The following is a 57,671-nucleotide window of genomic DNA, read 5'->3' as shown; positions in this document are numbered from 1 at the left end:
GTGCGAGCCGGCCGGAGGAACCCTCGCCGCGCCCACCGAGCGTGGACGCGCACCCCCGGACGGTCTGACGAGTCAGCTGTTACGACGCTGGAACGCTTTGCGCCGTCCCCGGTCCTAGCTACGCGACCGCCGCGCCGCGACGAAGGAACGCACGCCCAGGCCCACATAGATTGCCAGCAGTGCGAACATGATGGTGCTGACGATCACCGCCGCGGGACGCTGTGCGGTCCCGGCGATCACATCGCCGATCTTGGCCACCTGCATCAAGGATCCGAGTGCCCCGAGCAGTGCCACCGCCAACGCGGCGTGAATGGCGTGGCGATGTGCCGCCGGATTGCGTGCCACGACACCGGCAATCAGGATCGGCAGACCCACGAACGCCGGGATCAAGGCGGTCACGCTGACCGCCGATGAGGCGACGTACGCGATCACGCCCAGGGCCACCAGGGCCGCTCCGGTCGCCATGGTCACTTTGGTCACGGGTATCTCCTTGATCTTCTCGGCGCGGAATGCGCCCCTGCTGTGCCCCCGGTGCAGGTGCGGGCCGGGGGCTTACTCCAGCACCGTAGCCCGCCTCACGGAATGAGTGCGCCGGGGTTGAGGACGTAGCGGGACCGGATGAACATCTCACCCTCTTTGGCGCTTTCGGTGACAAAGACGTCCTCGCGGACCGAACGGCTGTGCTTGTGGAGCCTAGGAGATTCGAACTCCTGACATCTGCCTTGCAAAGGCAGCGCTCTACCAACTGAGCTAAGGCCCCGGATGGGACTCGTGGGCCTAGGAGGACTCGAACCTCCGACCTCTTCGTTATCAGCGAAGCGCTCTAACCGCCTGAGCTATAGGCCCGTAGTCGACTACGACCGAGCGCCGAGATTACCGCACCCGACGCCCCCCGGCCAAAATGCCGGTCAGTCCCGATCGGCCAACGTGACCTCGACGCCGCCGACGACGTCGGTGCTCAGGTTGTAGATCACCACACCCAGGGTGGCCATCGCGGTCAGCACGACCACGTTGACCAGTCCGATCAAGGCGGCACCGCCGAAGATCGAACTACCCGAAACCAGTTCTGCGGCACTGTTGTTCGTCAACAGATCGCCTACGTTGCTGTTCAGCTTGTTCCAGACGCCCATCGCCCCCAGCATGACGTAGAGCACCGCGACGGCGATCATCCAGACGAAGAACAGCGCCGTGGACAACAGCAGCGACACCTTGAGCGCGCTCCACGGGTCGATCCGCCGGATCTGCATGCTGGCCCGAACCGGACCGCGCGGTCCGGCCGACACCTGCGTGCGCCGAGCCGGGGGTCGACGCTGAGCCGGTTCGGACAGATCCGGCAGCTCGCTGCCGTAGGCGTCGTCGGTGGCGGCGTGCGCGGCCGGGGCCGGCTTGGCCGGCGGCTGGACCGGCTTGGCGGTCTGCTTGGCCGGTTTGGCCGGTTTGGCCGGCTGCGGCGCACCCGGGGCGGCGGTGCCGGAGACGAAACGGCGCAGCCGCTCGTCCACACCGGGGGAGTGGCCCGCCGCGTTCGGCTCGGCCGATCGGGCCGGCTCGGCCGGCCGGGCCGGTTCAGCGGGCCTGGCAGCCGCCGGCGGCCGACTCTGCCCCCCGCGCTGCCACGGTGGCGGCTCGCCGGTATCGGCGACCCGGCCGGGCCGGGCCACCGGCCGCTGGCCCGCGACGTCGGCCGACCCGCTGCCCGCGGATTCCGCTTTGCCCGGACCACTGCCCGGGTGCCCCGGCTCATTCGGTGCGCTCACTGACGCTCCTTACCTCCCCGAGCCGCCCGGGCGGTCCGGATTCTTGTCGTTCAGCTATCCGAGTCGTCGTCGGCCGCTTCTTCGTCGGCGTTTCGTGCGATCGCTATCAGTGTGTCGCCCTCACCCAGGTTCATCAACCGAACGCCCTTGGTCTGGCGCCCTGCCTTGCGAACCTGCCGCGCCGCGGTACGGATCACCCCGCCCCCGGAGGTGATCGCGTAGAGCTCACTGTCATCGTCGACGATCAACGCCCCGACCAGCCGGCCCCGCTTGGGATCGTACTGAATGGTCAGGATGCCCTTGCCGCCGCGACCCTGGGCGGTGTACTCCTCGATCGCGGTTCGCTTGGCATAGCCGCCGGCGGTGGCCACCAACAGGTAGGTGTCCTCGCGGACCACGTTCAGCGACAGCAGGTAGTCGTCGGCGTTGAACCGCATGCCCTGCACACCCGACGTCGCGCGGCCCATCGGGCGCAGCGCTTCGTCGGTCGCCGAGAACCGGATGGACTGGCCGTTGGCCGAGACCAACAGCAGATCATCCTCGGCGGAGCACAACATCGCACCGACGAGTTCGTCGCCCTCGCGCAGGTTGATCGCGACGATGCCGCCGGAGCGGTTCGAGTCGAAGTCGGTCAGCTTGGACTTCTTGACCAGGCCGTTGCGGGTGGCCAGCACCAGATACGGCGCGTCCTCGTAGCCCTTGATCTGGATGACCTGGGCGATGCGCTCCTCGGGCTGGAAGGCCAACAGGTTGGCGACGTGCTGACCGCGAGCGGTGCGCAGCGCCTCCGGCAGGTCGTAGGCCTTGGCCCGGTACACCCGGCCTTGGGTGGTGAAGAACAGGATCCAGTCGTGGGTCGAGCAGACGAAGAAGTGCGCCACGATGTCGTCCTGCTTGAGCCCGGCGCCCTGCACGCCCTTGCCGCCGCGCTTCTGGCTGCGGTACAGATCGGTCTTGGTGCGTTTGGCGTAACCGGTCTCGGTGATCGTGACGACGACGTCCTCGCGGGCGATCAGATCCTCATCGGCGACGTCGCCGTCGGCGGCGATGATCCGGGTACGACGGTCGTCGCCGTACTTCTCGACGATCTCGGCGAGTTCCTGCTGCACGATCCCGCGCTGCCGTTCCGGTTTGGCGAGGATGTCTTCCAGATCGGCGATCTCGGCCTCGATCTTGGCCAGGTCGTCGATGATCTTCTGGCGCTCCAGCGCGGCCAGCCGCCGCAGCTGCATGTCCAGGATCGCTTGCGCCTGGATCTCATCGATATCGAGGAGGCTGATCAGGCCCTGGCGTGCCACATCGACGGTCTGCGACGCCCGGATCAGTGCGATGACCTCATCGAGGGCGTCGAGCGCCTTGACCAGGCCGCGCAGGATGTGCGCGCGTTCGTTGGCCTTGCGCAGCCGGTAGGTGGTGCGTCGCACGATCACGTCGAGTTGGTGCGCGACGTAGTGGCGGATCATCTGATCCAGCCGCAGGGTGCGCGGCACCCCGTCGACGATCGAGAGCATGTTGGCACCGAAGCTCGTCTGCAGCTGGGTGTGCTTGTAAAGGTTGTTCAGCACCACCTTGGCCACGGCGTCGCGCTTGACCTCGACAACGATGCGCAGCCCCACCCGGTCGCTGCTCTGGTCCTCGATGTTGGCGATACCGACCAGCTTCCCGTCGCGCACCTGGTCGGCGATCGACGTGATGAAGTTGTCGTGGTTCACCTGGTAGGGCAGCTCGGTGATGACCAGCAGGGCCCGCCCGCGGGCATCCTCCTCGATCTCGACCACCCCGCGCATCCGGATGGACCCGCGCCCGGTCCGGTAGGCGTCGCCGATGCCCTGCGAACCGACGATCAGCCCCGAGGTGGGGAAGTCCGGGCCCTTGACCCGCTCCATCACCGCGTCCAGGGTGGTCTCTTCGTCGGCGTCGTGGTTGTCCAGGCACCAGAACACCGCTTCGGCGAGTTCGCGCAGATTGTGCGGCGGGATGTTGGTCGCCATACCGACCGCGATACCGCCGGAACCGTTGGCCAGCAGGTTCGGGAACCGGCTGGGCAGCACCGTCGGCTCCTGCACCCGACCGTCATAGTTCGGGACGAAATCGACTGTCTCCTCGTCGATTTCACGCAGCATCTCCATGGCCAACGGAGTCAGCCGCGCTTCGGTGTTGTGGCTGACGAACCCGTTGGTGATGAAGGCGTGGTCGTCGGTGTCCACCCGCAGGCTGTACACCGCCTGCGTGCCGGCCTCGGTGACCGAGGCGACTTCCGCATAGTAGAAACGCCCGTCGGTGAGCTCGGTGGCAATTGCCCGCACGTCCGGGTCGGCGATACGGGAGAGGATCTCGGCCCCATCGCGCCGCCACCGAGACAGCCGATCGATGTTGTGCCGGTTCAGCCAGTCCTTGTCGACCCAGCGGCTACCGCAATGCCGGCGAATGAACGTCGCTAGTCCGGGAACGTGGTCATCGTCCATGCCGGCACAAGGGGGCAGCGAAGCCAAGATGCCGACGAGCTTCTCCTGCTTGGCTCCGCCGAAGCCGATCTGGCTTGCGAAAAGCTCCGCTTGACCGCGGTTGGTGATGACGACTTTATGTTCGCCCGTCGCGTGCTGGTACCGCTTGGACACCACCCCGAATTCCAGCAACAGCTGCTGGACGTCCTTGCCCAACTGTTCGCTTCGTGTCGAGTAGGACACTTGAATCGTGTTGCGTGGCAAGGCAGAACACGATCCATCGCCTTCGAACAGTGCCTGCAGGAATACCCGCTTGATGGCCGTCGGGGCTTGCCAGACCCATTCTGGAACGGATTTCTGCGCGGACCGCTGGCCGGTGAGTTCCGCCAGCCGTGACCGCCTCAACTCGGCCAGGTTCTGGACGTCGAGCTCGTAGAGCAGCGAACCCGACTTGATGGTGCGTTGCGAAACGTACCGGGCGCCGCCGATAACAGCGTCGTAGGCGGCGACGACCATGCCGAAGTAGCTGGCGTCGATGTTGTTGAAGCCGGCGCGGGTCTCGGAGACGAAGCCTTCGCTGATGAAGGCGCCCGCCAACAATGCCTCCAGCGTCGGTTCCCACTCGGCCGGTCCGATCTCGGTCGGCGGAGTCCGTTGCAGCACGACCCGGTCGCCGGGACGGACCTCCTCGACCAACTTCCACAGCAGCGTCGGCACACCGGCGACGTCCACCAGGCAGAGCAACGGATGGTTCGCGGTTCCGGTGACTTCGTAGCCTTCGGCCGTGCGGACCGTGTAGGTCTGATGTTCGCCGGAGTGGAACAGTCGGTCTGCGGCCACTGGGTTGCCGTGTCGATCCAGGACTTTCAAGTCAACGGTGTTGTCGGAGTTGGGCGCAGCGCCCCCCACGACATCACCGATCCGCACCGACTGCCCAAACGGCAACCGCACCAATGCCTCTGAAGAGAGACAATACCTCATCGCGGCCGGCGGGTCGTTGCCCGGCGAACCGAAGTTGCCCTGGCCGTCGACCAGCGGGTAGCGCAACGACCACGGTTGGGCCATCCGAACCAGGGTGTCGTAGATCGACGAGTCGCCGTGCGGGTGGTAGTTACCCATCGTCTCGGCGACCGAGCGCGCCGATTTGGCGTGGCTGCGATCCGGCCGGAACCCGGAGTCGAACATCGCGTAGAGCACCCGGCGGTGCACCGGCTTGAGGCCGTCGCGGACCTCGGGCAGCGCACGGCCCACGATCACGCTCATCGCGTAGTCGATGTAGCTGCGCTGCATCTCCTGCTGGATGTCGACCGGTTCGATCCGCTCCACCGAGTCGTCTCCGGGTGGCAGCGTGGTGTCTGTCATCTGTTCCTCGTTCAGTCAGCGGTCAGGCAGGTCGGATGGCGCCGGCGTCGCGACACATCCCTAAACGTCCAGGAAGCGAACGTCTTTGGCGTTGCGGGTGATGAAGCTGCGCCGAGCCTCGACGTCCTCGCCCATCAGGATCGAGAAGAGTTCGTCGGCCGCGGCGGCATCGTCGAGGGTGACCTGGCGCAGCACCCGCACCGTCGGGTCCATCGTGGTCTCCCACAACTCCTTGGCGTCCATCTCGCCCAGACCCTTGTACCGCTGGATGCCGTCGTCGGTGTTGATCTTCTTGCCGGCGGCCTTGCCCGCCTCGAGCAGGCCGTCGCGTTCCCGGTCGGAATAGGCGAATTCGGGCTCGGCGCCGCGCTGCCACTTGAGTTTGTACAGCGGCGGCTGCGCCAAGAAGACGTGGCCGTTCTCGATGAGCGGCCGCATGAAACGGAACAGCAGCGTCAGCAGCAGCGTCGAGATGTGCTGGCCGTCGACGTCGGCGTCGGCCATCAGCACGATCTTGTGGTAGCGCAGTTTGGAGATGTCGAACTCGTCGTGGATACCGGTACCCAGCGCGGTGATGATCGCCTGGACTTCGTTGTTCTTCAGAACCCGGTCGATCCGGGCCTTTTCGACGTTGATGATCTTGCCGCGCAACGGCAGAATCGCCTGGAACATCGAGTCGCGGCCGCTCTTGGCCGAGCCGCCCGCCGAATCCCCTTCCACCACATACAGTTCGGACTTGGTGGGGTCATTCGAGCGGCAGTCGGCCAGCTTGCCGGGCAACCCGCCCAGATCCGTGGCGCTCTTGCGGCGCACCAACGCCCGGGCTTTGCGCGCGGCCTCGCGCGCCTGCGCTGAGGACACTGCTTTGTTGATGACCACCTTGGCTTCGGCCGGGTTGGACTCGAACCAGTGGCTGAGCTGCTCATTGCAGACCTTCTGGACGAAGGACTTCACCTCGGTGTTGCCCAGTTTCGTCTTGGTCTGGCCCTCGAACTGCGGCTGGGACACCTTGACTGAGATGACTGCCGCCAGGCCTTCGCGGATGTCCTCCCCGGTGAGGTTGGGGTCCTTGTCCTTGAGCAGCTTCTTGTCTTTGGCGTACTTGTTGACCACGCTGGTCAGCGCCGAGCGGAACCCCTCTTCGTGGGTGCCACCCTCGGCGGTGTTGATGGTGTTGGCGAAGGTGTGCACCGATTCGGAGTAGCCGCCGTTCCACTGCATGGCGATCTCGACTTCGTGTCCGGTTCCCTTGCCGTCGAAGTCGATGACGGTCGGGTGGATCGCGGTCTTGGTGCGGTTGATGTGCGCGACGAAGTCACGCAAGCCGCCGGGGTAGTGGAAGACGCGGTGCTTGACCTTGTGCGGCGCCTCGGCTTCGGCGGCCTTGTCCTCGGCGGACTTCGGCGCTTCGGCGGTGTCGCTGACGACCTCGTCGACGACTTCTTCGGTCCGCACCCGCTCATCGGTGAGTTCGATGGTCAGGCCCTTGTTGAGGAACGCCATCTCCTGCAGCCGCCGCGCTACGGTCTCGAAGTCGTAGTTGGTGGTTTCGAAGACGTCCGGGTCCGCCCAGAACCGGATGGTGGTGCCGGACTTTGTGGTCTTGTCGCCCTTCTTCAGCGTTCCGGGCAGCGACTTGTCATAGGTCTGGAACCACTCGTGACCGTCGACGCAGATATCGGCTTCCAGCCGGGTCGACAGCGCGTTGACCACCGAGACGCCGACGCCGTGCAGGCCGCCGGAGACGCTGTAGGCGCCCTCTTCGAACTTCCCGCCGGCGTGCAGGACGGTCATCACGACGTCGACCGTCGGAATTCCGGTGGCGTGCATGGCCACCGGGATGCCGCGGCCGTCATCGGTGACCTCGACGCCGCCGTCTTCGAGGATGCGCACCGCGACCTTGCTCGCGTAGCCGGCCATCGCCTCATCGACGGCGTTGTCGACGACCTCCCAGATCAGGTGATGCAGGCCACGTTCGCCCGTGGAGCCGATATACATACCGGGTCGTTTGCGGACGGCTTCGAGGCCTTCGAGAACCTTGATCGAATCGGCACCATATTTGTTTTGGGCAGCCACGGTCGGGGAGCTCTCCTCAAGGTCTAGAGCAAGCATTCGGCGCACCACATCACCGGATGCGCGGGGGATACCCGAACAGTCTACCGTGACCCGGCCACGGCGGGTATTTTCTCAGGGCGTTTCCACCCATCTGGTTGCGCCGTGACGCCGATATCGCGGTCGACCATGTGTCCGGCCGGTGGCCAGAGCGATTTTTGTGCTCGTAGGGGCTCTGAGGCGCGGCTCGTCCGGGTGTCGGCGGGCCCGTGCCGGACTATCCGTAAGTGTCGCGCGGCCCGCGGCCCGACACGTGCAGCGGTCCCTTACGCCACGACGGCGCGGTGGGCCCGGTGATCTTCAGCGTTGTCACCACCCCTTCACCGACGGCCGCGGCGATCTTGGCCAACAGCTGACTCTGCACCAGCCGCAGCTGCGTCGCCCAGGCCGTCGATTCGGCCGACACGCTCAGCACCCCCTGCGACAGCCTGGTCGGCGTCGCGTGAGAAGCGATGTCTTCACCGACCACCGAGCGCCATCGACCCAGGACCGTGCCCTCGGCGACCTGCGCCGACCAGCCGCGGGACTGCGCCAGGTCGCGAGTGGCAGCGCCCAAGGTCTGCGGGTCGCGGGCATCCGGTCCCGGCCCCGACCACCGGCGGCGGCCACCCGCGCCCCCCGGTGCCCGCCGGCGTAACGGTGCGCGGCGCCCCTGTCCGACATCCTTGCCCTGGCTGCGCGCCGCTTCGCGCGCTTCGGCCAACGTCCGCCGGACCAGATCCATGCCGGTGAGCCCGGCCAGATGCGCCGGTGGTTGCACCTCGGGCAGCTCCGAATCACTCATGACTCAGCCACGATCAGTTTCGACACCCTGCCGGTGTCGTCCTCGGCCACCGCGATCCCGATCTGGCGGGCCTGCCAGTCCGCCGGCACGTCATCAGCGACGGCGGCGGTGATCAGCACCTGCTCCGCGGCGGCGGCCACCTCGGCGAGTGCGCGGCGGCGAGCCGCGTCCAGCTCGGCGAACACGTCGTCGAGCAGTAAGACCGGCTCGGCCCCTTCGCTGCGCAGCAGTTGATAGGCCGCCAACCGCAGCGACAGTGCCATCGACCACGATTCCCCGTGGCTGGCAAAGCCTTTCACCGGCCGGTCGCCCAGTCGCAGTTCCAGCTCGTCGCGGTGGGGACCGACCAGGCACACACCGCGTTCCAATTCCGCGCGGCGCCGCTGCGCCAGTTCCGCCAGCAGAAGCTCTTGCAGCTCGGCCGGGCCTGCACTCGCCGCCTCGGCGGGAACCTCCAATTTGGGGCGATAGGCAACCGCCGCGGTCCTCGTCCCCGGGGCAAGCAGTTGATAGGCCTTTTCGACTTCCGGAGCCAACTGGTCGACCAGCTCGATCCGGGCGGCCATCAGCTCTGCGCCGTGCGCTGCCAACTGAGCATCCCAGACGTCGAGCGTGTCCAGCACCGACCGGTCACCGCGATACAACGCACCCGAGGCGCTCTTGAGCAGGGCGGTGCGCTGCCGCAGCACCTTGTCATAGTCGGCACGCACCGCCGCGACCCGCGGCCGGCGTACACTGGCCAATTCGTCGAGGTAGCGCCGCCGCTCACCGGGATCCCCGCGCACCAGCGCCAGGTCTTCCGGGGCGAACAACACCGCTCGCAGCACGCCGACGACCTCACGGGCGTGGCGCACCGGGGCCCGGTTGAGCCGGACCTTGTTGGCACGCCCCGCGGCGATCTCCAGATCCACAGCCAGCTCGCGGCCTTCGTTGACGACGATGGTCGACACCACCGCACGCTCGGCGCCGGATCTGATCAGTGGGGCGTCGGTGGCCACCCGATGTGACCCGAGGGTCGCCGAATACCACAGCGCTTCAACAAGATTGGTTTTCCCATAGCCGTTCGCACCGACCAGTACCGTCGCGCCCGGCTCCAGTTCGAGGTCGACGTGCGCCCAGGACCGAAAATCTCGCAGGCCCAGGTGGCGGACATACACCGCGAAACCACCCCTCCAGTCGTGGCGGCCGCGCCGGTCAGCCCGGCAGGCGAACCGGCATCAACAGGTAGACGTAGTCCGACGGTACCGCCGGGAACGGACCCGCGCCGCTCAGCGCAGGCTCGTCGTCACCGGCCGGTCGCAGCACGGCCGGCTTCTTGGGATCGGTGAATCCCATCGAGACCTTCGCACTGTGCAGCGAGCTCAGCCCGTCGGTCAGATAGGTCGGGTTGAAGGCGATGGTCAGCGGCTCGCCGGCGAAGTCGACCGGCAGGTCCTCCTCGGCGCGCCCGACATCCTCCGCGCCGGCGGACAACCGCAGCGTTCCCTCGGACAACTCCATGCGGACCTGCGCGCCGCGGTCGGCGACCAGGGCGACACGTTTGATCGCCTCGGTCAGCTCCGCCACCCCGATGGTGGCGACCGCAAGGTGTTCACTGGGCAGCAGCTGGCGAAATTTCGGGAATTCGGCGTCCAGCAATCGGGTGGTGCTGCGCTTGCCTGCACTGCTGATGCCCAGCAGACCTTCGCTACCCACCGACGGGCCCGCACCCAGGGCCAGATGCACCTCGGTGCCGTCACCGCTGGCCTTGGCGGCTTCCGCGAGCGTCTTGGCCGGGACCAGCACCGCCGCTTCGGTACCCGGCGCCGCCGACCAGGTCAGTTCGCGGACCGCCAGACGGAACCGGTCTGTGGCGGCCAAAACCACTGTGTTGCCCGATATCTCGACTCGGATACCGGTCAACATCGGCAGCGTGTCATCCCGCCCGGCCGCCACCGCGACCTGGCCGATCGCTTCGGCGAACAGGTCCGCGGGCAACATCCCGGTCTCCTCGGGCAACGTCGGCAGCGTGGGGTAATCCTCGACGGTCATGGTCGGCAGGGAGAACCGGGCATTGCCGCACGTCAACGCCACCCGGGTCGCTTCGACCTGCACCTCGACCGGCTTGGCCGGCAGCGCCCTGGTGATATCCGACAGCAGCCGTCCGGATACCAAAACATTTCCCGGCGAAGCGATCTCGGCCGCCAGTTGGACCTCTGCGGAGACCTCGTAATCGAACCCGGAAACCGTCAAGCCGTTGTCGGCCCCGGTCAGCAGCACTCCGGCCAACAACGGCACGGTGGGCCGCGCCGGCAGGGATTTCGCCACCCACGCCACCGCATCCGCAAAGTCATCCCGGTCCAGGCGGAATCTCAAGTCGGTCAGACCCGCGTTTGTGGTCGCCGCGTCCATAGCGTCCTCTCGTCACCCCGTTATCGAGCTCTACCCCGCGGCGACCGGTGAACATCCCACCTGCGGCCGTGCAACGCCCTCGACGAAAGCGCAAGGGCGGTAGGTCACCAACCGTAGAGCCTAGAAGCCCTCCGGGAAAGTTAATCGGGGACACCCATGGTTGCCCCGACGTTCCGGTCGGGGTGGGCGATGCGTGGTTGTGAACAGTCCGGCTGGGTGCGAATCCCCAACGGCTGTTTTTGAAGGGAAACCGATGAAGAGAACTCAGTATTAGTAGTAAGGCCTGTGCATGTTGGGTACAACACGGCATCGTCGCTGCTGAACGGGGCGATCGGGTTGGGGACCAGTGGTGAATAACACGCCGGGCGGCAGCGGGGCGGTTGTGTATGGAACAGCGGCTGTGTATCCCCGGCCGGTTCGTCACCGGATGGTGGACAGGTTGTCCGCAGCGGTATCCACAGGCAGCGGCCGTAACGGGTGGTGCGAGTGGGTCGGAAGTTTTTTGCAAGAAGTGCCGGGAAGTGGGGGGCCGGCCCGGGGATTTCAGCGCTTAGCGCGCTGCCGGATGCGGGTGGTCAGCTCTTTGACCTGATCGAAGACCTCGCGGCGCTCGGCCATCTCGCCGCGGATCTTACGTTCGGCGTACATCACGGTGGTGTGGTCGCGGCCGAAGGCCTGACCGATCTTGGGCAGCGACAGGTCGGTGAGCTCCCGGCACAGGTACATGGCGATCTGCCGAGACTGGGCCAGGGGGCGGGTCTTGCCGGGGCCGCGCAGCTCCTCGATGCTGGTGTCGAAGTACTCGGCGATCACCGCCATGATGATCGCGGCACTGATCTGCATCGTGCTGGCATCGGCGATCAGGTCACGCAGCACGATCTCGGCCAGCGCCCGGTCGATCGGCGTCTTGTTCAGCGAGGCGAATGCGGTGACGCGGATCAGCGCCCCCTCCAGTTCACGGATGTTGCGTTCGATGCTGGTGGCGATCAACTCCAGCACGTCCCCGGGAACGTCCAGCCGCTCCATCTGCGCCTTCTTGCGCAGAATCGCGATCCGGGTCTCCAGGTCGGGTGGCTGGACATCGGTGATCAGCCCCCACTCGAACCGGGTGCGCAGCCGATCTTCCAGGGTGGCTAGCTGTTTGGGTGCCCGGTCGGAGGTGATCACGATCTGCTTGTTGGCGTTGTGCAACGTGTTGAAGGTATGGAAGAACTCCTCCTGGATACCTTCTTTGCCCTCAATGAACTGGATGTCGTCCACGAGTAGGACATCGATGTCGCGGTAGCTGCGCTTGAACGCGACCTTGCGATCGTCGCGCAGCGAGTTGATGAAGTCGTTGGTGAACTCTTCGGTCGAGACGTACTTGACGCGCATCCCGGGAAACAGCCGCTGGGTGTAGTTGCCGGCGGCGTGCAGCAGGTGGGTTTTGCCCAGACCGGACTCACCCCAGATGAACAACGGGTTGTAGGCACGCGCGGGCGCCTCGGCGATGGCCAGGGCAGCGGCGTGCGCGAATCGGTTGGAGGTACCGATGACGAACGTGTCGAAGGTGTAGCGCCGGTTGAGGCTGGCGCCGTCGGCGGTGGCCGAATCATCACTGGGGCGCTCGGTGAAGTAGTTCGGCCAGTCGTATTCGACGTCGGGGGTGTCGTCGTCTTCGTCATCGTCGCTGACGCGAGATGGGGCAGCACCGTCTGGGCCCGACGAGGCGGTGGTGTCGTCGGCCGGGGCAGGGGCGATGCGGACGCCGAGTTCGATGTCGTGTCCGAGACGACGGCTCAAGGCGGCGGTGATCTGGGTGCGCAGGTGCCGTTCGATCTCGTTCTGGACGAAACTGCTGGGCACCGCGAGCAACGCGAAGCCCTCGACGATCGCCAACGGGTGGACGAGATTGAGCCAGGCCTTCTGCTGGGGGGTCAGGAGCGGCGCTGCGCCGTCGGGTGCGCCGGCTTCACCGTTGAGTTCCGCAACGACCTCGTCCCACAGGGTGAGGAACGCCGTCCCGGGGTCATCGGTCAATGCCCCATCCCCCTGGCTCGAAGTCGTGGTGCACGGATCCCGTGCGGTGACATGCTATCCACACAGTTATCCACAGGTGTGGATGAGGTGCGGATACCCCGTTGAGGCCCTCCAGGCCAGTTGCTCGGCAACGGCCACTCCAGATTGTCAGGCGACACCTGAAGCGCCGGCCGGTTGGTGCTCTTCGATTACGGCCGAAACCGCTTCAGTTGCGAAACGGCGCTGGCAAGCAAGCTAACAGGTTTCCGGGCAGGCGACCACTCGTTTCTGCCAGATGAATGGGCCGAAAACGAACGCACCCACGACGCCCGTGGCGGGTGTGACCACTGTGAATAATGGGCTTGATTTCATCCGGTCGCCAGGGGCTGCTCGGCCCGCTGCGGAAGGAGGCGGTGGCGGGTTTGACCCGGCGAACCTGCGTCAGTACCCTCGAACAGTCGCCCGAACGTCGGCGATACGGCAGCGACCGGCTCTTGGCCGGAGACCGCGCCGGTTACCAGCAAGACGCAGAAGTTCACCGAGCTTACCGAGTGCGTCGCGTGCGGCAGGCACAACGGGCTTCCGGTGTGTCGGGCAGACGCGGCGCAAGACGCAACAAGGAGAGTGTGCCGTGGCCAAGGGCAAGCGGACCTTCCAGCCGAACAACCGACGTCGGGCCCGGGTGCACGGGTTTCGCCTGCGGATGCGTACGCGCGCGGGCCGCGCGATCGTCACGGGTCGGCGTCGCAAGGGCCGGCGCTCGCTGACTGCTTGAGACGGGTAGCGCGGCGGTGCTTCCGTCTCACTACCGGATGAGACGGTCGGCTGATTTCGGTGCGACCGTCAAGCACGGCCGCAGGGCGGTGCAGCCAGATGTCGTCGTCTACAGCCGAGTTGTCGACGACCGGCAGATCGATACCCTCGACGTGGCCGAGGCGTCCCCGCAGGTCGGGTTGATCATCGCCAAGTCGGTGGGCTCAGCCGTCGATCGACACCGGGTGGCCCGCCGGTTGCGTCATGTGGCCCGCGACGTGCTGGGCGATCTGCACCCGGGCGAACGGTTGGTGATCCGGGCGTTGCCCTCCAGTAGCGGGGCGAAATCGGCGGCACTCCGTGCGCAATTGTGTGCCGGGTTGCAGGCGGTGCACCGGGCGGGGGGTGTGGCGCGGTGAACCACGGTGTCGCAGCGGCTCCGGTCCGCGGACTGATCTTCGTCATCCAGCTCTACCGGCACTTGATCTCCCCGTTGCGGCTACCGAGTTGTCGGTTCATGCCGACGTGCAGCCAGTACGCGGTGGACGCCTTGAGCGAGTATGGGCTGATCCGGGGCAGCTGGCTGGCAGCGGTGCGCCTGGCAAAGTGTGGTCCGTGGCATCAAGGTGGCTGGGATCCGATACCGGAGCGGTCCCAGGATGGCGCCGGCTGCGGCTGCCCGTCCGGGAACGCCTCGGACAACCGAGCGGAGGGTGAACGCAGTGTCCTTTGATCCCCAGAGTCTGGACTACGTGTACTACCCGGTGTCGGGGATTATGTGGTTGTGGTACAAGGCTTTTGGCCTGGTGCTCGGTCCGGCGAACTTCTTCACCTGGGCGCTGTCGGTGATGTTCCTGGTCTTCACGTTGCGGGCGCTGCTCTACAAGCCGTTCGTCAAGCAGATCCGCACCACGCGGCAGATGCAGGAGCTGCAGCCGCAGATCAAGGCGTTGCAGAAGAAGTACGGCAAAGATCGCCAGAAGATGGCGATGGAGATGCAGAAGCTGCAGCGGGAGCACGGCTTCAACCCGATCTTGGGCTGTCTGCCGATGCTGGCGCAGCTGCCGGTGTTCCTGGGCCTGTTCCATGTGTTGCGCTCGTTCAACCGCACCAGCACCGGGATCGGCCAGCTGGGCCTGTCACCGGACCTGAACCGGCAGCTGGGCAACTACTTCTTCAGCACCGCCGACGTGGGCAACTTCCTGGACGCGAACCTGTTCGGAGCGCCACTGGGTGCGACGATGATCCAACGCACCGGGTTGGACGCCTTCGCCGAGTTCAACCGGGTCTCGGTGATCGCGGTGGGTGTGCCGATCATGATCGCGGCCGGCATCGCGACCTACTTCAACAGCCGGGCATCGGTGGCGCGACAGAGCCCGGAAGCGGCCGCGAACCCGCAGACCGCGATGATGAACAAACTCGCGCTGTACGTGTTCCCGCTCGGCGTGGTGGTCGGCGGGCCGTTCTTGCCGCTGGCGATCATCTTGTACTGGTTCTCCAACAACATCTGGACGTTCGCCCAGCAGCACTACGTGTTCGGCTTGATCGCCAAGGAGGACGAGGAGAAGAAGGAGGAAGCGCTGCGGCGACGCGCTGCGAACGCGCCGGCGCCCGGGGCCAAGCCCAAGCGAGCCGGTCGCACGGCGGCCGCGGATGCCGACAGTGCTACAGAATCCGAGCAGCCGACCGCCACCGATGCGGTGACCGAAGCCGCCGGCGGGGAGCCCGCCAAAGCCGACGCGGTCAAACGAAACCCGGGCCGGCCCGCTGCGCGCGGTAGCCGCCCTGGCGCCGGCGCGAAGCCGAAGAAACGCAAGCGGTGATCCCACCGCCACCAAGCCATCCGGCGCGTGAGCAGCCGGGCACGGAGGGAGACGACATGACCGACATGACCGACACGAACGACGCGGAGACCACGGAGTACGGCGCGGTGGAGACTGCGGGCGAGCCGGAGACCGAGGACGGTGGAGCGGCCCCGGCGACGCCCGCTGTTGATCTCGAAGACCGGTTGGTGGCCGAGGGAGAGATCGCCGGCGACTATCTGGAGGAATTGCTCGACCTGTTGGACTTCGATGGTGACATCGATCTCGACGTCGAGGGCCGCCGCGCGGTCGTGAGCATCGACGGCGGAACCGACCTCACCAAGCTGGTGGGCCGCAAGGGCGAGGTACTCGACGCGCTGCAGGAGCTGACCCGGCTGGCGGTGCACCAGAAGACCGGAGAGCGCAGCCGGTTGATGCTCGACATCGCCGGCTGGCGTCGGCGGCGCCGCGACGACTTGACCGCATTGGGTGACGAGGTCGCCCGGCGGGTGCTGGAAAGCGGCGACGACGAGGAACTGGCCCCGATGAGCCCGTTCGAACGTAAGATCGTCCACGATGCGGTGGCTGCCGTCGCAGGCGTACACAGCGAGAGCCAGGGTGTGGAGCCGTCACGCCGGGTCGTCGTTCGGCGGGACTAGCGGGTAGGTACCGCCGGAATTACATCCGGGTAATTCTCCAAGCGCGCCCGGGAAGCCGGAGGAATGTTTCACGTGAAACATGTCGGGAGAGCGCCGGCGCCCGCGGCTCCGCAAGAGGCGGCCGACGTCTTCGGTGAGGGGCTCCCGACCGCCACGCGCTACGCCGAGTTGTTGGCGGGGCCGGGGGTGGAACGGGGCCTGCTGGGTCCGCGGGAAGTCGATCGAATCTGGGAGCGCCACCTGCTCAACTGCGCGGCGATAGCCGAGTTGCTCGAGCCGGGGGAGCGGGTCGCAGACATCGGCAGCGGCGCCGGCCTACCGGGGATCGTCCTGGCTATCGTCCGGCCCGATCTGCAACTGGTACTCGTGGAGCCGTTGCTCCGCCGCAGCGACTTTCTCCGCGAGGTGGTCGGCGAACTGCGGCTGAAGAATGTGGATGTGGTGCGGGGGCGTGCCGAAGATCGGTCGGTGCGCGACTCGGTCGGGGAGCGGGACGCGGTCGTCTCGCGGGCGGTCGCCAGCCTCGACAAAATCGGCCGCTGGAGTCTGCCGCTGCTTCGGAGGGGCGGGCGAATGCTGGCCATGAAAGGCGAGCGCGCGCAGGCCGAGGTCGATGAGCACCGCCGTGTGATGATCGGACTAGGCGCGAACGACATAAGGGTGGTGAGATGTGGCGTGAACTATTTAACTCCGCCCGCGACCGTGGTGACGGCGCGGCGGGGGGAGCCCGGCCGAACCCGGGGCGGACCGACGCGACGGACCACCAGGAGAGCAACATGAGCACACCGGTCGGCCGCCCGGCCGCGGCCCGGCACGCCGACCCCTCGCGCGGCGCGGTTTCACGTGAAACATCGAGCCCCGCGGTTTCACGTGAAACATCACCCGGTCCGGTTTCACGTGAAACATCGCCCGATTACGACACCCCGATCGGGGCTGCCGCCGAGCGCGCCATGCAAGTACTGCACACCCACAACCGCCTGCCCCGCCCCAAGCGCCGCCGGGTGTTCACCGTCGCCAACCAGAAGGGCGGGGTCGGCAAGACGACGACCGCGGTCAACCTCGCGGCAGCGCTCGCCGTTCAGGGAATCAAGACCCTGGTGATCGACCTCGACCCGCAGGGTAACGCCAGCACCGCGCTGGGCATCTCCGACCGCCAATCGGGCACCCCCTCGTCATACGAAGTCTTGATCGGGGAGATGCCGGTGCATGCCGCACTGCGTCAGAGTCCCCACAACGAGCGACTGTTCTGCATCCCGGCCACCATCGACTTGGCCGGCGCCGAGATCGAACTGGTGAGCATGGTGGCACGGGAGAACCGGCTGCGGACCGCGTTGAGCGAACTGGATGACTCCGACTTCGATTACGTCTTCATCGACTGCCCCCCGTCGCTGGGCTTGCTCACCGTGAATGCGTTGGTCGCGGCGCCGGAGGTGATGATCCCGATCCAGTGCGAGTACTACGCCCTGGAGGGTGTGTCCCAGCTGATGCGCAATATTGAGATGGTCAAGGCGCATCTCAATCCACGCCTGGAGGTGACGACCGTGTTGCTGACGATGTATGACGGGCGCACCAAGCTCGCGGACCAGGTCGCGGATGAGGTCCGGCGGTATTTCGGCGACCGGGTGCTCCGGACGGTGATCCCACGCAGTGTCAAGGTGTCGGAAGCACCCGGCTACAGCATGACGATCATCGATTACGACCCCGGCTCGCGCGGCGCGATGAGCTATCTGGACGCCAGCCGGGAACTCGTCGAACGCGATCTGGCCGGTGGCCCCGAGGCACGGCCTTGATGACCGTCGTCGGCAAGAAGAAAGCACTCTCAGCAAGAAGGAACAACGCAAATGACCGGACCGTCGCGTAAGAAGGGCGGCTTGGGCCGCGGCCTGGCATCGCTCATCCCCACCGGCCCCGCTGACGGGGCGGGCACCACGGCCGACCGGGGCGCCGGCATGGGGCCCCGGATGGGTGACGCCGCGGCGGACGTGGTCCTGGGTGGGGCCACCCCGGCGAAGGCCGCCGAAGTCGGAGCGGTCTACCGCGAGATCAGTCCGGCCGACATCGAGCCCAACCCGCGCCAGCCGCGGCAGGTCTTCGACGACGAGGCGCTGGCCGAACTGGTGCACTCGATCCGCGAGTTCGGGCTGATGCAGCCGATCGTGGTGCGGGCACTACCGGGGGCCGCACCCGGCGCGGCGCGCTACCAGTTGGTGATGGGGGAGCGGCGCTGGCGTGCTTCCCAGCAGGCCGGCCTGGAGGCGATCCCGGCGATCGTGCGGGAAACCGACGACGACAATCTGCTGCGCGACGCCCTGCTGGAGAACATTCACCGGGTACAGCTCAATCCGTTGGAAGAGGCGGCGGCCTACCAACAGCTGCTCGACGAGTTCGGGGTCACCCACGATGAACTGGCGGCCCGCCTCGGCCGGTCGCGACCGTTGGTGACCAACATGATCCGGCTGCTGCGGCTGCCGATCGCCGTCCAGCGCAGGGTGGCCGCCGGGGTGTTGTCGGCCGGCCATGCCCGTGCCCTGTTGTCGCTGGAGGACGGTTCGGAGGCGCAGGAGCAGCTGGCGGCCCGGATCGTCGCCGAGGGGCTGTCGGTGCGGGCGACCGAGGAGGCGGTCACGCTGGCCAATCGCGGCGACACCTCCACACCGGTGGCGCCGCGCCGCAAGCCGATCCACATGCCCGGTCTGCAGGACGTCGCCGAACGGCTGTCGAGCGCCTTCGACACCCGCGTGACGGTCAGCCTCGGTAAGCGCAAAGGCAAGATCGTGGTGGAATTCGGGTCCGTCGACGACTTGCAGCGCATCGTCGCGCTGATGAGCTCGTCGGCCGGTTGAAGACCGATTGAACCGGTGTCGGGCCAGGTCCAATGGCACACGGCAATTACGTCACTGTGACGGTAAAGCGATGCGTCGGCAAGGCGACGGGCCAATTGTGCTGAACGGCAAGGACTTTCGTATTTTGGTGGCGCGGCGAGGCCGGTTGGTGCCGATGGTGGCGTCGGGCGGCTCGACGCTCCTATCCTTAAGGGGCTGCCGTCGGTGGCAGCACGGGTTGAGACCGGGAGTTCAGTGTCTGTCCGAATCGCACCGCTGAGGCTCGAGGGCTTCGAGCAGCTTCCCAAGCACGCACGCCGGTGCGTGTTCTGGGAAGTGGATCCGGCCACCCTCGGCCGCGACGACCACCTCTCGGATCCGGAGTTCGAGAAGGAAGCCTGGCTGTCGATGGTGATGCTGGAGTGGGGATGCTGCGGGCAGGTCGCCACGCCATCGGCTGCAGCCGGGGGAGCAGACGAATCGCCGTGCCTGGGTTATGTGCTTTACGCCCCGCCCCGCGCGGTGCCGCGGGCGCACCGGTTCCCGACCGCACCGGTGTCAGCCGACGCGGTGCTGTTGACTTCCATCGGGGTCGAGCCGGCGCCGATGGCCGACGGCCTGCCGCGGGAACTGATCGCCGGAGCGGTCGAGGAACTGATACGCCGCGGCGTCCGCGCCCTGGAGGCATTCGGCCGGACGGCAGCCGTCGGCGACTTGCTGGATCCACGCAATGTGCCGCCGGATGTCGCACCGGTGCTCGAGGCCGTCGGTGACTGCACGGTGGAGCACTGCATCATCGAAGCCGACTTCTTGACCGGTGTCGGGTTCACCGTGGTGGCACCGCACCGATACTTCCCCCGGCTGCGGCTGGAGCTCGACAAGGGGCTGGGCTGGAAGGCGGAGGTGGAGGCGGCGCTGGAGCGGCTGCTGGAAAGCGCGCAACTGCATGCGCCGGTCGGGGCCAGCGCCCCGGCGGGTTCGGTATCCAGCCGGTCAGGTGCCGCAGTTGATCCGGCGGCCCAGCTTCGCCTCTCCGCCGTCGAGTCTTGCTAACCGCCGCCGAGCCGGCCGGTCCGCTCGACCGACAGCTCATGGGCCAGTAATTCGGCGAACGTGAACGTGCCGGTGGGCCGGTCGTTCTTGCCGAGCAGGTACAGCCGTTTGACCGCGGCCAGCATCCCCTCGGCGATGGCGTCGCGCGTCGCGGGCGAGACCAGCATCCCGCGGTCACGCGGGCTGGTGATGTAGCCGACGTCGACCTCGACGGTGGGCATCCGGGTCAGCCGCAGCAGGTCCCACGTCCGGCCGTGCGCCCGGCAGTCCTGTAAACCGGTGCGCGCCACGATTTCTCGCTGAATGAAGTCCGCGAGGTTACGGCCGATGGTGGATACCGATCCGTGGGAGTTGCCGAAGTGGAAGGAGGCCACACCGTTGGCCGCCGGACTGACGTGGGCGGCGCAGCGCAGACTGATCATCAGGTCGGCGCCGACGGCGTTCGCGGTGGCGGCCCGTTCGGCATCCGACGGACTGCGGCCGTTGGGACGGGACAGGAACGTCTCCATCCCGATCGCGGTCATCCGGCCTTCCAAGCGACTTGCCAAGTCCCACAGGATATCCGCTTCGCTGATCGGACCCGTCGGCGTCTGGGTGATCAGTCCGTGGTCGCCGCCGCCGCGGCCCGGGTCGATGACGATCCGCTTGCCGGACAGCCGCGGCCCCGAGCGCCGTACCAACTCCTCCTCGCGGATCGCGTGCGGTGAACCGCCGGTCACCCGCGAGGCCAAAAAGTTCAAGGAGCGCAACGTTTCCGGGCCGCAGATGCCGTCTGCGTACAAGCCGTATTCGCGCTGGTAGGACATCAGCGCATTGTGGGTCTGGATACCGAAGTAGCCGTCGACCATGCCGGTGTAGAAACCCAGGTCCTGCAGGCGGGCCTGCAGCGTGGCCACGTCGTCGCCGTACATCGGCGCCCCGAACTGGTGATTGAGGATCCGCGCACCCAGCCGGTAGGACGCCTCTTTGAGTGCCCGATAGGTGGCCTCGCCGATGATGCCGTCGACCAGCAGTCCGCGCTGCTGCTGGAAGGCGCGCACCGCCTGGTCGAGGTCGTCGTCGAACACGTCCAGCGCGACGTGTTTGCCGGTCGTCAGGTCCGCGTCGGGGCTGTCCACCAGGCCCAATGCGGCCAGCGCTGCGCGGATCTCGACGACGGCGCCGCTGCGGTCGCCCCGGCGCAGCGCGTCGTCTGCGCTGCGATGCCGACCCGACATTACTGAGCCCTCCAGTCGTCGCTGTTGGCAGCGAAAACGTAGCTGACGGTTGCCAGCAGGTTAGGCAGCATTGTCTCAGATGCTGGCCGATTTATTGAAAACGGCGAGGCCAGAAAGGTGCGGGATCCGGGTGGGATCCCCGACGACTCAAGTCGGGGTCAGCCGATGTCTGCAAGCTCGCGCAGCAGGGCGGCCTTGCCCTTGGCCCCGACGATCCGCTTGACCGGCTGACCGTCTTTGAACAGGATCAGCGTGGGAATCGACACCACACTGAATTCCCGTGCCGTTTCGGGGTTCGCGTCGACGTCGAGCTTGGCGACGGTCAGCTGGTCGGCCTGCTCGGCGGCGATCTCCTCGAGGACCGGGGCGACCATCTTGCAAGGTCCGCACCAGGTTGCCCAGAAGTCGACCAGCACCGGCTTGGCGCTGGCCAGTACGTCGGTGGCGAAGGTGGCGTCGGAGACGGTCACCGTGTTGTGGTTGTCGGTCACTGTGGTGCTCCCATCAAGGTTTCGGTAGCTGGGTTCATCGCGGCTTCGGCGGCGTCGGCGGCCTCTGCCAGCCAGCGCTCGGCGTCGATGGCGGCCGTACAGCCGGTTCCGGCCGCGGTGATCGCCTGCCGGTAGCTGCGGTCCACCAGGTCGCCGGCGGCGAACACCCCCGGCAACGAGGTGCGCGAGCTCGGCTGCTGCACCAGCACGTAGCCGTCCGCGTCGACCTGCACCGCTTCCCGCACCATTTCCGAGCGAGGATCGTGGCCGATCGCGACGAACACGCCGGTCACCGGCAGGGTGGTCTCCGCGCCGGTCACGGTGTCGCGCACCTGCAGCCCGGTGACGGTGTCCGTACCTTCGACGGCGACCGGCACCGCATTGGTGAGGAACCGGATCTTGTCGTTGTCGCGAGCCCGGTTGAGCATGATCTTCGAGGCGCGGAACTCCTCCCGGCGGTGGACCAGGGTCACGCTGCGGGCGAACCGGGTCAAGAAGGTGGCTTCCTCCATCGCGGAGTCGCCGCCGCCGATCACCGCGATGTCCTGGTCACGGAAGAAGAAGCCGTCGCAGGTGGCGCACGAGCTGACGCCCCGGCCGAGAAGTTCCTGCTCGCCGGGGATGTTCAGGTAGCGGGCGGCGGCGCCCATGGCCAGGATGACCGCGCGTGCCCGGTGGGTTTCGCCCTCGGCGGTGACGACGGACTTGACCGGGCCGTCGAGGGCCACCGACTCGACGTCTTCCATGCGCAGGTCGGCGCCGAAGCGCAGCGCCTGCTCGCGCATCTCGTCCATGAGCTCCGGGCCCATGATGCCGTTGCGGAAGCCGGGGAAGTTCTCCACCTCGGTGGTGGTCATCAGCGCCCCGCCGAACGAGGTGCCCTCGAACACCAGCGGCGCCAGCTGCGCCCGAGCGGCATAGATCGCCGCGGTGTACCCGGCCGGGCCGGAACCGATGATGATCACATCGTGGATGGTCGGTGTCTCAGACATCGAGGGCCTTTCCGCTCGGACCGTTACTGGGGCTACCAACGTCAGCGTAGGGGGCGATGTTCCCCGGCACCGATACGGACGGGGTCCGAGGCGCCGGCTAGGGGCGGCGGACGCTGGTGTCGGCCAGCAGCCCGGTGTCGGCGGAGCTGCAGTTGGGGGCGACCGCCAGCGCGATGACCGTGTCGGGAGAGGCGCCGGGCAGCAGCAGCACGATGCCGGGGTGACCGTTGACGGCGAGCTCGCGTGCGCCCAGTATGCGGGTCCCGGCCGGATAGCCCAGGGCGGCCAGGCAGCCGGCCCGTCGTCCGGGGTCCGCCAGCGCGCCGTACTCGGGGCTGCGGTCGAGCAGCTCGAGGATCTCCGCTTCGGTCAGCGGCAACACCGGTGTCGGTTCGGAGGCCACCGTGATGGCGTCGAAGGAGCGGGGTCCGCTGGGGGTGTCACCGGGAAACCGGATCAGCGCCGCGGTGCCCAATCCGACCGCGAGCAGCGCGGCCGCGCCCCCGGCGATCGCGGCGATCCGGTTGAGCCGGGGCAATGGTCGGCTCGAATGCGCCGGGCGCCGTTCCCGGCCTTCTCGATCAGCTGCGTCCATCGCAGTGCCGCTCCCGCTCGCTTCGTGGCTATGCACAGTCGTCGACCCGACCGTGCAGGACACCCTCAGCTGCCAAGGTTATCCGCCGGGCCGCCGGGCGGACCGGAGCGGCGGGACCGGTGTGGTCTCGGCCCAGCAGTACCGCGAGCCGGGCCCGGCCGCGGGCGCAGCGGCTCTTGACCGTGCCCTGCGCCACACCGAGTGCGCGGGCGGCGTCGGCGATGGAGTAGCCGTGCATGTCCACGGTCACCACTGCGGCGCGTTGTTCGGTCGGCAACCGGCGCAGCGCCGCGCGCACTTCCAGTGCGGTCTCCACCTCGGTGGTGCGATCGGCGACGGCCGGAGACTCTGCGAGCGGTACCGACGGGTGAAGCCGGTTGCGCCGCAGGCGATCCCGGCAGGCATTGACCACGATGCGGTGCAGCCAGCTGCCGACGGCGGCGTTGTAGCGAAACGATCCGGCGCTGCGATGCGCCGAGAGCATCGCCTCCTGCAGGGCGTCCTCGGCGTCTTCGGGGCAACCGGTGGTGAGCCGGGCCAGCCGGCGGAGCCGACGCTGGTGGCGACCGTAGAGCTCCTGGAATGCGTGGCGGTCGCCGGCGACGTGCGCGGCCAGCAGTTCGGCGTCGCTGCGCTCCGGGTGACCCATGGGCGGACAGTAACCAGCCGGCGGCCCGACGGCACTTCAGTTGTGCACAGGCCGGCCGTACTGCTCGCGGCGCCGTGGCGCCTAGGACGCCGCCTGCACGGTGATCTCGGAGATCTGGGTGCGGCTCTCACCGCCGGTGTTGCCCATCGTCGATATCCACACCAGCAGGTTCGACGTCGGCGCCGACGAGTCGGCCGAGATCTTGTTGGTACCGGGCTGCAGCGCCTTGGCGGGCGCCAGCAGCGTGGTGTCCTCGAGCCGGGTCGGCCGCGGCGTCGTCGACGACCGCAACTCCACCCGGGTTCCGGTGCTGGAGACGTTGATCCCGACGCTGCCGATCACCGTCGGCTTGGGTAGTTGCAGTATCAGCCCGACGCCGCTCTTGAAATTCGGGAAGGGCACCGGATCGGAGTAGGTGTCCGTCGACCAGAAGGTCGCGGGATTTCCGTCGATCGCCAGCCCGGCATCCTGGGGACGGTCGGCCTCGCCGCCGGGCGAGAACACCGTCGCCTGAACGGGTTTCACGGTGCTCCCCGGTGTGCTCGAGCCAGGCTGTGACGACGACGCCGACGGACTGCTCAAGCCCAGCTCCGTTTTGTCCAGCCCGTTGACGTCACCGAAGATCCGGTTGAGCACGGAGGCCAGCACCAGCAGCGCGACCAGGATGACGGCGCCGCCGATGCCGGCGCCGATCAACACCCGGCGTCGCCGCTCGGCACGCATCTCGGCATCCACCGGCGGCGCCGCACGCGGCGCGGGGGGCTCATCGCTGACGGGGCCCAGCAACTCGGTCTGCTCGTGCAGCGCGGTGGCCTGTTGCAGCAGGTTCGACAACGTCGAGGCGCCGCGTATGCCGCCGTCGGACTGGATCGCGTGACTGGCGGCGGCGGAGATCTGGAACGGGATCTCCGGGTTGACCGAGTCGGGTTTGACCGGGTTGCCGGCGGCGTCGAGGTCGGCCGGAGCGAGCCCACCGTCGGACGCACCCTCCAGCGGCCACCGGCTGACCAGCAGCGCATACAGGGTGGCGCCGATCCCGCGGATGTCGTCCTCGGGCTTGGTGTCGGGCAGCGTCGCGGGGAAGGCGAGGGTGACGTCGCCGTCGATGCTGACCCGGACCCGGCCCGGATGGTCGATCGACAGGGTCACGCCGGCGCGGTGGGCGGCCTCGGCGGCGGTAGCCAGCGACCGCATCGCGCGGGCCGCGCCGATCGGCGACGGTGCGGTGCCGGCGACCTCCTGCAGCGAGGCGCCACGGACCCATTCGGACACGACGAGCCCGCCCGCGCCGATACGCACCACGTCCAGGACGCGGGCGATGCCGGGCAGGTCGATCTGGCTGAGCCGCTGGGTACGCGACAAGATGCCGGTGAGCTGCTCTTCGGGCATCGTCTGGTCGGGGTCGACGAACGTCAGGGCCACCTGCCGGTCCAATGCGGTGTCCAGGGCCTGCCAGAACTGCAGCAGGGGGGTGTCGCCGTGGCGCACCAGCAGCCGGTAGCGCCCGCCGGCGATGCTCAGGCCGGGGGTCAGCTGGCCCTCGTCGGCCGGCTCGGGGTTGTCGGTGGAGCCGGCGACAGGCCGCTGGGGTTGCGGCGGAGCAACCGATCGCGACGCCTCGCGAGCCCCGGCACCCTCCGAGGGTTTGTTGGCCACCTCCGTACCTTTCGGGGTCCAGCCACCGGCGATGTGGTCCGGGGGCATGTGCCGGCCGGGATCGTTGGTGGCGTCCCCGCCCGGCGTGGGCAAACGGTTGTGCTCAGCGTACGGGACGGCCGGTTCGGGAGACGGTGGGTTGGCGATGCCGATATGCGCATGGCGGGCGCCGAGTCGGCGGCGCACGGCGGCCAGCGCCGCGGCGGCTTCGGGCACCTGGGCGCGCACCAGGACCGCACCGATGATCGGCAGCATCACCAGCGCCAGCACCAGCAGGCGCAGCATCGATCCGGCCGCGCCGCGGTCGGTCAGCGTTCGCAGCCCGAGCACCCGGTCGAGCACCTCGGCGACCAGGCCTGCCAGCAGCGACGCCGTCACCGTGACCAGCACGGTGCGGACCACGTTCGGGCCCAGCAGGTGGCCGCTGACCGGCCGCAGCGCGCGCCGCAACAGGATGTGCCCGACGGCCGCGCCGGCGAGGAACCCCAGGCCGTTGGCCAAGCCCAGGTAGGCGGCCACCAGCTCGGGGTTGTCGGTCAGCTGCGGGGCCAGCACCGATGCGGCGATCTTGACCGCGGTGATGATCACGATCATCCCGATGGGGATCCAGGGTTGCTCCCGGGCGTAGAACACCCGCAGCTGCAGCAGCACCATGGCGTAGGGGATCAAGGTGAACGCCGACATGGCGATCGCGGCACCCAGGTAGCCGGCGTCGACGTCACCGAAGTTGCCGTAGGCGAACAGTGCGCTGCCGATCGCCGGGCCGCCGACGGTCATCAAGGCCACGATCGGGATCAGCGTGATCATCATCAGCCGGGTGGCCAGCGACAGATCGGCCAGTACCGCGGGATCGTCGCCGGCGGCGGCGTTACGGCTCAGCCGCGGCATCACCACCGTCAGCACCGTCACCCCGATCATGCCGAACGGCAGCTGCAGCAGCAGCCAGGCGTAGTAGTAGATCGCCGGACCGGATGCCGCCGAGGTGGCCGCGATCTGGTTGGTGACCACCAGGCCGATCTGGCTGATCAACACGTAGAGCACCATCGCGGCGGCCATCGCGCCGAAGCGCTTGAGCCGGTCGTCGATGCCCCACAACGGCCGGAGGCTGATCCGCTCCCGCCGGATCGCGACCAGCAGGACCGCGGTCTGGGCCACGACACCCGCCGTGGTGCCCAGGCCCAGCACCAGTAGCTTGGCGTTGCCCATCCGCACCGGGTCGACCGAGAGTTCGCCGGGCACCAGCAGGTAGACGACCAGCGTGGCGATCGCGACGACGTTGTTGACCACCGGCGCCCAGGCCGGCGCCCCGAAGATGTTGCGGGTGTTCAGGATTGCCATGAACACCGACGACAGCCCGTAGCAGATCACCTGGGGGAGCAGCAGATAGGCGAACGCGGTCGTCAGCGGCTCGTTGACCTGGGGGTCGCCGCCCAGCATCAATCGGACGAGCAGCGGCGCCGCGGCCACCGAGATGACGGTGGTCGCCAGCAGCAGGGCGGTGGCCAGTGTCACCAGGCGCCGCACGAACGCGGCCCCGCCGTCGGGGTCGTCGCGTTCGGCGCGGGCCAGCACCGGCACGAAGATCGCGGTGAAGGTCGCCTCCAGCACCAGCGCGGCGATCTGGTTGGGCAACTGGTTGGCTACCGAGAAGGCGCTCGAGAGCGCCGCGCCCAGGATGGCGGCCAGCAGCACGATCCGGATGAAGCCGGTGATCCGGCTGACCAGGGTGGCCAGCGCCATTCCCCATGACCGCGACACCACGGCGGCGTCGGTCAGCTCCGGCCGCGCGGGCTGCGGCGCCGGTGCGGTCACCGGTCCACATCCCGGCTGCTGCGGCCCGCGGTCGCCGCCGGTGAACGCGGGCGGTTCGGGTCGACTGGACTGGGACGATCCAAGTCGGCGCGGTCGGGCTGGCCGCGGAAGCGGTGCCACAGCCGGCGACCGGTCAGCACGGTGAGCGCCGCCGCCGCCGTCATGGTGATCAGGAAAAGCACCATCCCGTAGGCGTTCGAGTGCACCGACAGCCGCGCCGACTCGCCCAACGGCAGCCCGGCCGGGGTCTGCAGGGCCACGTCGACGACGAAGTGCTGGTTGACCCGCACCTCCACCGGGACCCGCAGTGGCAGGTAACCCGGCGGAAGTTCCAGATCGCCCATGTCGGCCACCGTCATCCCGGGCGGCGCGTCGACGTGCAGCCGCACCCGGATGGGCACCGCCAGATCGTTGCGCAGCGCCAGCGGCAGCGGGCTGTGCTCGGTGGCCAGCGTGTAGGACCCGGCCGGGTTGACGATGGTGACCGCGCCGATCAGATCCGCGACGGTGTCGCCGACGACCGACAGCCGCTGCGCCGCCAGGCCGCTGCGCACGTCGAGCGGCTCCGACTGGCTCAACGCGCGCAGCATGTCCTCGGCGAGCGGCGCGGTGTACTGATCGCCGGTCAGGCCGGTGCGAACGTCGGTGGTCAGCGCCGACGTCAACGCCCACAGCCGGCCGATGTCGTCGGTGACCGCGCCGATGACATCCGGGCCGAAGCCGCCCACGGCCTGCTCGGCCGGTAGCGGATGCGCCGGTGCGGCGGTGACGCCCTGCGATTCGGCGATCACCGCGGTCAGCGGCCGCGGGACCGCCAGCCCGGACCGCAGTGCGGTGCCCACCGTGGTCAGCACGGCTTGGGCGTCGTCGACCCGCGGCTTCCAGTACGCCGGGGGCATCAGAATCTGGTCGCGCGGCTCGTCGGGGCCGTCCGGGGCTTCCAGCCCCCGCCACAGCATCGCTCCGAGGGCATCCTGCCGACGGGCCAGGGCCGAGTCGTGGTGCAGCCGGACGGTCAGCGAGCCGTCGAGGTAGGTCGGAGCCACCGGATCGGTGCCCATGCCGGCCAATGCCGCGCCGACGGCCGGATCGTAGGGCGCGACCACCAGTTGCGGCGACAACCGCCGCGGGGTGACGTCGGCGGTGGCCGACGCGCCGGTGGTGGAGTCCTGGGCAGAACAGTCACCGGCAGTGATCACCACCGCTGCGCCTGTGGAGCTCTCGGCGCTGATCAGGTCGGCGGCGCCGGTCGTGAGTTTGCCGTCGCCGAGCACGACCGCGCCGCGCGTCGAGGTCACCTGGAGGATCCGGTCGATGATGTCGGAGGGCCGGCTCACCGCGATCGCATCGAGTCCGGGGTCGCCGACCCGGGCCAGGGCGTCGAGGTCGGCCTGCGCGTACGGGGTCGCGGTGACACAGCTGCGGTGAGCCAGCCGGCGCAGCCGCTCCAGCCAGGTCGTGGCGGCCGCCTGGCCGGTGCCCAGGTGGGACGCGGCGCCGTCGGGGGAGTCGGCGACCAGGTAGCCCCGGGTCATCGCGTTGACCGTGACCAACAGGTCGGGGTCGATCGCCAGGCACAGCGCCTGATTGACGACGCCGCCGCCGTCGACGGTCGGGCTGGTGGCGAACTCGGCGGCCGACAGCAGGGCGTCGAGCCGGCCTCCCGGGGCCAGCGACTTCGCCAGCTCGTCGTCGGTGAGCCGAACCGGAAGGGTGCCGCCGGGCGCGCCGGGGGTGAGCCGGGGCCGGTCGGCCAGCGGCCACAGCATGGTCAGCCGCACCGGCCGGGAGGTGTCGGGCGCGACGGCGCCGGCAAGCGGATCGCCGTCGGCCTCGGTTTTGGGTAGGCCGGTCACCGGGAGCAGGAAGCGGGCGTCGTCGAGGCGGGCCGGCTCGCCGTAGTCGGGCGTGCCGTTGACGTTGACCAGCAGCGGATAGATACCCGGACGGTCGATGCTCAACGCCGGTTGGCTCGCCGAGTGCAGCGGCGCCGACAACGTGAAGCGGGCCTCCTGGCCGCGTTGCAGTTCGGCCGCCACCGTGCTGAACGGGCCCACCGGCCGGTATTGGTCATTGCTGCCGCTGAGGTTGGTGCGCAAGCCGGCCGACGACGCGACGGCGCCGGCCTGCTCGAGGCGCACCATCACGTCGCGCACCGGCCGGTCACCGACATTGCTCACCGTGCCGGAGACCGTGACGACCGGGACGCTGGAGGTGGTGATGAGCTCCGGGGTGACCTGATCGACGCGGATCTGGACGAACGACATTCCGCCGGGCTCGCCGGCTATGGCATGCGGGGCGGCGGCCGAGCCGAGCGCCATGCCCAGGGCCATCAGGAAGGCGGCCACGACCGCCCGAGGGGCCGTGCGGGGCACTGACCAGGCGGGCAGCCTGCCCCCACCGCTACGTCGGGTGCGGATCACGGGTCCAGCCCGCGACCGTTCTTCCGGTCCGGTGCGCGGCCGTCGGGGCGAGAGTGGCGGGCGCGCGAATGCGTCTGCGGCCGCCGCCACGGCGCGCTCACCGGCAGCGGCGGCAGCGCGGCCGGGCCGTCGGCCTGCAGCCGGTCGATCAGTTCGTCGGCGACCACCGCCAGCCGGCGTTCGTCGGCGTAGGCCAACCGGGACGGCAGCTCCCGGACCGGCACCCACGCCACCTCGCTGACCTCCACGTCGTCGTCGCACAGTTCTCCGCCGGAGAACCGCAGCAGGTAGTGGTGCACGGTCTTGTGCACCCGGCGGCCCTCGGTGACGAACCAGTAGTCGATGCTGCCCAGCGCGGCCAGTACGTCGCCCTGAACGCCGGTTTCCTCGGCGACCTCGCGGATCGCGGTCTGCTCGGCGGTCTCACCGACCTCGATGTGACCCTTGGGCAGCGACCACAACATCCTGCCGCGGCGGTCGACGCGGCCGATCAGCGCCGCGACCTGGTCCTCCCGCGGCCCGTCGATGCCGTCGACGACCAGGCCACCGGCCGAGGTCTCGTGCACGGTGCGTAGCCGTTCCGGCCCGTGACGTGCGGTGCGGGGCCGGCGCTGCGCCGAGCGGCCGGCCGTCGCGGCCGCGCTGGTGTCGGTGGCCGCGGCCTCGGTGTGGCTGGTTTTCGGACCTGAAGTGCGTCGACCGCGGCGCCGCCTGCGGCGCCGTCCCGAATTGGCTTCTTCGCCGTCGGCCGACACCCATGTGATAGTAGCTGGCACGGGTGAGCCCACCGGCCTCCCTCGCCGGGGCGGCCTCGGCGGCGGCGGCCCGCGACGCCGGCTCCGCCCGCCGGGATCCGGCTCGCCGAGTATGCGGAATCGTCGGCGAGGTCGGCGGAAACCGACCGAACCGCACACGCGCTCGCCGGCGGCTGGGAGTGAGACCCCGGCCCGCCCCACCGTCTAAGCTCATCGAACGTGCCCGAAGCCCACCAGGATGCCGACCTGCTGACAGCGGCGGCGGTCGCCCTGAACCGGCACGCCGAGCTGCTGCGCGACCTCGGCGCCATGTTCGATGCGGCCGGCCACCAGCTGTACCTGGTGGGCGGATCGGTCCGCGACGCCCTGCTGGGCCGGTCCAGCCCCGACCTGGACTTCACCACCGACGCTCGCCCCGAGCAGGTGCAGCAGCTGCTGCGGGGCCGCGCCGAGGCGCTGTGGGACACCGGGATCGAGTTCGGCACCATCGGTGCCGGCCTGCACGGGTACCGCGTGGAGATCACCACGTTCCGGGCCGACAAATATGATCGGGTGTCGCGTAATCCCGAAGTGCGCTTTGGGGATTCGCTGCACGAGGACCTGGTGCGCCGGGATTTCACCGCAAATGCGATGGCGGTCCGCATCACCGGAGCCGGTCCGGGGGAGTTCCTCGACCCGCTGGGTGGCCTGGCGGCGTTACGAGCCGGGGTGCTGGAGACACCGACGGCACCGCAGGACTCCTTCGGTGACGATCCGCTGCGGATGCTGCGCGCCGCCCGGTTCGTTTCGCAACTCGGCTTCACGGTGGCGCCGCGGGTGCGCGCCGCGATCGAAGAGATGGCCGAGCAGCTTTCCCGCATTACACCCGAGCGGGTGGCCGCCGAACTGGACAAGCTGCTGTTGGGCGCCGACCCTGCAGCCGGCATCGAGCTGATGGTGGCCAGCGGGATGGGCGACGTGGTGCTGCCCGAGGTCGGCGCCATGCGGATGGCGATCGACGAGCACCACCAGCACAAGGACGTCTACCAGCATTCACTGACCGTGCTGCGGCAGGCGATCGAGCTCGAAGACGCCCGGGGCGGTCCCGATCTGGTGCTGCGCTGGGCGGCGCTGCTGCACGACATCGGCAAGCCCGACACCCGCCGCCACGAGCCCGACGGTGGGGTGAGCTTTCACCACCACGAGGTGGTGGGGGCGAAGATGGTGCGCAAGCGCATGCGCGCGCTGCGGTACTCCAAGCAGATGGTCGACGATGTCTCGCAGCTGGTGTATCTGCACCTGCGCTTCCACGGCTACGGCGACGGAAAGTGGACCGATTCGGCGGTGCGGCGCTACGTCACCGATGCCGGACCGCTGCTGGACCGGCTGCACAAGCTGGTTCGCGCGGACTGCACCACCCGAAACAAGCGGCGGGCAGCACGCCTGCAGGCCAACTACGACCAGCTCGAAGCGCGCATCACCGCGCTGGCCGAGCAGGAGGACCTGCAGCGGGTGCGGCCGGACCTGGACGGCAACGAGATCATGGCGCTGCTCGACATCCCCGCCGGGCCGCTGGTGGGGCAGGCGTGGAACTTCCTCAAGGAGTTGCGCTTGGAGCGGGGACCGTTGTCGCGGGACGAGGCGACGGCCGAACTACTGGCGTGGTGGCAGACCCAGCGGAACCGCTAGCGGCGCCCGCACGTCTGATCCGGGTATGGATTACTGCCTGGGCGACGGTGACGGAGCGGCGACGATGTGGAGCGGGCCGCCCGACCTCGATCTCGACGGCGACGGCGTGGCCGATGCGATCGCCCTCGATTTCGACGGCGACGGGCTGCGTGATGACGCGTTGGTCGATTTCGACGGTGACGGGGTGGCCGACCACCTGATGCTGGACCTCGACGACGACGGCGCCCCGGAGGCCTCTTTCACCGACGACGGATCCGGCACGTGGGGGCAGGGCGTGGCGGCGGGCTCGGCGGACCGATCGGGCGGGTTGCGGTGGTCGGGACTCGACTCGGGACTCGACGAAGTCGAACATCTCGGTGGTCCACTGGTGGATTTCGACGGCGACGGCCGCATCAACGACCGGCTGCTCGACTCCGACGGCGACGGCCGCGCCGACCGGGTGCTGATCGGCGATGGATCGGGCGGCTACCGCGCGGCCTATGTCGACACCGACGGCGATGGGCGGTGGGACATCAAGCTGACCGACGCCGACGGCGACGGGGCCGCCGACGGGGCCGCCGCCCTGTGAGCCCCGGTTGTTATGCAGGCCCGTGGGAGCGCCCGCAAACCGCATCCGGCCGGGCGACTTGAGGCGCGAGGAGCCGAACAACCGTTCGATAAAAGTGCGGACTTCACGACATTTTTATGGGCTTTCGCACCCTGGATCGACCTGTAGCATCCCTCAAGTGGACGCCGCCGGCCGTAGCGTATAAGTTAGCGCGCGTACGGAAAAGCCCTCTTGTCGCACAGCTACGCGGTTGAGACTGGGTGTGGGCGACTGCCGTCGGGTTACCGCAACATCGGGGAGGAACTGGTGAACAAGACGACCGTGGGCGCGCTGTTGTCGGCGCCGATCATCATCGCGGGAGTGACGGCAGCGCCCGCCCCCGCTGCTGCCACCGACCACCACATCCTCGACTACGCGCTGGCCGCCGAGGCTCTGGTCATGATTCCGGCGATGAATCAGAACTGGCTCGATCTGAGTAAAGAGCTGTATCTGGTGCCGAACGGGTTCCCCGAAGACGGCGACGCGACCTTCCTGCAGGTGCCCGAGACCTACGACCTGAACGCCAGCATCAAGGGCGCCACCGACATCCTGGTCGACGCGATCAAGACTCGGTGGGACGCCGGCGACTTCGACTCCGGGGACCCGCTGTACATCTTCGGGTACTCGCAGGCCAATGTCGCCGCGGGCCTGGCCATGGAGCGACTCGCTGAGGAAACGGACATCCCCAAGGACGCACTGCATTTCGTGATGGTCGGGGACAGCGCCGCAGAGGGCGGCTTCCTGAGCGGCTTCCTGCCCACGTTGCTGCAGTGGGTGCCCGAAGAATGGCACGACGACGTGATCACGATGGTTTATCAGGTCGCCGAGATGATGAACATCGACTCGGTGATCGGTCTGGTCACCCCGAACGATCTGTACACGGCCGACGTTTACTCGCTGTCCAGTGACGGCTTCGCGAACTGGGATGACGGCCACCAAATGGCCGGCATGTTCAGCGACCACCTCGCGTACCTGGGCCTGTCGCCGGAGGAGATCGCAAGTGCGACGCAGACGGTGAGCGGCGACACGGTTTACCACATGATCGACACCGCCAACGTGAACGTGTTCCAGGCGTTGGTGAACTCCGCCGAGATGATCATGGGCGGTTTCCTCGCCTGGTTCTGAAGCCGCCGGCGGCTCAGACCGCGTCGAGTGGGAATCTCACGGCACGACGCGCGGCGGCGGCGTCGGTGAATTCCCAGTGGGGCCGGGCATTATGTGGCCGGCTCTCTTCGCGCTGGCGCGCTCATCGCCCGGAGCGGTGCTGATTGGGCTCCGGCTCTCTTCGCGCTGGCGCGCTCATCGCCCGGAGCCGGGCGGCCCCGCGAAAGCTTGGGCGATCTCCAGCCAGCGCTGGGCGTCCTCGCCGTGCGCGGCGACGTCGAGGTCGGCCAACGGCCGACGCTGCGTGACCAGAAAGCAGAAATGCTCGGCCGAACCGGTCACCCGCTGCTCGGCGTTCACCGGTCCCCAGGTCCACACCCCACCACCGGGGGCGTGTAGTTCCACGTGAAACGGTTCGCCGGGCGGGGTCAGGTTGTGGACGGTGAACGCGTAGTCGCGGGTTCGCACGCCCAGATGCGCGATGGAGCGCAACCGCGCGGTCGGTGCCCGTCGCACCCCGAGCGCGTCGGCGACGTCCAGGCCATGCGCCCAGGTCTCCATCAGTCGCGCGGTGGCCATGGACGCCGCGCTCATCGGCGGGCCGAACCACGGCAGCTTGCGGCCGTCGGGGACACCCAGGAGGGCTTGGTGCAACTGCGCGCGCGTCGATCGCCAGTCCGCCAGCAGATCAGCCGGCGCCGCGGTGGCCAACTCGGCCGCACCGGCGTCGACGAAGCCGGTCGGATCGCCCATCGCCGCCGCGAGTTGGTCGCTGAAGCCGGCCTCGTCGGTGATGGCCAGCAACGCGACCCGGTCCGTCCACAGCAGATGAGCGATCTGATGGGCGATGGACCAGCCCGCCGCCGGGGTGGGCGCACCCCACTGACTGTCGGTGAGTGGGGCCACCAGCGTGTCGAGGTCCTCGCTCTCGGCACTCAGATCGGCGACGATCGGTTCGGTTTCAGCCATGCCCGTACTGTATGCCCCCCACCGGATCCCGGGGCCGCCCGATCAGGCTGTGCCCCGCCAGGCCGGCCAGGTACAACAGCGTTCCGGCCACGATCAGCCACGGCGCCTGCCCGTCGGGGGGAACCACCGCCGCGGTGGCGGACACGGCCAGGACGAACGAAGCCCAGAACAGCGAATCCTGCACCGCGAAGACATGTCCGCGCAGCGCGTCGTCGACGTCGATCTGCATGGCGGTGTCCGCGCACAGCTTGACCACCTGCCCGGCCACCCCGAGCAGGAATCCGCACAGCACCAGCACCGGCAGATACAGGCCGATCCCGGCGAACTGGATCACCGCCGCCGCCGCCAGCGCCCCGTTGGCGGTGGCGTACCGGCCCCAGCGGTGGACCGCTGGCGGGGTGAGCAGGGTGGCCAGGAACGATCCCGCGCCGGCCGCGGCGACGAACAACGCCGTGGTGCCCAGACCCGACACCGTGTGCTCGCCGACGTGGCGCACCATCACCAGCACCAGCAGGGTGTTGATGCCGAACGCCATCCGGTGTGCGGCCAGCCCCGACAGCGTCGCCGCCACGGTGGGCCGGTCCCGCACCGTCCGGATGCCGTGCAGCCAGCCCATCGTCACCGCGTAGAGCACCGATCCGTGGATGGCGCGTTTGGTGTCGTCGGGGCCGAGCACGTGGCGGCCGAACCGCAGCGAGAGCAGCAGCGCGATCGCGACCGGGATCGCCACCGCCGCGATGATCGACGCCGCGCCGCGATCGTTGGCGCCTACCAGCCAGCGCGGCACCAGCATGAAGTTCGCGCCCAGGAAGGCCGCCACCGCACCGGTCGCGATCGCCAGCGCGTTCATCGTGACGACCTGGTCGCGCGGCACCACGTGGGGCAGCGCCGCCGACAACCCGGAGGCGATGAACCGGGTGAACCCGTTGGCGATCAGGGCCGCGCACAGCACCGGCAGATCCCCGGCGCCGATGGCCAACAGTGCGGCGATGCCGAGCACCAGCACCAGGCGGGCGATGTTGGCCACCACCAGCACCATGCGCCGATCCCAGCGGTCCAGCAGCGCCCCGGCGAACGGCCCCAGCACCGAATAGGGCAGGAACAGCACGGCGAACGCGCCCGCGATCGCCCACGGCGCCGCGGCCCGGTCCGGATTGAACAGCAAGGCGCCGGCCAGGCCGGCCTGAAACAAGCCGTCGCCGAACTGGCTTGCGGCACGCAGCTCCAACAGGCGCCAGAACTCCGGCAGGCTGCGCGCCGACCGCCACAGCGATGCGGGTGCGCGGGTGTCCACCAAAAGACCTACTTCCGGACGCGGGCGGCTGTCACTGCGGCGCCGGCCCCCAGACCAGAGTACAAATCTTGGCGGTCGCTTGACGTTCGGTACAGGTCGCCCCCGATCGCCGGGTTCGGGTGCCATGATGGGAGGGTGGCGCAACCCGAAGAACCCGAGGACGCTGAACAGTTTGTCGCGCCCGCCGCGCATCGGGTACGGGCCGGGACGTTGCTCTTGGCCAACACCGATCTGCTCGAACCCACCTTTCGCCGCACCGTGATCTACGTGGTCGAACACAACGACGGCGGCACGCTGGGCGTGGTGCTCAACAGACCCAGTGAAACCGCCGTCTACAACGTGCTGCCGCAGTGGTCCGAGCTGGCCGCCAAGCCGAAGACGATGTTCATCGGCGGCCCGGTGAAACGCGACGCGGCCTTGTGCGTCGGACTGTTGAAGATCGGTGCGGATCCCAACGATGTGCCGGGCGTGCGCCATATCGACGGCCGGTTGGTGATGGTCGACCTCGACGCCGAACCGGAGTCCATCGCCCCCCACGTCGAGGGGGTGCGGATCTTCGCCGGCTACGCCGGCTGGACCATCGGCCAGCTCGAAGGCGAGATCGAGCGCGACGACTGGATCGTGCTGTCGGCGTTGCCCTCAGACGTGCTGGTCCCGCCCCGGGTCGACGTGTGGAGCCGGGCCCTGCGACGCCAGCCGTGGCCCACGGCGCTGCTGGCCACCCACCCGGTCGACATCAGCCGCAACTGAGCGCCGGCACCGCCGGTTACGAGCAGCCGCAACCGCTGCCGCAGCCCGACGCCGGCTCCGGCTCCGGCGGTGCGCCGCCGGCGCAACCGCAGCCGGCGCCACAACCGACGTCCTCGACCGGTGCGGCGTCGCCGCAGCCGCAGCCCGAGCCGCAACCACCGGCCGCACCGGCTGCGGCGGACTGGCGCGCCGCGTAGCGGGCACCCTGCCAGGCGCCGGCGGCCAGGATGACCAGCGCACCGGTGATCGAGATGATCAACGCCAGCAGCGCCACCGCGGGCGGACCGGCCAGCACCAGCGCGCCGCCCACCGCCAGGATCACCCCGACGGCGACCTGGGCGGGCGCCACCGCGCGCAGCACCAGTTGCTCGGGGTCGCCGGTGAGCGGCCGGGCCAGGGTCCGCACTCCGAACACCAGCGATACCACGGCCGCGACCAGGCACAGCACACCCATGATCAGCATGGGTTCAAGGATACGAGGGGCCGATCAGCCGGCGTGGCCCGCCCGGGGTTGCGCCGGAGCCGGTGCCGCGGGCCCGTGGGGCGCCGCCGGCAGCTGCGTGCTGACGGGCTGTTCGGCGCCGCGTGAACTCACACTGAATCCGTTGACGATCGCATCGGTCGCCGGGGCGTTACCGACGGCGCGGCCGGCGCCGGTGGTCACCGTCAACGAGACCAGGTAGGCGGAGTCGGGCGTCGGCACGATCACGTGACGCCGGGAGGTGTTGAGCGTCATGTCGGCGTCGCGGTAGGTGCCCTCGATGATCGAGGAGGGAAACCCGTTGAAATCGGCCAGCGAGGCGTTGGTGGTCTGCCAGGCCATCAGCTGCTGGCTGTCGACGAACCCGTGGGTGATCGCTTCTTTCGGGTCGAACTGCCCGACCAGCCGATAGACGACCACCTGCGCGTTGGGCGTGTACAGCGACCCGCTGCGCCGGTCGGCGATGACCGCGAATGCGTCGGGCACGTTGGGGTCGGGAACGTGGGTCCAGCCGGCCGGCATCGGCAGGGTGATGTTGAACGCGGTGAAGCCGGAGGCCTGCTGCGGCTCCAACTGCACCTGCTTGGCGGCGAAGTAGTCGCGCAACGTGCCGGAGGTGGCGGGCACCAGGGCGTTCGGCGCGGCGCCGCCCGCAGGTCCCGGTACGGCCGCCGGTGCGCCCGCCGCCGGGGCCAGGGCCGGTCCGGGTGCGGCCGGCCGGGGTGCCGCCGGCAGTGGTGGGGTCACCGGCACGGCGGCCGGTTGCGCGGCGGGCTGGGCCGCCGGGCCGTAGGGGCTAGGAGGCGTCGGCAGCAGCGGGTCGCCCATGGCGACCGGCACTCCCAGCGGGCCGCCGAAGGCCGCCGCTGTGACAGCCGCGCAGCCGACAAGTAACCGCCAGCGGCGAACCGTGTTCGTCATCTCCTCAGGGTCCTTCCGGGACCGGCCGGGCAATGGTGCCCCGGCCTCGGCTCGACGGTAGCCAGCCGCGGCCAGGCGCCGCCAGGGCCGCAACCGACCTGGAACGAAGCCCTCATCGGCCTGCAACGCAACCGATATCAAGCTGTGGCGATCGGGCCGAAAAACCCCGCCCTTTACCCTGTTGAGGTGAACGAAGCCCCGACCACCCAGGTGCCCGGCGACCAGGCGCCCCGTCACCGCTACACGGCCGCGCTGGCCGGGCGCATCGAAGGCGCCTGGCAGGATCACTGGGAGCGGGCGGGGACCTTCAACGTCGCCAACCCGGTCGGTTCGCTGGCGCCGTCGGACGGTGCGGCGATACCCGCCGACAAGATGTTCGTCCAGGACATGTTCCCCTACCCGTCCGGTGACGGCCTGCATGTCGGCCATCCGCTGGGCTACATCGCCACCGACGTCTACGCGCGCTACTTCCGGATGACGGGCCACAACGTGCTGCACGCGCTGGGCTTCGATGCGTTCGGGCTGCCCGCCGAGCAGTACGCGGTGCAGACCGGCACCCACCCGCGCATCCGCACCGAGGCCAACATCGAGAACTTCCGCCGGCAACTGCGGCGTCTCGGTCTGGGCCACGACAGCCGGCGCAGTTTCTCCACCACCGACGTCGACTTCTACAAGTGGACGCAGTGGATCTTCCTGCAGATCTACAACGCCTGGTTCGACACGAGCGTGAACAAGGCCCGGCCGATCGCAGAACTGGTCGCCGAGTTCGATGCCGGCACGCGCACCCTCGACGACGGGCGGGACTGGGCGCAGTTGTCGGCGGGGGAGCGAGCCGATGTCATCGACGGCCACCGACTGGTCTACCGGTCTGACTCGATGGTCAACTGGTGCCCGGGGCTGGGCACGGTGCTGGCCAACGAAGAGGTCACCGCGGACGGACGAAGCGACCGCGGCAACTTCCCGGTGTTCCGGAAGCGGCTGCGGCAGTGGATGATGCGGATCACCGCCTACTCCGACCGGCTGCTCGACGACCTCGATGTGCTGGATTGGCCGGAGAAGGTCAAGACCATGCAGCGCAACTGGATCGGGCGCTCCACGGGTGCCGCGGCGCTGTTCGCCGCCGACACCACCGACGGCGCCGAGGTGGACATCGAGGTGTTCACCACCCGCCCCGACACGTTGTTCGGCGCCAGCTACCTGGTGCTCGCGCCCGAACACGATCTGGTCGACCGGTTGACGGTGGCCGACTGGCCGGACGGCGTGGATCAACGCTGGACGTTCGGGTCCGCGACGCCGGCTGAAGCCGTCGCCGCCTACCGCAAGGCGATCGCCGCGAAGTCGGATCTGGAACGCCAGGAGAACAAGACCAAAACCGGTGTGTTCCTCGGCAGTTATGCCACCAACCCGGCCAACGGCCAGCAGGTCCCGATCTTCATCGCCGACTACGTGCTGGCCGGCTACGGCACCGGCGCCATCATGGCCGTCCCGGGCCACGACCAGCGAGACTGGGAGTTCGCCGCCGAGTTCGGTCTCCCGGTCGTCGAAGTCATTGCCGGCGGCGACATCTCGGAGGCCGCGTATGCGGGTGATGGAACCCTGGTGAATTCCGGCCCGTTGAACGGCATGACCGTCGACGACGCCAAGCAGGCCATCACGCAACAACTGGAGTCGCAGGGCCGCGGCTGGGCGCGCATCGAATTCAAGTTGCGTGACTGGCTTTTCGCCCGCCAGCGATACTGGGGCGAGCCGTTCCCGATCGTGTTCGATGCCGACGGCCGTCCGCACGCCCTGGATTCCGCGGCGCTGCCGGTCGAGCTGCCCGATGTCGGTGACTACTCGCCGGTGTTGTTCGACCCGGACGACGCATCCAGCGAACCCTCGCCGCCGCTGGCCAAGGCAACCGAATGGGTGCATGTCGAACTGGATCTCGGCGATGGACTGCAGCCCTACACCCGCGACACCAACGTCATGCCGCAGTGGGCCGGAAGTTCTTGGTACGAGTTGCGTTACGCCGACCCGCGCAACGCCGACCAGTTCTGCGCTCCGGAGAACGAGGCCTACTGGATGGGGCCGCGGCCTGCCGAGCACGGTCCCGATGATCCGGGCGGCGTGGACCTTTACGTCGGCGGTGCCGAGCACGCGGTGCTGCACCTGCTGTACTGCCGTTTCTGGCACAAGGTGCTCTACGACCTGGGGCACGTCAGCTCGCGCGAGCCCTACCGCCGCTTGGTCAACCAGGGCTACATCCAGGCGGCCGCCTACACCGACTCGCGCGGGTCGTATGTGCCGGCCGTCGATGTCGTGGAACGCGACGGGAAGTTCTACCTCCCGGGCCCCGACGGTGATACGGAAGTCTTCGCCGAATACGGCAAAATGGGTAAGAGCCTGAAGAATTCGGTGTCCCCCGACGAGATCTGCGACGCCTACGGCGCCGACACCCTGCGGGTCTATGAGATGTCGATGGGCCCGCTGGAGATGTCACGGCCGTGGGCCACCAAGGACGTGGTCGGCGCGCACCGCTTTCTGCAGCGGGTGTGGCGGTTGATCGTCGACGAGGAGACCGGCGCCACCCGCGTGCTCGACGCCGAGCCGGACACCGAGACGCTGCGGCTGCTGCACCGCACCATCGTCGGAGTGTCGGAAGACTATGCGGCGCTGCGCAACAACACTGCCGCGGCCAAGCTGATCGAGTACACCAACCATCTGACCAAGCAGCACCGCGACGGGGTTCCGCGCGGGGCCGTGGAGCCACTGGCACTGATGCTCGCACCGCTGGCCCCGCACCTGGCCGAGGAGCTGTGGCAGCGGCTCGGCCACGATTCCTCGCTGGCGCACGGCCCCTTCCCGGTGGCCGACCCGGCCTATCTGGTCACCGACACCGCCGACTACCCGGTGCAGGTCAACGGCAAGAAGCGGGGGCTGGTCACGGTTGCCGCCGACGCCGACACCGAGGCGATCAAGGCCGTCGCCCTGGCCGACGAGAAGGTGCAGGCGTTCCTGGCCGGCGCCACGCCGAAGAAGGTGATCGTGGTGCCCGGCCGGCTGGTGAACCTGGTGGTCTGAGCCCGGCCGACCTCGCGGAAAAGAAGGCGGAAAGGAAACTACCGCGGGCGGACCACGACCTCATGCAGGTGCGCGTCCGGCGGGGTGCGCACCGCGGCGGCCACCACCTCAGCGACGGTATCGGGACGCAGGAAGCGGCCCGGATCATACTGGCCGCCTTCGTAAGCGACCAGGTCGTGTTGCATCTCGGTGTCGACGCGGCCGGGGTAGACGGTGGTGACGCGCAGCGCCGGCTCGTCGCTGCGCAGTGAGTCCGCAAACGCGCGAAGCGCGAACTTGCTGGCCGAGTATGAGGCCATTCCAGCGGAAACCCGTTGCCCGGCACCGGAGTTGATGAACACCACCTGTCCGCGGGCCTGCCGCAACGCGGGCAGCAGCGCCAGTGTCAGCGCTACCGCACCGAACACGTTGACCTCGAAGGTGGCCCGCCACTCCTCGATGTAGGACTCGCCCGCAGCGCCGGGCAGCATCACCCCGGCGTTGTGCACCAGCACGTCGAGTTCGTCGACGATCTCGGTGGCCGACTCGATCGCGTCGGCGTCGGCGAGATCGAGCGGCCAGGTGGTGGCGCCGAGCCGTTCGGCGACGGCGTCGAGCCGCGCCGACGGTCTGCCGGCCAGCAGCAGGGTGTGGGTGGGTGCCAGTGCGGACGCGATCGCCGAACCGATCCCGCCGCCGGCGCCGGTGATCAGGGCGGTCGGCATCAACCGCAGTCCAGCGGGCAGTCGGACCCGTCGTCCGCGGGCGTCCCGGCGGCCCCGTAGGTGGCCAGCCGCTCCAGCGGTTCCAGCGCGCGGGTCAAGGTGTCCAGATCCTCTTGGCTGAGCTCGCTGAGCATCACCGCCAGGGCCGCGTGCCGGTTGGCCAGCGACTCACGGTGGCTCGCCAGACCCTCCTCGGTGATGTCGACCAGCACGGCCCGCAGGTCGGACGGATCCCGGCTGCGTTTGACCAGGCCGATCTTCTCCAAACGGCGGATCGCCACGGTGGTGGTGGGGGTGCGAACCCGTTCGTGGGCAGCCAGTTCGGTCATCCGGATCGGCCCGCGGTCCAACAGCGTGATCAGGATCGACAGCTGAGCCAGCGTGAGTTCGCCGGTCTTCGTTCCGCCGCCGATCTCACCGCGCCGCAGGATCGAGAACAGTTTGGACAGCGAACGATGCAAGCCTTCTGCGACCGCCGTCACCTGCGGGGTCTCGGCTTTGCTCTCCGCCATAGTTCGCCAGTCTAACCTGTGGCTCTAACGAGGGGGGATAGGTCGCACAGGTTGCTGTCACAACACCTGCGAGAGGAACTTCTGCAGCCGGTCGGTCTCGGCGTTGTCGAAGATCTGTTCGGGCGGTCCGGATTCCACCACCTTCCCGCGGTCCATGAACACCACGGTGTCCGACGCCGACCGGGCAAAGGCCATCTCGTGGGTGACGACCACCATGGTCATACCGTCCGCGCCGAGCTCGGCGATCAACGCCAGGATCCCCTTGACTAATTCCGGGTCCAGCGCCGAGGTCGCCTCGTCGAAGAGCATCACCTGCGGCTGCATCGCCAGGGCGCGGGCGATCGCGACCCGCTGTTGCTGGCCACCGGAGAGCGCCGAGGGACGCGCAGTGGCCTTGTTCTTCAGCCCGACTCGGTCCAGCAGTCCCAGTGCCAGTTCGCGTGCGGCGTCTTGCGACATCCCCAGCAGCTTGCGCGGGGCCAGGGCGATGTTGTCGAGCACACTGCGGTGCGGGAACAGATTGAAATGCTGGAACACCATGCCGATCCGCTGGCGCAGCTCATCGGGGTTGTCGTCGAGTATCGATCGCCCGCCCAACAAGATGTCGCCGCCGTCGGGCTCGTGGAGTCGGTTCAAGGTGCGCAGCATCGTGGACTTGCCGGATCCGGAGGGGCCGATCACCGCCGCGGTACTGCCCGCCGGCACGTCCAGGTCGACCCCCCGCAGCACGGCGTTCTTGCCGAAGGACAACTGGATCCCCTTGGCGGTCAACGACACCGGCTCGCGGGCTGAGACCGTCACGTCATCTCCTGACTGGAGATCGCCGGGTTCAGCTCGACCGGATCATCGTCGTCGGCGGGCCTTCCTCGGCGCAGCCGGTGATCGACGACGTTGACCAGGTGGGTCAACGGAATGGTCAGCGCCAGGTAGAGGACGCCGGCCGCCACCAGCGGCGATAGGCTGCCGGTCTGCGCGTTGAAGTCGCGGCCCACCTGGAACAGTTCCCGCTGGCCGGCGACCAGGCCCAGGAAGTACAGCAGCGCGGAGGCCTTCAGCAACGCGATGAACTGGTTGACCAGCGCCGGCAGCACCCGCCGGATGCCCTGCGGTATCACCACCAGGCGCATCGAGGCGGGGTAGCCGAAACCCAGCGCCCGGGACGCTTCGAGCTGGCCGGACTCCACGCTCTGGATGCCGGAGCGCAAGATCTCCCCGATGTAGGCCGCCGCGGTCAGCCCCAGCGCAGCGATGCCCAGCGGGTAGGGGTTGTTGTTGGTCAGCCCGCCTACCAGTGGACCCACGCCCAAACCGATGAGCAGAATGATCAGCACCTCGGGCAGCCCCCGGAAGATGTCGGTGTAGACCCGCGCCGGCCAGCGCAGCCACCGGGTGCGGGAGATTCCGGCGACGGCCAGTCCCAACCCGGCCACCAAGCCGATGACGCCGCCGCTGACGGTCAGCAGCAGCGTGTTGGGCAGGCCGGTCTTGAGCAGATCCGGCAGCGCTTCGCGGTACAGCTGCCAGTCGAAGAAGGAGTCGCGCAATTGTGCCAGTGTCGATTTGGGTTCGTAGTGCTCCGGATCGGCCTTGTGGTTGCGCGCCGCGATCGCCGCGAAGTCCGGCAGATGCGGGGTGGCCGCCGACTTCGAGCCCGGTTGCCAGTCCGGTGGCAGCGGCCGGGGCACCCAATCGGTGTAGAGCTGCGGCCAGGTGCCGTCGGCGATCACCGCATCCAGGCCGGAGTTCAGCGCCGATATCAGCGCCCGGTTCTCCTTGGCCACCGCGTACGCCTCGAAACCGGCGGGGCTGAACGTGTAACCGGCGATCTGCGCCGGATCTCCCGGCCGCAGCAGGTTCAGCGCGGTCAGCGACGGCGCCACCCAGGCGTCGACCTGGCGGCTTTTCAAACTGGCGTACAGCGTGATCGAGTCCGGGAACCGCACCGGCTCCACCTCGAGGGTGTCGACGACGTAGGCGTCCTCGACGGTGCCCTGCACCACGCCGATCCGCCGCCCGTCGGTCAGGTTGTCGAACCCGGTGATCTCCGAGCCGGCCGGGACGACCAGGGCCATGTAACCGAAGTCGTAGCCGTTGGTGAAGCCGACGGTGCGACGACGCTCGTCGGTGGCGTTGATCGACGCCGATCCGACGTCGAAGCGCCCGGACTCCACCTGGGCCAGCAGCCCGAAGAAGTCGGTGCCGACGAACTGGATCCGCAGACCGAGTTTCTTGGCGATGGCGCGGAGCAGTTCATTGTCGAACCCGGTGTAGCGTCCCGCGGCGTTGATGCAGTTCGTCGGGGGGCTCTCGGTCAGGGTGCCGACGGTGAGCACCCCGGGCGTGACCAGACCCAGCTTGGTCACGTCGATCGAGTTGAGCGGATCCACGCCGGCCGTGGTGTATTTGTCCTCGCGCGGACGTTTGGCGGTGGCCAGCTTGACTGGCAGCGTGACCGCCGCCTGCTCCCCGGGCGGTGCGCACAGGTCAGGGGCGGCACCGGCGGACGGCGCCGTTGCCAGACCGCCCACGATCATCCAGGTGGCGAGAATCGCCGCCAGTTTTATCGCTGGTCGCGCCATCGGCACAGCGCCTCGGCGGCGGTCAGGTCGTAGTCCGGTCCGCTACTACCGACGGTCAGCAGGCTCACCCCGAGTTCGGCCATCGAGTCCGCCGCGGCGAGCAACTCCGCTTCGGTGTGGTCGTTGCCCAGCGCGGTCGAATGTTCGATCGTGGCGGGGTCGCGGCCCAGCGCGGCGCAGTGTTCGGCGAGTATGGCCGCCTTGTGCGGGTAGGTGTCGGCGTCGGTGAAGCTGTGCCACATGTCGGCGTGCTCGGCGACCAGGCGTAGCGTCTTGCGCTCGCCGCCCCCTCCGATCAGCAACGGAATGTGCCGGGTGGGAGGCGGATTGAGCTGGGACAGCCGGGACTTGATTCGCGGCAGCGCGGCGGCCAGGTCGTCGAGCCGGCTGCCGGCGGTACCGAATTCGTAGCCGTATTCGTGGTAGTCCCGGTCCTTCCAGCCCGAACCGATGCCCAGGATCAGCCGGCCGTCGCCGATGTGGTCGACGGTGCGGGCCATGTCGGCGAGCAGCTCCGGGTTGCGGTAGGAGTTGCACGTCACCAGCGCGCCGATCTGGATCCGCGAGGTCTGTTCGGCCCAGGCGCCCAGCATGGTCCAGCATTCGAAATGGGGCCCGTCGGGATCGCCGTAGAGCGGGAAGAAGTGATCCCAGTTGAGTGCGATGTCGACACCGAGGTCTTCGCACCGCCGGACCGCGTCGCGGATCGCACCGTATTGCGCGGCGTGCTGGGGGTGCAGCTGCACGCCGATTCGGATGGGCCTCACCTCAGTCACGGTAGCGTCCGGCGCAGCAGCTCGACCAGAGCGCGCGGCTGGTCGCTTTGTACCGAATGTCCGGAGCCGGCCACGACGTGGGTTGTCAGGCCCGGTGAGCGCCGAGCGTATTCGGCGACATCGTCGGCGGAGACGAACACCGAGTCGCCACCACGGATCAAGGTCGTCGGCGCGGCGACCGCCGAGACGTCGGTCCACAGCTCGGTGAAGTCCCCGACACTGCGGATCGTGTCGTAACGCCAGGTCCACCGCCCATCGGGCAGTTGCCGGGTGTTGTGGAACAGCCCGCGCCGCAGGGACTCCGGATCACGATGCGGTGCCGCCAGCCGGGTGACGGCCAGCATGGACTCGAAGTCGGGGAAGGTGCGGTCGCCCTGGGCCAACGCCACCGTCCCGCGATCGGCGGCGCTCAGCTGTGAATACCGTTGCAGTGCCGAGGGAGTCACGTCCACGAGCGCCAGCCGGCGGACCAGCTCGGGGGCGGCGGCGGCCATCCGGATCGCGGTCAGCCCGCCCAGCGACATCCCGACCACCAATTCGGCGGTCGGTGCGAGCTCGCGCAGCACCGGCGCGACGGTCGCGGCGTTGCGCTGCGGCGAGTAGTCGCCGTCGTCGCGCCAGGCCGACCGGCCGTGGCCGGGCAGGTCCACGGCCAGCGCGGGTTGTCCGAGCCCGAGGATGACGGTGTCCCAGGTGTGGGCGTTCTGCGCGCCGCCGTGCAGGAACACCACCCGCGGCGGCTCGGTTCCCCACCGCAACGCGCTGACGGTGGCGGTCTCGATGCGCTGAACGGCCGGCAGCGGGCCGGTGACACCGGCTTGTTCGGCGTTGCCGGCCAGCAGGGCGAACTCGTCGCTCAGTTCCGCGTTCACTCTGCGCTCACCCGGCAAAAGTACGAGTAGCGTGCCTGGTCACCGCGGAGTCAACGCTTAGCCGACGATGAACTCTTCGAGTTGCGCGCGCGCGACGTCGTCGGGCAGCTGCTTGGGGGGGCTCTTCATCAGGTAGGCCGAGGCGGGGATGATCGGCCCGCCGATGCCGCGGTCCTTGGCGATCTTGGCCGCGCGCACCGCGTCGATGATGATGCCGGCCGAGTTCGGCGAGTCCCACACCTCGAGCTTGTACTCCAGGTTCAGCGGCGCGTCGCCGAAGGCGCGGCCTTCCAGCCGCACGTAGGCCCACTTGCGGTCATCGAGCCAGGCCACGTGGTCGCTCGGTCCGATGTGCACGTTCTTGTCCTCGACCTTGCCGGCCAGCGAGCCGGTCAGGTTGGAGGTGACGGCCTGGGTCTTGGAGACCTTCTTGGACTCCAGCCGCTCCCGCTCGAGCATGTTCTTGAAGTCCATGTTGCCGCCGACGTTGAGCTGGTAGGTGCGGTCCAGCGTGACGCCGCGGTCCTCGAACAGCTTGGCCATAACGCGGTGGGTGATGGTAGCGCCGACCTGGCTCTTGATGTCGTCGCCCACAACCGGCACGCCGGCGTCGGCGAACTTCTTGGCCCACACCGGGTCCGAGGCGATGAACACCGGCAGCGCGTTGACGAACGCGACCCCGGCGTCGATGGCGCACTGGGCGTAGAACTTGTCGGCCTCGTCGGATCCCACCGGCAGGTAGGACACCAGCACGTCGACCTTGGCCTCCTTGAGCACCGAGACCACATCGACGGCGTCGGCGTCGGAGACCTCGATGGTGTCGGCGTAGTACTTGCCGATGCCGTCGAGGGTGGGACCGCGCTGCACCACCACGTTGGTCGGCGGCACGTCGGCGATCTTGATGGTGTTGTTCTCCGAGGCGAAGATGGCCTCGGACAGGTCGAAGCCGACCTTCTTGGCGTCCACGTCGAACGCGGCGACGAACTTCACATCGCGGACGTGATACGGACCGAATCGCACGTGCATCAGCCCGGGCACCGTCGAAGTGTCGTCGGCGTTCTGGTAGTACTGCACGCCCTGGACCAGCGAGGAGGCGCAGTTACCGACGCCGACAATGGCGACCCGCACATCCGTCGTTTGCTCAGTCATTTCCGACGTTCTCCTTCTTCTGCTGTCACTGCTGACGTGCTGTTTGTGTTGTTCTGATTCCCGCGCCGGGCAGGGTCAAGATTGTTCGGCGCGGCCCTGCGAGACGCGTTCGGCCGCGATCAACTCGTTGAGCCACTTGACCTCCCGCTCACTGGACTCCAGCCCGAGCTGGTGCAGTTGGCGGGTGTAGCGATCCAATGAGTTGCTGGCCCGCGTCACGGCGTTACGCAGGCCCTCCCGGCGTTCCTCCACCTGCCGACGGCGGCCTTCCAGAATCCGCATCCGCGCCTCGGCGGGGGTGCGGTTGAAGAAAGCCAGGTGGACCCCGAAGCCGTCGTCGGTGTAGTTCTGCGGTCCGGTGTCGGCCACCAGCTCGGTGAAGCGCTGGCGACCGGCGTCGGTCAGCCGGTAGACCCGTCGGGCCCGGCGTACCGGGGTGCCCGCCGGTGCGGCGTCCTCGGCGATCAACCCGGCAGCCTGCATGCGGCGCAGCGCCGGATACAGCGAGCCGTAGGAGAACGCCCGGAATGCGCCCAGCAGACCGGTCAACCGTTTCCGCAGCTCGTAGCCGTGCATCGGAGACTCGAGCAGCAAGCCCAGAATGGCAAGCTCAAGCACCGATTCACCTCCTGCGATGATTTGTGGCTACGACCGTTCGACGGTTCGGGCCATAGTATCGCGCCGATATAACAGAACCCAAGTGGCTACTGTTTGCCCACTATTCAGGCCCCCGAGACGGCCAGTTCAAGACGGGTAATTGATGCGTTTGACAGTTCCGTCACCGGCGAAGGCGATGTAGCCGCTGCCGTAATCGCTGGAAACGTACACCGACAGTGACACCGCCCCCGGCGCCGTCGGATCCTTCGCCGGGTCGACGATTAGGTAGGTGTTCTTGACCTCGGCGGGCTTGATCCCGAGCGTTTCGGGGGCTCCCCGCAGAATCCCCACCGCGGCCTTCAGGTCGAACCCGGCCAGATCGACCGCTTCGGTGTCGCCGCTGCTCCGGGCCGAAGTGGACGGGTCATCCCAGCCACCGCGATAGTGGTAACTCAGCTGCCGGCGTGGCTCGGTGGGATCGGGCCGGTCCATAGACGCGTACTCGGGGTAGACCACCAGCCGGTACCCCATGGTGTCCCCGAACTTGGCGCGGGCCTGTTCCAGCAGACCGCTGAGCCCGCCCAGCGAATGCAGCCGACGCGGCGGTGTCAGCACCAGCGGGGCGACGCCGTCGGGCTTGGCGCCGGGGTCGGAGGTGAAGCTCAGCGGCGAACTCGTATTGCCGTACACCCCCCAGCCGATGCCCAGCCCCAGCAGCACCGCCGCGCCCAGTGCCGCCGCCGCCATCGCGCGACCACCGAATCCGACGGGCTTGTTCAGCGCCGGCAGTTGCACGGGCGCGCTCGCGGTCTGCAGATCGGCGATCAGCGAGTGCAGGTCACCGAGCGTGACGGCACGGGTGGCCGCACTGACGCGTTCCCGGTGCTCCTCGCTCGACAGCTGCCCCTCGGCCAGGGCGGCGTCCAGGATGCGGCAGACGTCGTCCCGGTCGCTGTCCTTGGCCCGGGTTCCGGAGCTCTGCCGTGTTGCCACGGCGACGATCGTAAGACTTCAGCGCGCTACGGCGAGGCCCGAATACACCGGTTGGTGTGGGATAAGGGCGTTCATCACACCGGCCCGCGCGGACCCGACGTACTCTGGTCACCGTGCGATTGCAGCGACAGGTGGTGGACTACGCGCTCCGGCGCCGTTCCCTGCTGGCCGAGGTCTATTCCGGGCGTACCGGGGTGTCCGAGGTGTGCGACGCCAACCCGTATCTGCTCCGGGCGGCGAAGTTCCACGGCAAGCCCAGCGCGGTGGTCTGCCCGATCTGCCGCAAGGAGCAACTCACCCTGGTGTCGTGGGTCTACGGCGACGACCTGGGGGCGGTGTCGGGTTCGGCGCGTTCCGCCGAGGAACTGGTGCTGCTGGCCACCCGTTACCCGGAGTTCTCGGTGCACGTGGTCGAGGTGTGCCGGACCTGCAGCTGGAATCATCTCGTGAAGTCGTATGTGCTGGGCCTCGCGCGCCCGCCGAAGGGATCCCGAGGACGGCGGACGGCACGCAGCGGAGCCCGTACCGCCAGTGAGTAAACACCACGACGACCGGCCGGACACTGGTTCGACCGGGCCTTCCGAGGTGGGTGCGCGCCGTGGGCCCGGCTCGCCGGATGATCGGCAGACCGCGATCATCCCCGCGGTCGACGACGCGGTGACCGACGACCTGCGCGATCCGATCGACGCGGTGCGGGCGGCCCTCGATGGCGCGCCGCGGCAGCGCGAGCAGGCGCTGAGCGGACGCGGCCCGCGCCGGCAACCGCCGCCGGAGAAGCCGGCCGAGCCGCCGCCGCGGCGAACCGACCGCATCCAGCACACCGACCGGCCCGCGGCGGCCGACCCGCTGGACTGGCTGCGCCGCCATCCGCCGAACTGGAGGTGGGTTCGGCGCGGGCTCTACGTCGCGGCCGCGGTGATTCTGCTGCTGCCGATCATCACGTTCGCGATGGCCTACTCCATCACCGATGTGCCTTCGCCCGGTGACATTCGCACCAACCAGGTGTCGACGATCCTGGCCAACGACGGTTCGGAACTTGCCAAGATCATCCCGCCGGAAGGCAATCGCGTCGACATCGACATCAATCAGGTGCCGGTGTATGTGCGGGATGCGGTGCTGGCCGCAGAAGACCGCGACTTCTACTCCAACCCGGGTTTCTCGGTGTCCGGCTTCGCCCGCGCGGTCAAGAACAACCTGTTCGGCGGCGACACCCAGGGCGGCTCCACCATCACCCAGCAGTACGTCAAGAACGCACTGGTGGGCTCCGAGCGGGCCGGTCTGCGCGGCTTGGTCCGCAAGGCGAAAGAGCTCGTGATCGCCACCAAGATGTCCAGCGCGTGGCCCAAAGACGATGTGCTGCAGGCCTATCTGAACATCATCTATTTCGGCCGCGGCTCCTATGGGATCGCCGCGGCGTCCCGGGCGTATTTCGACAAGCCCGTCGAGCAACTCGACGTCGCCGAAGGCGCGCTGCTGGCTGCGCTGATTCAGCGACCCTCGACCCTGGATCCCGCCGTCGACCCCGAAGGCGCCCTCGACCGGTGGAACTGGGTTCTCGACGGGATGGTGGAGACCGGGGCGCTGACCGCCGGTGAGCGTGCCGTCCAACAGTTCCCGGAGACGGTGTCGCCGGAGTTGGCCCGCTCCCAGAACATCACCACCGGACCCAACGGGCTGATCCAGCGGCAGGTCACCAAGGAACTGCTGGAGCTGTTCGACATCGACGAGCAGACCCTGAACACCCAGGGCCTGCAGATCACCACCACCATCGATCCGCAGGCGCAGGACGCCGCGGTCGACGCGGTGGACACCTACCTCAAAGACCAGATCCCCAACATGCGATCGGCGGTGGTGTCCATCGACCCGCGCGACGGCTCGGTGCGCGCGTATTACGGGGGTGCGGACGCCAACGGTTTCGACTTCGCTCAGGCGGGGCTGCAGACCGGGTCGTCGTTCAAGGTGTTCGCGCTGGTCGCCGCGCTCGAGCAGGGCATCGGGCTGGGCTATCAGATCGACAGCTCCCCGCTGGCCATCGAGGGCGGCCGGATCAAGATCACCAACGCCGAAGGTGAGAGCTGCGGGGTCTGCAACATCGCCGAGGCGCTCAAGCGCTCGTTGAACACCGCCTACTACCGGCTGATGCTCAAGCTCAAGAACGGCGCCCAGGACGTCGCCGATGCGGCGCACGCCGCCGGCGTCGCCAAGAGCTTCCCCGGGGTTCCGCACACTCTGTCGCAGGACGGCGGGCCGCCCGAAGGCGGCGTCGTGCTGGGCCAGTACCAGACGCGGGTGATCGATATGGCCTCGGCGTACGCGACGCTGGCCGCCTCCGGGGTGTATCACCCGCCGCACTTCGTGGCGAAGGTGGTCAACGCCGAAGGCCAGGTGCTGTTCGACGCCCAGACCTCCGAAGACACCGGCGAGCAGCGCATTCCCAAGGCGGTCGCCGACAACGTCACCTCGGCGATGCAGCCCATCGCCGGCTGGTCGCGCGGGCACAACCTGGCCGGCGGGCGACCGTCGGCGGCCAAGACCGGCACCACCCAGCTGGGTGACACCGGGGCCAACCGGGACGGTTGGATGGTCGGCTACACGCCGTCGCTGTCGACCGCGGTGTGGGTCGGTACCACCGGCGGCGACGAACCGCTGGTGAACCAGTGGGGCGGGCCGGTGTACGGCGCGGGCATTCCTGCCGACATCTGGAAGGCCACCATGGACGGCGCGCTGCGGGGCACCTCCAACGAGTCCTTCCCGACGCCCACCGAGATCGGCGGCTACGCCGGTGTTCCCGCCGCGCCGCCGCCACCCCCGCCGGAGGAGTTGGCGCCGCCGGAGCCGTCGGAGACCGTAATCCAGCCGACGATCGAGATCGCGCCGGGGATCACCATCCCGATCGGTCCTCCCACCACCATCCCGGTCGCACCGCCGCAACCGCAGGCGCCGCTGCCGGGGCAGGCGCCGCAACCGCAGGTTCCGCCGCCGGGCGAACCCGAGTCGACCGGGCCGCCGCCGGGCGAACCGGCGCCGCCGATGCCGTAGCGGGTTTGTGATTTCGTTTGCACTCGACGCCGCGGCGTGCAGACGTAACCTGGTGAGCATGCGACCGCAGCAACGGGTGGTGGATGACGGGCCGTCGGGCACGTTGCCGTTGGCTGAGATGGGTTGCGCCCCTGTGAAGATGGCGGCGAGCCGGAACCCCGGCCGTGCTGCGCGGGGACGTCCCCGCCGACGGTGAAGAGTTCGGGGCCGCCGGCGCCGGGGGCCGGAAGCGCTGCAGAAGAGCACTTCTTGACGACGACGGACGACTCGCCGGCGGATCCGCTGAACGGTGACGGCGAGGATCTGCGGGATCCCATCGAGGAGGTCAAGGCGGCGCTGGAACGGCCGCGGCCGCACTCCGATGAGCCCAGTGGCGCCGAAGTGCCGGCGGGCGGTGCAGCAGACGGGCGCTGTCGACGAGTGAACTGGCGTGGGGTCCGGCGCGGTGTGTACGCCGTCGTCGCGACCATGGTGGTCGCCCCGGTGGTCACCTTCGGTATGGCCTACCGCACCGTCGAGATTCCCGAGCCGGGCGACATTCACACCGATCAGGTCTCGACGATTCTCGCGGCCGACGGCACCGAGCTGGCGAGAATCATTCCACCGGAAGGTAATCGGACCGACGTCAAGATCGACCAGGTACCGCTCCACGTGCGTGACGCGGTGTTGGCGGCCGAGGACCGCGACTTCTACACCAACTCCGGCTACTCCTTCTCGGGGTTCTTCCGGGCGGTCAGGAACAACGTGCTCGGGGGCGACACCCAGGGCGGTTCGACGATCACCCAGCAGTACGTCAAGAACGCGCTGGTGGGTTCGGAGCGGACCGGGTTCGCCGGAGTGGTCCGCAAGGGCAAAGAGCTGGTGATCGCCAGCAAGATGTCACGGGAGTGGCCCAAGGACGAAGTGCTGGAGGCCTACCTCAACATCATCTACTTCGGGCGCACCGCCTACGGGATCGCCGCGGCGGCGCGGGCGTTCTTCGGCAAACCGGTCTCAGAACTCGACATCGCGCAGGGCGCGCTGCTGGCGGCGGTAATCCAGCGACCGTCGGCGCTGGATCCCGCATTCCACGCCGAACGCGCACTCAGCCGTTGGAACTGGGTGCTCGACGGCATGGTCGAGACCGGCGCTTTGAGTCCGGCCGAACGCGCCAGGCAGGTATTTCCGGCGACGATCCCGCCGCAGCAGGCGCGCAACGCCGATCAGGCCACCGGACCCGAGGGACTGATCCAGCGGCAGGTCATCGCTGAACTGCTCGACATGTTCCGCATCGACGAGCAGGCGCTGAACATGTTGGGGCTGCGGATCACCACCACCATCGACATGAAGGCGCAGCGCGCCGTGGAGAAGGCGGTGGGAAATGTCATGGCCGGGCAGAAGCCGGCGTTGCGGACCGCGGTGGTCGCCATCGATCCGCGCACCGGTGCGGTGCGGGCCTATTACGGCGGCGCCGACGGCGGCGGTTTCGACTTCGCCCAGGCGGGCCTGCAGACGGGGTCGTCGTTCAAGGTGTTCGCCCTGGTGGCCGCGCTGCAACAGGGCATCGGCTTGGGCTACCAGGTCGACAGCGCCCCACTGACCGTCGGCCGCACCAAGATCAGCAATGTCGGCGGCGCCAGCTGCGGGGTGTGCAATATCGCCGAGGCGCTCAAACGCTCCCTGAACACCGCCTACTACCGGCTGATGCTCAAGCTCAAGAACGGCCCGCGGGACGTCGCCGATGCCGCGCACGCCGCCGGGGTCGCCGAGAGCTTTCCCGGGGTCGCGCACACGTTGTCCGAGGACGGCCGCGGCGGGCCGCCGGAGAACGGCATCGTGCTCGGCCAGTACCAGACCCGGGTGATCGACATGGCCTCGGCGTACGCCACGCTGGCCAACTCCGGGATGTATCACCGGCCGCATTTCATCCAGCGGGTCGTCGGCCCCGACGGCCGGGTGATCTTCGACAGCACCACTGCCGGCGACACCGGCGAGCAACGCATCCCCCAGGCGGTCGCCGACAACGTCACCGACGCCATGAAGGCGATCCCGGGCTGGTCGGGTGGACACGAGCTGGCCGGCGGCCGGCCCGCCGCGGCCAAGACCGGCACCACCCAGCTGGGTAACACCGGAGCGAACCGGGACGCCTGGATGGTCGGCTACACGCCGACGCTGTCGACGGCGGTCTGGGTCGGCACCGACCAGGGCGACGAGCCGCTGACGAACAAATGGGGCGGTCCGGTCTACGGCGCGGGGCTGCCCAGCGACATCTGGAAGGCCACCATGGACGGCGCGCTGCGGGGCGATCCCATCGCGCAGTTCCCCAAGCCCACCGACATCGGCGGGTTCGCCGGGGTGCCGTCCGCGCCCCCGCCGCAGCCGGAGTGGTTCTCGCCGCCGCCGCCCCAGGACGCGGAGATACCGGAGCCGCCACCGCCGTTCGGGGAGCCGCCGCTCTTCCCGCCGCCGCCACCACTACTACCGCCGCCGCCACCTCCACCGCCGCCTGAGCCGCCTCCGCCTCCGCCTCCGCCGCCCCCGGCGCCGGAGCAACTACCGTGACGGAGGTGATCCCAGGCCGTCCGGTGGTGTCGCCGCTGCCCCTTGCCGAGGACCTGCGCAGCGCCGACGACCGCGACCTGCCGACCCGTACCGACGACGTCGTGCACGCGTTGTCGAACACCATCGGCGGACCGGTGGGCCGCCACGCGCTGGTCGGGCGCGCCCGATTCATGACGCCGCTGCGGGTGATGTTCTTGATCGCGGTGCTGTTCCTGGCGCTGGGCTGGACCACCAAGTCGGCGTGCCTGCAGAGCGTCGGCTCCGGCGGCCCCGACGAGCGGGTCGCCAACTGGGACAACGAGCGCGCCTATTTCCAGCTGTGCTACTCCGACGTCGTACCGCTGTACACCGCGGAGTTGCTGAACCAGGGCAAGTTCCCCTACAAGTCCAGCTGGGTGGAGAAGGACGGCACCGGCAAGCCGCAGATCCGCTACGACGGGCTGCCCGCGCAGCGCTACATGGAATATCCGGTGCTGACCGGGCTCTACCAGTACTCCGCGATGGCCCTGGCCAAGACGTACACGGCGATCACCAAGGTGGTGAAGATCCCGGCGTTGAGCGGGGTCGCCGAGGTGGTGGTGTTCTTCGACATCGTCGCGGTCGGCCTGGCCCTGGCCTGGCTGGTGACGGTGTGGTCCACCGCCGGGCTGGCCGGCCGCCGGGTCTGGGATGCCGCCCTGGTCGCGGCCTCGCCGCTGGTCATCTTCCAGGTCTTCACCAACTTCGACGCGCTGGCCACCGCGTTCGCCGGGGCCGGGCTGCTGGCCTGGGCGCGACGCCGGCCGGTGGCAGCCGGGGTGCTGCTCGGCCTGGGCACCGCCGCCAAGCTGTATCCGGTACTGCTGCTCTACCCGCTGCTGCTGCTGGGGCTGCGGACCGGGCGGTTGCGTGATGTCAGGCGCACGGTGGTGGCGACGGCGCTGAGCTGGCTGGCGGTGAACCTGCCGGTGCTGGTTTTCGCGCCGCGCGGCTGGACCGAGTTCTTCCGGCTCAACTCCCGCCGCGGCGATGACATGGACTCGATCTACAACGTGGTGAAGTCGTTGACCGGCTGGCGGGGCTTCGACGGGGAGCTGGGGCTGTGGCAGCCACCGACCGTGCTCAACATCGTGGTCGCGGTGTCGTTCGCGCTGTGCTGCGCCGGGATCGGCTACATCGCGCTGACGGCGCCGAGGCGGCCGCGGGTGACGCAGTTGGCCTTCCTGCTGGTGGCGGCCTTCCTGCTGACCAACAAGGTGTGGAGCCCGCAGTTCTCGCTGTGGCTGGTGCCGCTGGCCGTGCTGGCGCTGCCGCATCGCCGGTTGCTACTGGCCTGGATGGCCGTCGACGCGCTGGTGTGGGTGCCGCGGATGTACTACCTATACAGCGTCTCGGACCGCAGCCTGCCCGAGCAGGTGTTCACCAGCACGGTGCTGCTGCGCGATCTGGCGGTGCTGGGATTGTGTGCGTTGGTGATTCGGCAGATCTACCGGCCCGATCAGGCGCCGGTGGATCTGGTGCGCGAGCGGGGCGTCGATGATCCCGCCGGCGGGGTGTTCGATCGCGCGGCGGATGCGCCCCCGGCCTGGCTGCCCGCCCGTCGATTTCGCTCTGCAGCCCAGCCTCCGGTAGCCTAGCCGGGTTGCCGACGCAGGCGACCCTCCTGCCGTGGTCAGATCCACGGCCGCACTACGACCATAGGAGGTGATGAGGTTCCCATGCGTCCATACGAAATCATGGTCATCCTTGACCCCACTCTCGACGAGCGCACTGTCGCCCCGTCCCTGGAGACGTTCTTGAACGTCATCCGCAAAGACGGTGGCACGGTGGACAAGGTCGACATCTGGGGCAAGCGCCGGCTGGCCTACGAGATCGCCAAGCATGCCGAGGGCATCTACGCGGTCATCGACGTCAAGGCCGCCCCGGCGACCGTGTCCGAACTCGACCGGCAGCTCAGCCTGAACGAGGCGGTGCTGCGCACCAAGGTGATGCGGACCGACAAGTCGTAGCAGGCTGTCGCCGCCGTTGCGTAGGCTCAGCTGACACATGCAGCGTCGATACGATCCCAGGAGGGCCCCGTGGCTATTGGTGACACCACGATCACCGTCGTCGGAAACCTGACCGCGGACCCGGATCTGCGGTTCACCCCGTCGGGGGCGGCGGTCGCCAACTTCACGGTGGCGTCCACCCCGCGGATCTACGACCGGCAGAGCGGTGAGTGGAAGGACGGCGACGCGCTGTTCCTGCGGTGCAACATCTGGCGTGAGGCCGCGGAGAACGTCGCCGAGAGCCTCACCCGCGGATCGCGGGTGATCGTCACCGGCCGGCTGCGGCAGCGGTCCTTCGAAACCCGCGAGGGCGAGAAACGCACCGTCTACGAGATCGAGGTCGACGAGGTCGGCCCCTCGCTGCGGTATGCCACCGCCAAGATCAACAAGGTCAGTCGCGGTGGTGGCGGTGGCGGCTTCGGCGCGGGCGGCGGTGCCGCAGCGGGTGCGGCCCCGATGGCCCAGTCCGGCGGCGCGCCCGCGGAAGACCCGTGGGGCAGTGCTCCGGCGTCCGGCTCC

General features: G+C 68.7%; 50 protein-coding genes and 2 tRNA genes (2 of these 52 only partly in view). 21 read left to right on the top strand and 31 right to left on the bottom strand.

What is annotated here, in order from left to right; all coding sequences use genetic code 11:
- A protein-coding gene (gene cwsA / locus BST10_RS05825) for a cell wall synthesis protein CwsA (protein ID WP_083037017.1) crosses the window boundary here: on the top strand, positions 1-68 show its end. 361 nt of this gene lie to the left of the window's left edge; 68 of the gene's 429 nt are visible here — the last part of the coding sequence; its start codon lies off the left edge, out of view; the stop codon is at positions 66-68.
- Positions 69-114: 46 nt separating this feature from the next.
- Here the strand turns inward: cwsA and BST10_RS05820 are convergent, their stop codons facing one another.
- The 10 genes from BST10_RS05820 to dnaA all read right to left on the bottom strand — a co-directional run bounded on the left by BST10_RS05820 (position 115) and on the right by dnaA (position 12,869).
- The gene (locus BST10_RS05820) at positions 115-480 is read right to left on the bottom strand and encodes a hypothetical protein (protein WP_083037014.1); all 366 of its coding nucleotides are present in this window, start codon (positions 478-480) and stop codon (positions 115-117) included.
- A 207-nt stretch (positions 481-687) separates the two neighbouring features.
- A tRNA-Ala gene (locus tag BST10_RS05815) sits at positions 688-760 on the bottom strand.
- A gap of 12 nt (positions 761-772) precedes the next feature.
- Positions 773-846 (bottom strand) — tRNA-Ile (locus tag BST10_RS05810).
- Positions 847-908: 62 nt separating this feature from the next.
- Complete coding sequence (locus tag BST10_RS05805) at positions 909-1,757, bottom strand: DUF3566 domain-containing protein (RefSeq protein WP_083037012.1); 849 nt, start codon at positions 1,755-1,757, stop codon at positions 909-911.
- 50 nt (positions 1,758-1,807) lie between these two features.
- Positions 1,808-5,563: an intein-containing DNA gyrase subunit A gene (gyrA, locus tag BST10_RS05800; protein ID WP_083037009.1), complete on the bottom strand. Its 3,756-nt coding sequence runs from the start codon at positions 5,561-5,563 to the stop codon at positions 1,808-1,810.
- 60 nt (positions 5,564-5,623) lie between these two features.
- Positions 5,624-7,675 carry a DNA topoisomerase (ATP-hydrolyzing) subunit B gene (gyrB, locus tag BST10_RS05795; protein ID WP_109559418.1) on the bottom strand — a complete coding sequence of 684 codons (2,052 nt, stop codon included), beginning with the start codon at positions 7,673-7,675 and terminating at the stop codon, positions 5,624-5,626.
- Positions 7,676-7,892: 217 nt separating this feature from the next.
- Positions 7,893-8,459, bottom strand: a complete 567-nt coding sequence (locus BST10_RS05790) for a DUF721 family protein (RefSeq protein ID WP_013826948.1) — start codon at positions 8,457-8,459, stop codon at positions 7,893-7,895.
- Complete coding sequence (recF, locus tag BST10_RS05785) at positions 8,456-9,616, bottom strand: DNA replication/repair protein RecF (protein ID WP_083037006.1); 1,161 nt, start codon at positions 9,614-9,616, stop codon at positions 8,456-8,458. The genes BST10_RS05790 and recF overlap by 4 nt, the downstream gene beginning before the upstream one ends.
- A 37-nt stretch (positions 9,617-9,653) precedes the next feature.
- On the bottom strand, positions 9,654-10,850 hold the full coding sequence (gene dnaN, locus BST10_RS05780) for a DNA polymerase III subunit beta (RefSeq protein ID WP_083037005.1): 1,197 nt from the start codon (positions 10,848-10,850) through the stop codon (positions 9,654-9,656).
- A 543-nt stretch (positions 10,851-11,393) separates the two neighbouring features.
- The gene (gene dnaA, locus BST10_RS05775; protein WP_013826945.1) at positions 11,394-12,869 is read right to left on the bottom strand and encodes a chromosomal replication initiator protein DnaA; all 1,476 of its coding nucleotides are present in this window, start codon (positions 12,867-12,869) and stop codon (positions 11,394-11,396) included.
- A gap of 610 nt (positions 12,870-13,479) precedes the next feature.
- Between dnaA and rpmH the strand changes: the two genes are divergently transcribed.
- The 9 genes from rpmH to BST10_RS05730 all read left to right on the top strand — a co-directional run bounded on the left by rpmH (position 13,480) and on the right by BST10_RS05730 (position 19,937).
- Entirely contained in the window at positions 13,480-13,623 is a 144-nt protein-coding gene (gene rpmH, locus BST10_RS05770; RefSeq protein ID WP_005142265.1) for a 50S ribosomal protein L34, read from the top strand.
- Positions 13,624-13,639: 16 nt separating this feature from the next.
- Entirely contained in the window at positions 13,640-14,020 is a 381-nt protein-coding gene (gene rnpA / locus BST10_RS05765; protein ID WP_013831266.1) for a ribonuclease P protein component, read from the top strand.
- Positions 14,017-14,334, top strand: coding sequence for a membrane protein insertion efficiency factor YidD (yidD, locus tag BST10_RS05760; protein ID WP_041319295.1), 318 nt, complete (start codon positions 14,017-14,019; stop codon positions 14,332-14,334). Before rnpA ends, yidD begins: the two co-directional genes overlap by 4 nt.
- A 43-nt stretch (positions 14,335-14,377) precedes the next feature.
- Positions 14,378-15,424, top strand: coding sequence for a membrane protein insertase YidC (gene yidC, locus BST10_RS05755; RefSeq protein ID WP_013831265.1), 1,047 nt, complete (start codon positions 14,378-14,380; stop codon positions 15,422-15,424).
- Positions 15,425-15,489: 65 nt separating this feature from the next.
- Positions 15,490-16,062 carry a Jag family protein gene (locus tag BST10_RS05750; RefSeq protein ID WP_205277493.1) on the top strand — a complete coding sequence of 191 codons (573 nt, stop codon included), beginning with the start codon at positions 15,490-15,492 and terminating at the stop codon, positions 16,060-16,062.
- Positions 16,063-16,125: 63 nt separating this feature from the next.
- Positions 16,126-16,842 carry a 16S rRNA (guanine(527)-N(7))-methyltransferase RsmG gene (gene rsmG, locus BST10_RS05745; protein ID WP_083037003.1) on the top strand — a complete coding sequence of 239 codons (717 nt, stop codon included), beginning with the start codon at positions 16,126-16,128 and terminating at the stop codon, positions 16,840-16,842.
- Positions 16,839-17,852: a ParA family protein gene (locus BST10_RS05740; RefSeq protein WP_083037002.1), complete on the top strand. Its 1,014-nt coding sequence runs from the start codon at positions 16,839-16,841 to the stop codon at positions 17,850-17,852. Before rsmG ends, BST10_RS05740 begins: the two co-directional genes overlap by 4 nt.
- 51 nt (positions 17,853-17,903) lie before the next feature.
- Positions 17,904-18,905, top strand: coding sequence for a ParB/RepB/Spo0J family partition protein (locus tag BST10_RS05735; protein ID WP_083037000.1), 1,002 nt, complete (start codon positions 17,904-17,906; stop codon positions 18,903-18,905).
- Between the two features lie 234 nt (positions 18,906-19,139).
- On the top strand, positions 19,140-19,937 hold the full coding sequence (locus BST10_RS05730; RefSeq protein ID WP_235673665.1) for an acetyltransferase: 798 nt from the start codon (positions 19,140-19,142) through the stop codon (positions 19,935-19,937).
- On the opposite strand, the gene BST10_RS05725 is transcribed toward BST10_RS05730, so the two are convergent.
- The 8 genes from BST10_RS05725 to BST10_RS05690 all read right to left on the bottom strand — a co-directional run bounded on the left by BST10_RS05725 (position 19,934) and on the right by BST10_RS05690 (position 30,527).
- A complete protein-coding gene (locus BST10_RS05725) occupies positions 19,934-21,154 on the bottom strand; it encodes an N-acetylmuramoyl-L-alanine amidase (RefSeq protein ID WP_083036998.1) in 1,221 nt (406 codons plus the stop codon). The genes BST10_RS05730 and BST10_RS05725 overlap by 4 nt on opposite strands.
- Positions 21,155-21,312: 158 nt before the next feature.
- The gene (gene trxA, locus BST10_RS05720; RefSeq protein ID WP_083036995.1) at positions 21,313-21,645 is read right to left on the bottom strand and encodes a thioredoxin; all 333 of its coding nucleotides are present in this window, start codon (positions 21,643-21,645) and stop codon (positions 21,313-21,315) included.
- Positions 21,642-22,637, bottom strand: coding sequence for a thioredoxin-disulfide reductase (gene trxB, locus BST10_RS05715; RefSeq protein ID WP_083036992.1), 996 nt, complete (start codon positions 22,635-22,637; stop codon positions 21,642-21,644). Before trxB ends, trxA begins: the two co-directional genes overlap by 4 nt.
- A 97-nt stretch (positions 22,638-22,734) precedes the next feature.
- Positions 22,735-23,232 carry a hypothetical protein gene (locus BST10_RS05710; RefSeq protein ID WP_165757179.1) on the bottom strand — a complete coding sequence of 166 codons (498 nt, stop codon included), beginning with the start codon at positions 23,230-23,232 and terminating at the stop codon, positions 22,735-22,737.
- Between the two features lie 28 nt (positions 23,233-23,260).
- On the bottom strand, positions 23,261-23,881 hold the full coding sequence (gene sigM / locus BST10_RS05705; protein WP_083036986.1) for an RNA polymerase sigma factor SigM: 621 nt from the start codon (positions 23,879-23,881) through the stop codon (positions 23,261-23,263).
- 81 nt (positions 23,882-23,962) lie between these two features.
- Complete coding sequence (gene murJ, locus BST10_RS05700) at positions 23,963-27,349, bottom strand: murein biosynthesis integral membrane protein MurJ (protein ID WP_083036984.1); 3,387 nt, start codon at positions 27,347-27,349, stop codon at positions 23,963-23,965.
- Positions 27,346-29,682 (bottom strand): hypothetical protein, encoded by a 2,337-nt coding sequence (locus tag BST10_RS05695; RefSeq protein ID WP_083037152.1) that lies wholly within the window; start codon positions 29,680-29,682, stop codon positions 27,346-27,348. Before BST10_RS05695 ends, murJ begins: the two co-directional genes overlap by 4 nt.
- Positions 29,683-29,768: 86 nt before the next feature.
- Positions 29,769-30,527, bottom strand: a complete 759-nt coding sequence (locus tag BST10_RS05690) for an NUDIX hydrolase (RefSeq protein ID WP_041319280.1) — start codon at positions 30,525-30,527, stop codon at positions 29,769-29,771.
- A gap of 219 nt (positions 30,528-30,746) precedes the next feature.
- On the opposite strand from BST10_RS05690, the gene BST10_RS05685 reads away from it, so the two are divergent.
- The 3 genes from BST10_RS05685 to BST10_RS05675 all read left to right on the top strand — a co-directional run bounded on the left by BST10_RS05685 (position 30,747) and on the right by BST10_RS05675 (position 33,906).
- Positions 30,747-32,195 (top strand): CCA tRNA nucleotidyltransferase, encoded by a 1,449-nt coding sequence (locus BST10_RS05685; RefSeq protein WP_083036981.1) that lies wholly within the window; start codon positions 30,747-30,749, stop codon positions 32,193-32,195.
- Between the two features lie 25 nt (positions 32,196-32,220).
- Positions 32,221-32,763: a pullulanase gene (locus BST10_RS05680; protein WP_083036979.1), complete on the top strand. Its 543-nt coding sequence runs from the start codon at positions 32,221-32,223 to the stop codon at positions 32,761-32,763.
- 285 nt (positions 32,764-33,048) lie between these two features.
- Positions 33,049-33,906, top strand: a complete 858-nt coding sequence (locus BST10_RS05675) for a PE-PPE domain-containing protein (protein ID WP_083037151.1) — start codon at positions 33,049-33,051, stop codon at positions 33,904-33,906.
- A 174-nt stretch (positions 33,907-34,080) separates the two neighbouring features.
- On the opposite strand, the gene BST10_RS05670 is transcribed toward BST10_RS05675, so the two are convergent.
- Complete coding sequence (locus BST10_RS05670; RefSeq protein WP_013831249.1) at positions 34,081-34,854, bottom strand: TIGR03084 family metal-binding protein; 774 nt, start codon at positions 34,852-34,854, stop codon at positions 34,081-34,083.
- Entirely contained in the window at positions 34,847-36,148 is a 1,302-nt protein-coding gene (locus BST10_RS05665; RefSeq protein ID WP_013831248.1) for an MFS transporter, read from the bottom strand. Before BST10_RS05665 ends, BST10_RS05670 begins: the two co-directional genes overlap by 8 nt.
- A 135-nt stretch (positions 36,149-36,283) precedes the next feature.
- On the opposite strand from BST10_RS05665, the gene BST10_RS05660 reads away from it, so the two are divergent.
- Positions 36,284-36,898, top strand: coding sequence for a YqgE/AlgH family protein (locus BST10_RS05660; RefSeq protein ID WP_013831247.1), 615 nt, complete (start codon positions 36,284-36,286; stop codon positions 36,896-36,898).
- A 16-nt stretch (positions 36,899-36,914) separates the two neighbouring features.
- Here BST10_RS05660 and BST10_RS05655 read toward each other — a convergent pair whose 3' ends face one another.
- Together BST10_RS05655 and BST10_RS05650 are read right to left on the bottom strand one after the other, a co-directional pair.
- Complete coding sequence (locus BST10_RS05655; protein ID WP_013831246.1) at positions 36,915-37,361, bottom strand: hypothetical protein; 447 nt, start codon at positions 37,359-37,361, stop codon at positions 36,915-36,917.
- A gap of 24 nt (positions 37,362-37,385) precedes the next feature.
- Positions 37,386-38,300, bottom strand: coding sequence for an LpqN/LpqT family lipoprotein (locus BST10_RS05650; RefSeq protein ID WP_205277442.1), 915 nt, complete (start codon positions 38,298-38,300; stop codon positions 37,386-37,388).
- Positions 38,301-38,486: 186 nt separating this feature from the next.
- On the opposite strand from BST10_RS05650, the gene leuS reads away from it, so the two are divergent.
- A complete protein-coding gene (leuS, locus tag BST10_RS05645; RefSeq protein ID WP_083036976.1) occupies positions 38,487-41,363 on the top strand; it encodes a leucine--tRNA ligase in 2,877 nt (958 codons plus the stop codon).
- Between the two features lie 38 nt (positions 41,364-41,401).
- On the opposite strand, the gene BST10_RS05640 is transcribed toward leuS, so the two are convergent.
- The 9 genes from BST10_RS05640 to BST10_RS05600 form a co-directional block, all read right to left on the bottom strand.
- Positions 41,402-42,067 (bottom strand): SDR family oxidoreductase, encoded by a 666-nt coding sequence (locus BST10_RS05640; protein ID WP_083036973.1) that lies wholly within the window; start codon positions 42,065-42,067, stop codon positions 41,402-41,404.
- On the bottom strand, positions 42,067-42,579 hold the full coding sequence (locus BST10_RS05635) for a MarR family winged helix-turn-helix transcriptional regulator (protein WP_083036970.1): 513 nt from the start codon (positions 42,577-42,579) through the stop codon (positions 42,067-42,069). The genes BST10_RS05640 and BST10_RS05635 overlap by 1 nt, the downstream gene beginning before the upstream one ends.
- A 57-nt stretch (positions 42,580-42,636) precedes the next feature.
- Positions 42,637-43,380 (bottom strand): amino acid ABC transporter ATP-binding protein, encoded by a 744-nt coding sequence (locus BST10_RS05630; protein WP_083036967.1) that lies wholly within the window; start codon positions 43,378-43,380, stop codon positions 42,637-42,639.
- Complete coding sequence (locus tag BST10_RS05625; protein WP_083037149.1) at positions 43,377-45,158, bottom strand: ABC transporter substrate-binding protein/permease; 1,782 nt, start codon at positions 45,156-45,158, stop codon at positions 43,377-43,379. Before BST10_RS05625 ends, BST10_RS05630 begins: the two co-directional genes overlap by 4 nt.
- A complete protein-coding gene (locus BST10_RS05620) occupies positions 45,140-45,925 on the bottom strand; it encodes an LLM class F420-dependent oxidoreductase (RefSeq protein WP_371869185.1) in 786 nt (261 codons plus the stop codon). Before BST10_RS05620 ends, BST10_RS05625 begins: the two co-directional genes overlap by 19 nt.
- 5 nt (positions 45,926-45,930) lie before the next feature.
- Entirely contained in the window at positions 45,931-46,806 is an 876-nt protein-coding gene (locus BST10_RS05615; protein WP_083036961.1) for an alpha/beta fold hydrolase, read from the bottom strand.
- Positions 46,807-46,863: 57 nt separating this feature from the next.
- On the bottom strand, positions 46,864-47,955 hold the full coding sequence (locus BST10_RS05610) for an inositol-3-phosphate synthase (RefSeq protein WP_013831236.1): 1,092 nt from the start codon (positions 47,953-47,955) through the stop codon (positions 46,864-46,866).
- A gap of 75 nt (positions 47,956-48,030) precedes the next feature.
- On the bottom strand, positions 48,031-48,573 hold the full coding sequence (locus BST10_RS05605; RefSeq protein WP_013831235.1) for a PadR family transcriptional regulator: 543 nt from the start codon (positions 48,571-48,573) through the stop codon (positions 48,031-48,033).
- A 126-nt stretch (positions 48,574-48,699) separates the two neighbouring features.
- Positions 48,700-49,545, bottom strand: coding sequence for a DUF1707 SHOCT-like domain-containing protein (locus tag BST10_RS05600; RefSeq protein WP_083036958.1), 846 nt, complete (start codon positions 49,543-49,545; stop codon positions 48,700-48,702).
- A 113-nt stretch (positions 49,546-49,658) separates the two neighbouring features.
- Here BST10_RS05600 and BST10_RS05595 point away from each other — a divergent pair, with 113 nt between their 5' ends.
- The 6 genes from BST10_RS05595 to BST10_RS05570 form a co-directional block, all read left to right on the top strand.
- Entirely contained in the window at positions 49,659-50,084 is a 426-nt protein-coding gene (locus BST10_RS05595; RefSeq protein WP_041319268.1) for a DUF5318 family protein, read from the top strand.
- A gap of 46 nt (positions 50,085-50,130) precedes the next feature.
- Entirely contained in the window at positions 50,131-52,584 is a 2,454-nt protein-coding gene (locus BST10_RS05590) for a transglycosylase domain-containing protein (RefSeq protein WP_083036955.1), read from the top strand.
- Between the two features lie 249 nt (positions 52,585-52,833).
- Positions 52,834-55,125, top strand: a complete 2,292-nt coding sequence (locus BST10_RS05585; RefSeq protein ID WP_083036953.1) for a transglycosylase domain-containing protein — start codon at positions 52,834-52,836, stop codon at positions 55,123-55,125.
- The gene (locus BST10_RS05580) at positions 55,122-56,741 is read left to right on the top strand and encodes a glycosyltransferase family 87 protein (protein WP_371869182.1); all 1,620 of its coding nucleotides are present in this window, start codon (positions 55,122-55,124) and stop codon (positions 56,739-56,741) included. The genes BST10_RS05585 and BST10_RS05580 overlap by 4 nt, the downstream gene beginning before the upstream one ends.
- Positions 56,742-56,822: 81 nt before the next feature.
- The gene (rpsF, locus tag BST10_RS05575) at positions 56,823-57,113 is read left to right on the top strand and encodes a 30S ribosomal protein S6 (RefSeq protein ID WP_019736048.1); all 291 of its coding nucleotides are present in this window, start codon (positions 56,823-56,825) and stop codon (positions 57,111-57,113) included.
- A gap of 69 nt (positions 57,114-57,182) precedes the next feature.
- A protein-coding gene (locus tag BST10_RS05570) for a single-stranded DNA-binding protein (protein WP_013831228.1) crosses the window boundary here: on the top strand, positions 57,183-57,671 show its 5' portion. Its footprint extends 33 nt past the window's final position; only the first 489 of its 522 coding nucleotides appear in the window; the start codon lies at positions 57,183-57,185; its stop codon lies off the right edge, out of view.

This window comes from Mycolicibacter algericus DSM 45454 (assembly GCF_002086455.1).
GTDB lineage: Bacteria > Actinomycetota > Actinomycetes > Mycobacteriales > Mycobacteriaceae > Mycobacterium > Mycobacterium algericum.
The sequence above is the reverse complement of the archived record's forward strand: the minus strand, read 5'-3'. Positions and strand labels throughout refer to the sequence as shown.

Excerpts from the sequence above, each read along its gene's own strand:
- gyrA (WP_083037009.1), bottom strand. The coding sequence starts at position 5,563 with ATGACAGACACCACGCTGCCACCCGGAGACGACTCGGTGGAGCGGATC.
- gyrB (WP_109559418.1), bottom strand. The coding sequence starts at position 7,675 with ATGCTTGCTCTAGACCTTGAGGAGAGCTCCCCGACCGTGGCTGCCCAA.
- BST10_RS05790 (WP_013826948.1), bottom strand. The coding sequence starts at position 8,459 with ATGAGTGATTCGGAGCTGCCCGAGGTGCAACCACCGGCGCATCTGGCC.
- dnaN (WP_083037005.1), bottom strand. The coding sequence starts at position 10,850 with ATGGACGCGGCGACCACAAACGCGGGTCTGACCGACTTGAGATTCCGC.
- yidC (WP_013831265.1), top strand. The coding sequence starts at position 14,378 with ATGTGGTTGTGGTACAAGGCTTTTGGCCTGGTGCTCGGTCCGGCGAAC.
- BST10_RS05750 (WP_205277493.1), top strand. The coding sequence starts at position 15,490 with ATGACCGACACGAACGACGCGGAGACCACGGAGTACGGCGCGGTGGAG.
- rsmG (WP_083037003.1), top strand. The coding sequence starts at position 16,126 with ATGTTTCACGTGAAACATGTCGGGAGAGCGCCGGCGCCCGCGGCTCCG.
- BST10_RS05740 (WP_083037002.1), top strand. The coding sequence starts at position 16,839 with ATGAGCACACCGGTCGGCCGCCCGGCCGCGGCCCGGCACGCCGACCCC.
- BST10_RS05735 (WP_083037000.1), top strand. The coding sequence starts at position 17,904 with ATGACCGGACCGTCGCGTAAGAAGGGCGGCTTGGGCCGCGGCCTGGCA.
- BST10_RS05725 (WP_083036998.1), bottom strand. The coding sequence starts at position 21,154 with ATGTCGGGTCGGCATCGCAGCGCAGACGACGCGCTGCGCCGGGGCGAC.
- trxB (WP_083036992.1), bottom strand. The coding sequence starts at position 22,637 with ATGTCTGAGACACCGACCATCCACGATGTGATCATCATCGGTTCCGGC.
- BST10_RS05710 (WP_165757179.1), bottom strand. The coding sequence starts at position 23,232 with ATGGACGCAGCTGATCGAGAAGGCCGGGAACGGCGCCCGGCGCATTCG.
- sigM (WP_083036986.1), bottom strand. The coding sequence starts at position 23,881 with ATGGGTCACCCGGAGCGCAGCGACGCCGAACTGCTGGCCGCGCACGTC.
- BST10_RS05695 (WP_083037152.1), bottom strand. The coding sequence starts at position 29,682 with ATGGCCCTGGGCATGGCGCTCGGCTCGGCCGCCGCCCCGCATGCCATA.
- BST10_RS05680 (WP_083036979.1), top strand. The coding sequence starts at position 32,221 with ATGGATTACTGCCTGGGCGACGGTGACGGAGCGGCGACGATGTGGAGC.
- BST10_RS05670 (WP_013831249.1), bottom strand. The coding sequence starts at position 34,854 with ATGGCTGAAACCGAACCGATCGTCGCCGATCTGAGTGCCGAGAGCGAG.
- BST10_RS05655 (WP_013831246.1), bottom strand. The coding sequence starts at position 37,361 with ATGCTGATCATGGGTGTGCTGTGCCTGGTCGCGGCCGTGGTATCGCTG.
- BST10_RS05650 (WP_205277442.1), bottom strand. The coding sequence starts at position 38,300 with ATGACGAACACGGTTCGCCGCTGGCGGTTACTTGTCGGCTGCGCGGCT.
- BST10_RS05640 (WP_083036973.1), bottom strand. The coding sequence starts at position 42,067 with ATGCCGACCGCCCTGATCACCGGCGCCGGCGGCGGGATCGGTTCGGCG.
- BST10_RS05635 (WP_083036970.1), bottom strand. The coding sequence starts at position 42,579 with ATGGCGGAGAGCAAAGCCGAGACCCCGCAGGTGACGGCGGTCGCAGAA.
- BST10_RS05625 (WP_083037149.1), bottom strand. The coding sequence starts at position 45,158 with ATGGCGCGACCAGCGATAAAACTGGCGGCGATTCTCGCCACCTGGATG.
- BST10_RS05610 (WP_013831236.1), bottom strand. The coding sequence starts at position 47,955 with ATGACTGAGCAAACGACGGATGTGCGGGTCGCCATTGTCGGCGTCGGT.
- rpsF (WP_019736048.1), top strand. The coding sequence starts at position 56,823 with ATGCGTCCATACGAAATCATGGTCATCCTTGACCCCACTCTCGACGAG.